Source organism: Methylosinus sp. Sm6 (assembly GCF_019802345.1).
GTDB lineage: Bacteria > Pseudomonadota > Alphaproteobacteria > Rhizobiales > Beijerinckiaceae > Methylosinus.
Genome location: NZ_JAINDZ010000023.1, coordinates 1 through 55,532, shown reverse-complemented (window position 1 = coordinate 55,532; position 55,532 = coordinate 1). Strand labels below are relative to the sequence as shown.

The following is a 55,532-nucleotide window of genomic DNA, read 5'->3' as shown; positions in this document are numbered from 1 at the left end:
TGGGCGAGGTCGAGCGCCTTGCCCTGCGGCACTCCCGACGCGATGTCGAACAATACGACGTCGCCGAGTTCTTTGAGGCCGATGAGATGAGCCAGAGTGCCGCCGATATGTCCGGCGCCGATCAATGCGATTTTCTTGCGCGCCATCGTTTCTCCTATGGGCGAGCGTCGCGAAAAACAGTGCTAGCGCGCTTTTCCACGTCTGAAAAGACGGGGACTCGCCCTGGACTGGCTTTCGCACGAAAATTGAGCAGGGCGCAGAGGCGCCGCGCCGGCAGCGCGGCTGCTCGACTCTCCGCCGCGCTGCGCGTGACCGCCGAACAAACAAGTCGAGAAATACCGCGGTGAATGGCGCGGTGAGAAATCTCCGCGCGGGCGCGCGTCACCCCGCCATCGACAGGATCAGCTCCCATTCCGCTTCGGTCACCGGCTGCACCGAGAGGCGGGAGTTATTGACCAGCACCATGGCGGAGAGCCGCGGCTCGGCTTTGATTTGCGCCAGCGTGACCGGCGTCTTCAGCGGCTCCGCGGCCTTCACATCGACCATGCCGAATTTGCCGGTTTGATCCGTGTGGTCGGGATAATAGGTCCGGATCACCTCGACGATTCCGACGATCGCCTTGTCGGCGTTGGAATGATAGAAGAATCCGCGCTCGCCGAGCTTCATCGCCATCAGCTGCTGCTTGGCGAGATGGTTGCGCACCCCGTTCCAGAAGGTGCCTTCCGCGCCCGCCGCGACCATCTGGTCCCAGGACCAGGTCGAGGGCTCGCTCTTGAACAGCCAATGCGCCATCAGAGCTCGGCTCCCACGGCGCGGCGCCAGGGCTTGACCTCGACGCTGACGAACAGGCCGGCGAGGGCGTAAGGATCGCGCGCGAGCAGCGCCCGCGCCGCCGCCGCGTCCCGCGCCTCGACGATCAGCATCGAGCCGAGCGGCTTCTCGCCGGCGGCGTCGAGAAAGGCGCCGCCGAGCTTTACCTGCGTCGCATGTTCGGCCAGAAAGGCGAGATGCGCCTCGCGCGTGGCGAGCCGCAGGGCGACATGATCGGGCTTGTCCTGGCAGAGGGCGACGAACAGCAACGGGGAACCTCGGAAAATGCGGGGAGACGCCGGCACTGTTTCAGACGGCGCCGGCGCGGTCAACCCGCGCTTCCTTGCACCCGCGCTTCCTTCCGGCCGACGAGCCGCATAGACTGGCGGCTATGACGCTGCGCCTGTCGAAAATACTCCTCGTCGCCTGCGCGGGCCTGCTCGGCCTTCTCACCGGCGTCGACAATATTCTCGATTATGCGACGAATTTCGAGGTTGTGCGACATGTCGCGTCGATGGACACGACCGGCGCCGGCGAATCGATGATGGCGCGCGCGATCGTCTCCGACACGCTCCGCCGATTGCTCTACGCCGCGATCATCGCCGTCGAGCTTGCCTATGGCGCCCTCTGCCTGTTCGGCGCGCAGCGGCTTTTCGTCGCGCGCGGGGGGAGCGCCGCGGCCTTCGAGGGCGCCAAGGGCCCGGCCGCCGCGGGCCTCACGCTCGGCGTCCTCCTCTATTTTTTCGGCTTCATGATCGTCGGCGGGGAATGGCTGCAGATGTGGCGCTCGGCCGATTGGAACTTTCAGCAGCCCGCCTTTCGTTTCCTTCTGTCTCTCGGTTTCGTGCTGGTCTTGCTGGCGACGCCGGAGCCGCGCGACGAGCCTGCCTGAGCCGGTTTGTTTGGAAAGCGTCCAATCTATCTCGTTTGACGCGCCCATTTCTCATTTTCTACATTTGTCGCCGCGATAAAGCCTTTCGCGCATCTCTCGCAATTCGGAGTTTCTCATGGCGCCCGCGTATCGACCGCTCCGACTCGCGACGCTCGCGTCCGGGGCGGTCCTCTCCTTGCTCGTCGCGGCATGGGCGACTTCCGCCGCGGCCGAGACGGGCGCCGCAGAGGGCGGGACAAGAATGGCGGCCGGCGCTGCGCCCGCCGCGGACGAGGCCGGCCTCTCGCCGCTCGAGCTCCTCGGCAAGAAGATCTTCGAGGACACGCGGCTCTCGGAGCCGCCGGGCGTCTCCTGCGCGTCCTGCCATGAGGCGAGCAAGGCCTTTCAAGGCAATAACGGCTCGCCCGTCGCTGCTCTGGCGCAGGGAAGCCGCGCCGGCGTCCTCGGCAAGCGCAACACGCCGACGCTCTCCTATATCTCTTATGCGCCGCGCTTCGGCCTGGTCGAGGAGCAGGAGGAGGAGGCGACGGAGGGTGCGCTGGTTCCGGCCGGCGGCATGTTCTGGGACGGGCGCGCCGATGATCTCGTGGCGCAGGTCGAGGGCCCGCTGCTCGAGCCGCGCGAGATGAACAATCCGTCCAAGGCGGCGGTCGTCGAGAAGATCAAAGCGGGCGATTACGCCGGGCTCGCCAAGCAGGTCTATGGCGAGTCCCTGTTTTCCGACCCGGACGTCTTCGTGAAGCTCGCGCGCGCGGTGGCCGCTTTCGAGAGCACGCCGCGCTTTCACCCCTTCGCGTCGAAATTCGACGACTTTCTGCGCGGCAAGGAGAAGCTGAGCAAGGAGGAGGCGCGCGGCTTCGCTTTGTTCATGGACAAGAAGAAGGGCAATTGCCTCGCCTGCCATGCGGGCAAGAAGGGCTCGCGCAATCCGCAGGACTGGCTGTTCACCGATTTCACCTATGACGGGCTCGGCGCGCCGCGCAATCCCGCCGTTCCCGACAATAAGGACCCGGCCTGGTTCGATCCGGGCCTGTGCGTTCGCAAGGACTTCCCGCTCGCGCCTCCGAGCTATGTCGAGGGGCTCTGCGGCCAGTTCAAGACGCCGACCCTGCGCAATGTCGCGATCACCGGGCCCTATCTGCACAATGGCGTCTTCAGCAGCCTGCGCGACGTCGTCGCCTTCTATGCGACGCGCGACACCAATCCCGAGCGCTGGTTTCCGAAGGTCGGCGGCAAGACGGCGAAATTCGATGATCTCGCGCCGCCGCACCATGAGAATGTGAATGTGAAGGAGGTCCCCTATGATCGCAGGCCCGGGCAGAAGCCGCGGCTCGACGACAAGGAGATCGACTCCATCGTCGCCTTTCTGCTGACGCTGACCGATCGGCCGCCGGGCGCGGCGCGCCGGTAGGGCGCGCCGTCGAATTCGAAGCCTTGCGCGTGCGAGCCTTCAGGCTCGCTATTGCGAAATCCTTCAATTCGACTGATGCGAGCCATTGGTCGGGCGTTGCCGAAACAGCGGCGGCTTGCGCCCTTCGCGTCGTCGACGCGCGGCCTATTTCGGTCCGATCGAAAACTGGTGTAGTGGTCTGCTTCATCGAAACTGACGGGTCTGAAAGAGCGAGCCTTCAGGCTCGCTCTTTCAGACCCGTCAGATCGACTGAATCACGCCAGTAGGCGTCCGTGTCGACGAAATCGCAAGGAGCCCGGTCCTCGCCACCCGCTGCGCGGGAGTGGGGAGTTTCGCTTCTCCAAAACGAGCCACATCCTGCATGACCGAACAGCCTTGTCCCTGCCGCGCCAAAGACGCCGAGCCGGCGCCTCTCTCCGCCTGCTGCGGCCCCCATGTCGACGGGTCGAGGCCCGCGCCGACCGCGGAGGCGCTGATGCGTTCGCGCTACACGGCCTATGCGCTCGGCGAGATCGACTATCTTCAGGACACGCTCGCGCCCGAGCGCCGCGCCGGCTTCCATCGCAAGGCGGCGACCGACTGGTCGAAAAAATCGCAATGGCTCGGCCTCGACATCGAGGCGACGAAGGCCGGCCGGCCCGGCGATCGAGACGGCTACGTCGAATTCTCCGCTCATTATACCGCAGATGGGCTGCGTCAAACGCATCGGGAGAGGGCGCTGTTCCGTTTCGACGAGGCCGATCAGCGCTGGTATTTCGTCGAAGGCGAGGCCATCAAGAGCGCGCCGGTCGTCCGGGAAGCGCGGCCGGGCCGCAATGATCCTTGTTCCTGCGGATCGGGGAAGAAATACAAGAAGTGCTGCGGCGCCGCGGCGTGATCCGCGAGCGCTCCGGCTCGTTCGGTCGTCACGGCCGCCTCATCCAGCTCGACGCCTTGCGAGGCGAGCCTGAAGGCTCGCGGTCCAGGGCGCGTTCACTTTTCCGTCTCCGCCCTATCTAAGCCGCACGCCGGCGCCGGCGCACGGCGCTCGCGTCCATGCTGCGAAAGGAGAAGCGAGATGGGGCTCTTCAATTTTTGGAATCACGCCAAGAGCGGCGAGCCGATCGCCAAGGACGCGCCCTCGCCCAAGGGCGCGTCCGACAACGCCGCGGCGCCGCCCGAGGAGCTGAGGAAGGAGATCGAGAAGCAGGGGCTCGACGCCTCCAAGATCGACATCAAGGTCGAGGGCGACAAGGTCAAGCTCGGAGGGCAGGCGCCATCGACCAGCGACGCCGAGAAGATCGTGCTCGCGGTCGGCAACACCAAGGGCGTCTCGCAGGTCGAGAGCAATATCTTGGTCGGCAAGACGGAGACCGAGTCGCTATTCTACAAGGTCCGGAAGGGGGATACCTTGTGGAAGATCGCCGAGTCGCAATATGGCGCCGGCAAGGGCGGGAAATATGAGGAGATCTTCGCCGCCAACAAGCCGTTGCTCTCCGATCCGGACAAGATCTATCCCGGCCAGGTGCTGCGCATTCCCAAGAGCGGCGGCGGGGCGCAGGCGAGCCGCTGACGCGCTACGGCCGACGGCCGGAGCATCGCCCGGCCGAACGCGCGCGCTCCCACAGCGACGCGCCGCGTCCGCGAGGCATTTATTTCCTCTTCATATCAGAACCTTGTTCTTCGCCGCGACGAAGTTCGCGCTCCTCGCCTTGACAAGGCGGGGGGCGCGTTCCTATGTCACTTCCTGCTTGTTGGCACTCGCCTCAGGCGAGTGCCAATCGGCTTTTTACGTAATCCTATCGCCCGCGCGTCGCGACGCGTCGGCTCGAGATAAAGGAAGACCACATGGCGTTCCGTCCCCTCCACGACCGGGTCGTGGTCAAGCGCCTCGAGGGCGAGGACAAGACCAAAGGCGGCATCATCATTCCCGACACCGCGAAGGAGAAGCCCGCCGAGGGCAAGGTGATCGCGGTCGGCCCGGGCTCGCGCGACGAGAGCGGCAAGCTCGTCGCCCTCGATGTGAAGGAAGGCGATCGCGTGCTGTTCGGCAAATGGTCCGGCACGGAAGTGAAGATCGACGGGGAAGATCTCCTCATCATGAAGGAAAGCGACATTCTGGGCGTCATCGCCTAAGTCGCCGACACCTCGCACTCTATTCTCTCCCACGGAGCTGAACGACAATGGCAGCCAAGGATATCCGTTTCTCCTCCGACGCGCGCGACCGGATTCTGCGCGGCGTCGACATTCTCGCCAATGCGGTGAAGGTCACTCTCGGCCCCAAGGGCCGCAATGTCGTGATCGAGAAGAGCTTCGGCGCGCCGCGCATCACCAAGGACGGCGTCACCGTCGCCAAGGAGATCGAGCTCGCCGACAAGTTCGAGAATCTCGGCGCGCAGCTCGTTCGTGAGGTCGCCTCCAAGCAGAACGACACCGCCGGCGACGGCACCACGACGGCGACCGTTCTCGCCGCCGCCATCGCCCGCGAAGGCGCCAAGGCGGTCGCGGCCGGCCTCAACCCGCAGGATTTGAAGCGCGGCATCGACCTCGCGGTCGAGGCGGTGGTCGCCGATCTCAAGAAGAACTCCAAGAAGGTCACCTCCAACGACGAAATCGCCCAGGTCGGCACCATCTCGGCCAATGGCGACTCGTTCATCGGCCAGGAGATCGCCAAGGCGGTGCAGAAGGTCGGCAATGAGGGCGTGATCACGGTGGAGGAGGCCAAGAGCCTCGACTCCGAGACCGTCATCGTCGAGGGTCTGCAGTTCGACCGCGGCTATCTCTCCCCCTATTTCATCACCAACGCCGAGCGTCTCGTCGCGGAGCTCGAGGATCCCTACATCCTCATCCACGAGAAGAAGCTGTCGACGCTGCAGCCGCTGCTGCCGATCCTCGAGGCCGTTGTGCAGACCGGCAAGCCGCTGCTCATCATCGCCGAGGACGTCGAGGGCGAGGCTCTTGCCACGCTCGTCGTCAACAAGCTGCGCGGCGGCCTGAAGATCGCGGCCGTGAAGGCTCCGGGCTTCGGCGATCGCCGCAAGGCCATGCTCGAGGACATCGCCATCCTCACGGGCGGCCAGGTCGTCTCCGAGGATCTCGGCATCAAGCTCGAGAGCGTCACGCTGCCGCTGCTCGGCAAGGCCAAGCGCATCCGCATCGACAAGGAGAACACGACGGTCATCGACGGCGCCGGCGAGAAGAAGGACATCGAGGCTCGCGTCGCCCAGATCAAGGCGCAGATCGAGGAGACCACCTCGGACTACGACCGTGAGAAGATGCAGGAGCGTCTCGCCAAGCTCGCGGGCGGCGTCGCGGTGATCCGCGTCGGCGGCGCGACCGAGGTCGAGGTGAAGGAGAAGAAGGACCGCGTCGACGACGCGCTCAACGCCACCCGCGCCGCGGTGCAGGAAGGCATTTCCCCCGGCGGCGGCGTGGCGCTGCTGCGCGCCATCGCGGTGCTCGGCGATGTGAAGGTGGCCAATTCCGACCAGAAGACCGGCGTCGAGATCGTCCGCAAGGCGATCCAGGCCCCGGCCCGCCAGATCGTCGACAATGCCGGCGGCGACGGCGCGGTCGTGGTCGGCAAGCTGCTCGAGTCCAAGGACTACAGCTTCGGCTATGACGCCCAGTCCGGCGAGTATGGCGACCTCGTGAAGCTCGGCATCATCGATCCGACCAAGGTCGTCCGCACCGCTCTGCAGGACGCGGCGTCCGTCGCGGCGCTGATCGTCACCACCGAGGCGACGATCACCGAGCAGCCGAAGAAGGACAGCGGCCCGGCCCTGCCTCCGGGCGGCGGCATGGGCGGCATGGATTTCTGATCTCGCTTCCCCGAGAGAAAACGAAGGCCCCGGAGCGATCCGGGGCTTTTTTTTCGCGATGTGCGCATGGGCACAGCGGCAAAGACTGTGTTGCGCGAAACCGGCCCTTGAGCCGCGAGCGAGAGGGCCTCTCTTCCCTCGCCCGCGCTCGAAAGCGGCCGGCGCGCCCCGCCGTCTTCTCTCGCGGACGCCCCAACCGCAGAGAAGCAGAGCAGCCCGGAGCGCGTCGGCTCCGGGCTGCGAGCTTCGCGCTCAGCGCGCGAAGGCGGTGCGGAAGGCGTCGAACAGGCCCGGCTCGTCTCCTTCGAAGAAGATGCCGCGCTCGCCGCGCGCGCGTCCGAACTCATATTTGCCCGAGAACACGAACGTCCGCTGCGGGAAGGGATGGAACAGGAAATATTTGTAGTTGTTGAGGTTGTCTATGCCGAAGGCGAAGGACAGGTGCTTGTTCCACTTGTATGAGATCTTGGTGTCGACGACGAAGAAGCGGTCGAAGCTCTGATAGACGCCATGGGCGACGTCATTATTGTCCAACGTCGTCCACATGCGGCCCTGGAAGCGGGCCGCCGCGGTGAGCGCCCAATGCTCGTCCGGCCGATAGGTGGCGGCGAGCGTCCAGCGCCAGTCCGGCACGTTCGGGACATTCTTGCCGACGACCGACGTGTTCCAGGGATAGGCCGAGGACGCGACCCAGCTGCTGTCGGCCAGGACGCGCGCATCGAGATAGGTCATGCTGCCCGAGAACTCCAATCCCTTCAGCAGCACATTGTCCTTGCGGAAGGCCAGCTCGACGCCGCGGTTGCGGATCTTGTCGACATTGCTGGTCACCGTGGAGAGGACGTTGGTCCCGGAGATATAGCTGCTCTGCGAGATGATCGCGTCGCGCACCTCCTCGTTGAAGAAGGAGACGCGCACATTGCCGTCGTCGCCGATCTTGCGTTCGATGGCGAGCTCGCTGGAGAGCGCGACCTCGGGACGCAGATTGGGATTGGGATTCACGACCTGATTGTTCACGGTGGACAGATTGTAGAGCTCCTTCACCGTGGGGAAGCGATTGGCGAGGCCGATCGATCCGGTGATCGTCCAATCATTGTCCGGAGTCCATTGCAGCGACCCCTTGGGCGAGAAGCGCGTGTGGTAGAGATTGGGCTGATAGACGACGCTCGCGCCCGACTGGTTGACGCCGTCCGACGCCTGCCAGTGCTCCCAGCGTCCGCCGACGGTGAATTTGAAGTCCGGATGGAATTTCCAGGAATCCTGCGCCCACAGCGCCTGGGTGCGCGTCGTGCCGGCGCCGAAGGTCTGAATGCTGGTCGCCGACGCCATGCCGCTCGTCCAGCTGTCGGTGTTCCAGACCGGATTGTTCAGATGGAAGTGATCGCCGTGCAGGCCGAAGCTGATATCGTGCCCTGCGAGAACGCCTTCCGGCCTGACGATCCCCTTGAGGTCGAGCAAGCTCCAATAGGTGCCGTCATAGCGCGTGTTCCGGCCGGCCTGCGAATAGCCGTTGGCGAGCGCGGTCGTGGGCTGGCGCTGGTCCGATTGCAGATAGGTGAAATGCGCGGCCGAGACCTCGAAGTCGAACAGGCCGCGGGTGTTGGACTTCACCGCCAGCGCATTGGTCAGCATCTTCTCCTGGATGCGGTAGTATCCCGAGCCGAAGCTGGACCTGGACGAGGCGACGGAGAAGCTTTCCGTCCCCGGCGCGAGATAATTTTCCGGGACCGAGGTCCCGTCATTCGACCAGAAGCCGAGCGTATAGGTCGCGCGGATGGTCGGCGAGAAATCATAGGCGAGCTTCAATTTGGCGTTGATCTGGTCGTTCTCCAGATTGCCGGTGCTGCCGACCACCACATTGGGCGAGCCGAATTTGTTCGTCGCCCAATAGGCGCCGGGATACATGGTTCCGGCGCCGGTGGTCGCGAAGCTGAGCGGCTGCGTCGTTCCATGGGCGTAATTTGCGGAGACGAACCAGGAGAAATCGCCGACCTTGTCGCCGACCGAGGCGCTCGTCACCTCGGTGTGCAACAGTCTGCTCGTTCCGTAGAGAGAGTAATCCTGCAGAGAGACGGTCTGCTTGGCGGTCACTTCGAGCTTGTCGGGCATGCGCGTCGTGATCTGCAGCACGCCGCCGAGCGAATTGCCCGGATATTGCGCCGCGAACGGGCCGTAGAGCATGTCGACGCGCTCGATCTCCTCCGGCGCGACGAGGCCCCAGCGCGGGGCGCCGATGGTATTGTCATTGCCGATGAGCGCGGTGAGCAGAAGATCGTCGGCATAGACGAGGCTGCGCGCGCTGGAGCCGACGCCCCAGGTGCGCGTCTGCAGCACCGCCTGCGTGTCGCCGTTGTTGCGCTTGCGCACGAACAGGCTCGGCAGATATTTGACCACGTCCTCGGTGTCGATGACGTTGATCTTGTCCTCGATGTCCTTGCGCGTGACGCTCGCCACCGTATTGGGAAGCTTGAATTTCTCGACGAAGGCCGGCGTGCCGTCGGCGCGCGTCGGCGACCAGGTCGCGGCGCGCCCGCTGTCCGACGGCGCGGCGCCGACGTCGATGGTCGGCAGCGATTCCTGCGCGAAAGCCGGCGCGACGGAACACGCGCAGACGATGAGGAGCGCGCCGGCGGAAACGCCGCGCAGCAGATGATGACGGTGCATTGAACAGGTCCTTCTCTGGCGCCCGCGCGGGACGCGTGCCGAAAGCAGGCGCCGGCGGCGCCGCGACATGAGACTTTCGTCGGATCAGGAGAAGGCGGAGGGCGGGGCGCGGGCCGACGCGTTGCGGTCGACGTGGGCGAACACCAGTCCTTTCGAATAGTCGAATGACAGCCGAGCGCCGGCGGCGACCGGGAGCCTCTCGAGCGACAGAAGCGTCGTGGCGAGCGGAGGATCGCCCGAGCCGAACACGCAGAAGGAGCAGTGTCCGTGTCGATGGCCCGTCTCGTGCTGCGGCGCCTGCTCGGAGGCGTTGCCGGCGTAGGTTTGAGAGCGCGCCTCGCCATGGGAGAGGACGCACAGCCTGGCGCCGCCGCTCGCCGCAGGCGCGGACGCGCTCGCTGCGAGCTGCGCCAGCAGGGCGAGGCCGAACAGGAGACGAGCGAGAAAAGCGAGCGCCATTGCGGGTGAATACGCCGTTAACCGTGACGAGACGAGCGGCGCTCATTTGAGCGCAGCGGCAGGCAAATCCAAGACCTTGCAGATTGTCAGAAGTTAAAAAATCCGTTAAGAGACATTTATGTCACAGGGCGGAGGCCACAGAGCAGCAGTGCGCGCGATCTTCGCGATCGTCGCCGCTTGCGCGCTCGTTTTGAGCCTTTGCGCCGCCGTTGCGCCGCATGCGTCGGCTCGCACGGGCGTTCGCGGGGCCGCGCAGAGCATCGCCGTCCTGTGTCACGAGAGCGGCGCGCCGCTCGCCTCCGCGGACGACGCCGGCGCGCCGGACAAGAGCGGCTCCAGGAAGCCGATTTCCTGCCCTTGCTGTCTCGCCGCGCATGCGGGCTCCGCCGTGCTGCCGGAGCGTTTCGCCCTGCTGATGCGGCTCGAGCCGAAGGCTAGTCCCGCCGTTTATTGCTCTTTCCCGAAATCGCTGCCGCGCTTCGCGCTGCGCCAGACCGTCAATTGCGCGCGAGCGCCGCCGGCTGTCTCGCAGCTCGCCTGACGGACGCTTCGCGCGCAGCGCGGTGGCGATGACGAATTCGGATCGCGCGCTGCTCCGCGTCGGAGCGCGCCGGCGATCGAACGGCAAGACGACAATCAAGAAAATCAATGCAGATCGCCGGCTTCGCCGCGCGATCGGGGAACCCCGAGCACGAGTGCGTCTCATGGAATATTCTTCGATTTCACCGGTAACGATGTTCATGAACGCCGGGCCTGTCGGCAAGGCGGTCATGGCGATGCTCATTCTCGCCTCGGTATGGACATGGGTCCTCATCGTGGAGGGGATCGTCGCCGTTCTGCGCATCTCCAGAGCGGCGCGCTCCGTCCGCGCGGGCGGGCCGGCCGGACTGCTGGCGCCGATCGAGGCGGCCGGCGAGCACGCCGGATCGTTCGACCTTCCCGGCGAATCGATCGGCGAGAAGCGCGAGCGCGTCGCCGAGATCATGAGCCGCGTGGGTCGCGAATTGCTGACCCATGCGGAAGGCGGCCTGCCCAATCTCGCGGTGATCTCGTCGGTCGCGCCCTTCGTCGGCCTGTTCGGCACGGTGTGGGGCATCATGACGAGCTTCGCCGGCATCGCCCAGTCGCAGGACACGAGCCTCGCGGTGGTCGCGCCCGGCATCGCCGAGGCGCTCGCCGCCACCGCCTATGGACTCGCCGCCGCCATTCCGGCCTCGGTCGGCTATAACCGGATCGGCGCGGCCTTCGCCCGCGCCGGCCAGCAGGTGGCGCATTACGTCGAGGACAAGGCGCTCGCCATCACCAGCGAGCACGCGGTTCCGGCGCGTCAGCGGGAGGCCGCGTGATGGCCGGCATGCCGACGCGCTTCAAGAACGGCGACAGCCTCTATCAGCCGCTCTCCGAGATCAATGTGACGCCGCTCGTCGACGTCATGCTGGTGCTGCTCATCATTTTCATGGTGACCGCGCCGCTGCTCGCCAAGGGCATGAAGGTCAACCTGCCGCAGTCCAAGGCCGCGCAGCCGCTCAATCCCAAGGAGCCGATTGTCGTGATCGTCTCCAAGGACGGCAAGGTGGCGCTCGGCTCGGACGAGGTCGCGCCGGACCAGCTCGTCGCGCTGGTGCGCGCGGCGATGGGCGACGACTTGAGCCGCGTCGTGCATCTGCGCGGCGACAAGGAGGCCAATTACGGCGAGGTGATCGCGGTGATGGACAGGCTGGCGATGAATGGCATCACGCATCTCGCGATTCTGACCGACTCGCGCAGCAAGGTCCCCGCGGCGGCGATCGCCGCGCCCGCCTCCGCTGCGGCTCCGGCCGCGAGCGGGGCTCCGGCGGCGGCGGGAGGTGCGGCGAAATGACCGACCTGACCTTTTCCTCCTTCGAGAGCGGGATGGGCGGCGACCACGCGCCGCCGCCGGTGAAGCCGCCATGGCTGCGCGCGGCGAGCTTCGCCGGAGTCGTCGCGGCGCATGCGGGAATAGCCTATTTGCTGCTGAAGCTGGCCGTGCCGGCGATCTCGACGCTCGACTCGATCAGCATGGAGCTCATTCCGCAAGGCGATTACTTCGAGCAACAGGAGCTGGCGGCGGCGGAGGAAGAGCCGCCGCCGCCCGAGGAGATCGAGCAGCCCGATCTCGCCATCCCGCCGCCGCAGGTGATGGCCCCCGACGCGCCGGCGCTGCCGCAGCAGAAGGAAGTGGTCGAGCAGAAGAAGAAAGCGGTCGAGCGCAAGCGCGAGGCCGAACGCGACAAGAAGCGCGAGGCCCAGGCGGCGCGGCGCATGGGCGCGCCGGAAGGGCAGTCGGGATCGAGTGGAATGTCGACGGCAGCCTATAAGGCGCTGCTGGCGGCCGCGATCCGCCGCCACGCGCCCGACGTGTCCGCGCTCGGGGAAGGCACGGTCGATTGTTCGTTCCACGTGACTGCCGGCGGCACTATCACAGGAGTGTCGGTGTCGGGGACGTCTCCCGCCCAGGTCGCGTTGGTGCGGCGTGCCCTCGCCTCCGTGCATGCGCCCCCGCCGCCTGGCGGCGGTTTCGACGCCAGTCAGCACTTCCATTTTCACGGAAACTAAAGATGCGGAGAAACGCCTAAATGAAACAGCTCTTTATGATTGCCGCCCTCGTGATCGGCGGCCCCGCTATCGCGGCCGAGGGCGATGCGCCGGCGCCGCCGGCTGACGCAGCCCCGGCCATGGCCGACCATGGCGCTATGGAGAAGCCCGCCCAAAAGAAGCCGAAGAGCCACGCCGCCATGGGCGAGGAGAAGGGCAAGGACAAGGCCAAAGGAACCGAGGCCAAGACCGAGAAGAAGACGAGCGAGCAGAAGCCCGCTCTGTCCAAGACGGCCTATGCCAAGCTGCTCGCCGCCGAGATCAAGCGGCACACGCCCCCGAGCTCCGATGCGCAGACCGGCTCGATCCATGTAGCCTTCACGGTCGGCTCCTCGGGCCGCATCGTCTCGCACAAGGTGCAGTCGGCGTCCAATCCGGCGCTGGAGCCGGTGGTCGGGCATATTCTCGCCTCGGTGCGCACGCCGCCGCCGCCCGGCGGCTCCTTCTCCGCAGTGCAGGAATTCAACTTCCATTGACGGCAAGCGGCACGGCCTTCGGCGAGCGTCGGGACCGCGCCAACCCTACGGACCGATGATGAAGCGCATCACTCTCGCCCTTTTGTGCGGGCTCCCGTTTCTGTGCGGCGCTGCGGCCGCGGTGGAAGGCAAGGCCGGTGAGACGAAGCCGGCGGCTGCGCCGCCCGCGGCGTTCTCCGGCCTGTCGCAGAGCAAGTTTCTCGGCCTGCTCTACAGCGAGATCGCCAAGCGCACGCCGATGAACAATACGTCGGGCCCGGGCTCGGCGACGGCCAATTTCCACATCGACGCCGCCGGCCGCGTCGACAAGGTGACGATCGCGCGCTCCAGCAGCGCCAAGCATGCGGAGCTGGTGCGCAAGATCCTCACCGGACTGCAAGCCCCGCCGCCGCCGGCGGGGTCGTTCGAAGGCTCGCAGACGTTCAATTTTCATTGAACGAGCGTCGTCCGGATCGAAGGGGGCACAAGAGCGAGCCTGAAGGCTCGCGGTCCAAGCGCGGCCCTGGACCGCGAGCCTTCAGGCTCGCTCTCATTTATACGAGTTGCATTTCTCGGTGAGCGCATTTCCTGGAGACCCGGTTGAGACGGCTTCTATTCGCGACAATGACGGCCATTTCGATCGGCGCACTCGCCTCGGCCGAAGAAGACCGCCTTCCCGCCAGCGGATCGCCGGTCGCGACAGAGCCCGCTGATCCTACTGTCGCTAAAAGCGATGGCGCTGTTGCAACCGCGCCGAGGACGAGCGACCAAAACGCGGATGCGGCCCAGCGCGAATATGTTCGGCTGCTCACTGCCGAAGTCTATCGTCAGGCGCGTCTACAAATCACTGTGTTCGCTGATTCCGTGGTCGTGGTCTTCACGGTCGGCGCCTCGGGGCGCGTGACCGATTACAGGCTGGAGTCGGCGACCGATCGCCAACAGGTCGAGCCGGTCGTACGAAACATCATGGCCGCCATCCGAACGCCGCCGCCGCCCGGAGGCTCCTTCGAGGCGCGGCAGGAGTTCCGCTTCGGCGGCATGACGCGCGGTCGCTTGCCGACCGATTATCTCCCTACGCCGCCGTCGTTCGGGTCTGCCCGCGATATGTGGGGGGAACTCCGGTTCAAAGGCGAAAGCCGGAGCGGCGAGCGGATGATCTATCTCCGTGTGATGCGAAGCGCTGTAGAGAAGCGCAGGACAAAGGCCCTTACCCCGCGTGGCGTGCTTGCAATTTTCCACGTCGATAAATCCGGCCGAGTCGACCGGGTGAAGACTGCGCGTGCGAGCGACCCAGAGCAGGCGCAAATCGCCCATAAGCTGCTCTACGGTCTGCAGGCGCCGCCGCCGCCGGGCGGCGCGACCACAATAAAGATTTGCTTCGGCAGCGAACTCGACGAAGCAAAGCGCGGGCGCTCACCACGAGGCTTTTGTCACGCGTTCAAGCCGGCCGCGAATTAGTGCTCCCAGTCAACTGAAGCGGCAAACGATCAGGGCGCCGTCGTTGCGAGGAGCGAAGCGACGAAGCAATCCAGGGGCCGCCCCACGGCTCTAGATTGCTTGGCTTCGCTCGCAATGACGGGGTCCCAGCTTCCGTCGACTAGCAGGATGAGGCAGCGCAAATCGAAATCTGCGAGCCGCCGATCACTGCGCCGGCTCGACCAGCTCGCTGCGCGGCGCCGGCTCGTAGTTCAGCACTGGCCGCAGCCAGCGCTCGATTTCGGCGACGGCGACGCCCTTGCGCGCGGCGTAATCCTCGACCTGATCGCGCTCCACTTTGGCGACGCCGAAATAATGCGCCTCCGGATGCGCGAAATAGAGCCCGCTGACCGAGGAGGCCGGCGTCATCGCATAGCTCTCCGTCAGCGCGACGCCCGTGCGCTTCTCCGCCTCGAGCAGACGGAAGATCGTCGCCTTCTCGGTGTGGTCGGGCTGCGCCGGATAGCCCGGCGCCGGACGAATGCCGCGATAAGTCTCGGCGATCAGCTGTTCCGGCGTGAAGGTCTCATCGGCCGCATAGCCCCAGAACTCGCGACGCACGCGCGCATGCATGCGCTCGGCGAAAGCTTCCGCCAGACGATCGGCGAGCGCCTTCACCATGATCGCGCCATAATCATCATTGGCGCGCGCGAAGCGCTCGGAAATCTTCGCCTCCTGCGCGCCGGCGGTGACGACGAAGGCGCCGATATAATCCGCGCCCGCGCCCTCCGGCGCGACGAAATCGGCGAGCGCCACATTGGGCTTGCCATCGCGGCGTAGGAGCTGCTGACGCAGCGTGTGCAGCGTCGCCAGCCGCTCGACGCGCCCTTCGCCGGTAAAGAGCGCGATGTCGTCGCCGACGGCGTTGGCCGGCCAGAAGCCGATCACCGCCTTCGGATTGAACCAGCGCTCCTCGACGATGCGCGCCAGCATCGCCTGCGCGTCTTCGAACAATTGCCGCGCCGCCGCGCCGCGCTCGGGGTCGTCGAGCAGAGCGGGATAGCGGCCCTTGAACTCCCAGGTCTGGAAGAAGGGCGTCCAATCGATATAGGGGACGAGCTCGGCGACATCATAGGAGGCGAAGACGCGCGCGCCGAGGAAGCTCGGCTTCGGCGGCTCATAGGCGCTCCAATCGATCGCAAAAGCATTTGCGCGCGCAGCGGCGAGGGACACGCGCTGCTTATCGGCCTGGGCGCGCGCATGGGCCTCGGCGACCTTCTCATAGTCCTCGCGCGTCTTGGCGACATAGTCCGCGCGTGAGGAGCGCGACATCAGCGCCTGCGCGACGCCGACCGCGCGTGAGGCGTCGGTCACATAGACCGCCTGGCCCTTGGAGTAATTGGGGCTGATCTTCACCGCCGTATGCACGCGGCTGGTCGTCGCGCCGCCGATGAGCAGCGGCGCCGAAAAGCCTTCGCGCTCCAGCTCGGAGGCGACGAAGCACATTTCGTCGAGCGAGGGCGTGATGAGGCCGGAGAGGCCGATGATGTCGACCTTCTCGGCTTTCGCCGTCTCCAGAATCTTGGCGGTCGGCACCATCACGCCGAGATCGATGATCTCGAAATTATTGCAGCCGAGCACCACGCCGACGATATTCTTGCCGATGTCGTGCACATCGCCTTTCACCGTCGCCAGCAGAATTTTGCCGGCGGTGGAGCGCGTCTCCTTGTTCGTCTCCATGAAGGGCAGGAGATGCGCGACGGCCTGCTTCATCACGCGCGCCGATTTCACCACTTGCGGCAGGAACATTTTTCCTTGGCCGAAGAGATCGCCGACGACATTCATGCCGGCCATCAGCGGGCCTTCGATCACATCGAGCGGCCGGCTGCTGGCGAGGCGCGCCTCTTCGACATCTTGCTCGATATAATCGGCGACGCCATTGACCAGCGCATATTCCAACCGTTTCTCGACGCTCGTCTCGCGCCAGGCCGCGTCCTTCTCGGCCGCCTTGGCGCCGGCGCCCTTGAAGCGCTCGGCCATATCGACGAGGCGCTCGGTCGCATCCGGGCGCCGATTGCGCACGACGTCCTCGCAGGCTTCGCGCAGCTCGGGATCGATCTTCTCATAGACCGCGAGCTGGCCGGCGTTGACGATGCCGATATCCATCCCCGCCGCAATGGCGTGGTAGAGGAACACCGAATGCATCGCCTCGCGCACCGGCTCATTGCCGCGGAAGGAGAAGGAGAGATTGGAGACGCCGCCCGACACATGCGCATGCGGCAAAGTGGTCTTGATCGCGCGCGCCGCGTCGATGAAGTCGACGCCGTAATTGGCGTGCTCCTCAATGCCGGTCGCGACGGCGAAGATGTTGGGATCGAAGATGATATCCTGCGGCGGAAAGCCGACTTCGTCGACCAGAATCTTATAAGCGCGGCCGGATATCTCCACCTTGCGCGCAAATGTGTCGGCCTGTCCCGCTTCGTCGAAGGCCATCACCACGACGGCGGCGCCATAGCGCTTCACCTTGGTCGCCGCCTCGATGAATTTCTCCTCGCCTTCCTTCAGCGAGATGGAATTGACGACGCCCTTGCCCTGCAGGCATTGCAGGCCCGCCTCGATCACCTCGAATTTCGATGAATCGACCATCACCGGCACGCGCGCGATGTCGGGCTCGGCGGCGAGCAGATTGAGGAATTCGACCATGGCCTTCTTCGAATCGAGCAGGCCCTCGTCCATATTCACGTCGATGACCTGCGCGCCATTCGCCACCTGATCGCGCGCGACATCGAGCGCTGCGGCGTAATCGCCATTGGTGATGAGCTTGCGGAACTTGGCCGAGCCGGTGACATTGGTGCGCTCGCCGACATTGACGAAGGGAATGTCCTTGGTGAGCGCGAAAGGCTCGAGCCCGGAGAGGCGCAGCAGCGGCGCGATCTCCGGGATAGCGCGTGGCGCGACGCCTTTCACCGCGCCGGCGATGGCGGCGATATGCGGCGGCGTGGTGCCGCAGCAGCCGCCGACCACATTGACGAGGCCGGACTTCGCAAATTCGCCGACGAGCTCGGCCATATATTCCGGGCTCTCGTCATAGAGACCGAATTCATTGGGCAGGCCCGCGTTGGGGAAGGCGCAGATCCGCGTATCGGCGATCCGGGAAACCTCGGCGATATGCTGCCGCATCTCGCGCGCGCCGAGCGCGCAATTGAAGCCGATCGAAAAGGGTTTTGCGTGCGCGACCGAGTTCCAGAAGGCGGCGGCCGTCTGGCCGGAGAGCGTGCGGCCGGAGAGATCGGTGATCGTGCCGGAGATCATGATCGGAAAGCGCGTGCCGACTTTTTCGAAGGCGTCTTCGACGGCGTAGATCGCGGCCTTGGCGTTCAGCGTGTCGAAGATCGTCTCGATCAGGAGAATATCGGCGCCGCCTTCGATGAGGCCGAGCGCCGCCTCGTGATAGGCGGCGCGCAGATCATCGAAAGTGACGGCGCGAAAGCCGGGATTGGACACATCGGGCGAGATCGAGGCGGTGCGATTGGTCGGGCCCATGGAGCCGGCGACGAAACGGCGCACGCCGGTCTCGCGCGCCACCGCGTCGGCGGCTTTGCGCGCGAGACGCGCGCCTTCCAGATTGAGCTCGTGGACGATGTGCTCGAGGCCGTAATCGGCCTGCGCGATCGCGGTGCAGGAGAAGGTGTTGGTCTCGATAATGTCGGCGCCGGCCTCGAGATAGGCGCGATGAATCGTCTCGATCGCGTCCGGCTGCGTCAGCGTCAGCAGATCATTATTGCCGCGCAGATCCCTTTGATGATCGCGAAAGCGCTCGCCGCGGAAGTCGCTTTCCGTGAACTTGTGGCGCTGGATCATCGTGCCCATGGCGCCGTCGAGCACGAGAATGCGCTCGCTCGCCGCTTGTTCCAGCGTCGCGAGAATCTTCGGTCCGTGGTTCTTGTCGAAGCTCATGCTGCGGCCTTCTCGGTGACGGGACGCACGCCCAGAAGATGACAGATCGCGAAGACGAGGTCGGCGCGATTATTGGTGTAGAAATGGAACTCGCGCACGCCGCTCTCGGCGAGGCCGAGCACCTGCTCGGCCGCGACCGCGGCGGCGATGAGCCGGCGTGTGACGGGATCGTCGTCGAGTCCCTCGAAGCGATCGGCGAGCCAGCCCGGCACGCTCGCCCCGGCCTTGCGCGCGAAATTGGCGGTCTGCCGGAAATTCTGCACAGGCATGATGCCCGGCACGATCGGAATCGTGACGCCCCGCGCGCGCGCCTTGTCGAGAAAGCGGAAATAGACGTCGTTCTCGAAGAAGAATTGCGTGATGGCGCGCGTGGCGCCGGCGTCGATCTTCGATTGCAGCGCGTCGAGATCGTCGTCGATGCTGCGGCTCTCGGGATGGCCTTCCGGATAGGTCGAGACCGAAATCTCGAAATCGCCGATGGCGCGAATGCCGTGCACGAGCTCGGTGGAGCTGCGATAGCCGTCCGCATGCGGCTGGAACGCCGTGCCGACGCCGGTCGGCGGATCGCCGCGCAGCGCCACGATGTGGCGAACGCCGGCGTTCCAATAGCCGCGCACGATCTCGTCGATCTCGGCGCGCGAGGCGGAGACGCAGGTCAGATGCGCGGCAGGCAGAATATCCGTCTCGGCGGCGAGGCGCGCGACGATGTTGTGGGTGCGCTCGCGCGTGGAGCCGCCGGCGCCGTAAGTGACCGACACGAATTTGGGCTTCAAGGGCGCGAGCCGCGCGATCGAGTCCCACAATTGAATCTCCATCTCCGGAGTCTTCGGCGGGAAGAACTCATAGGAGATGTCGAAATGACCCGGGGGCCAGCAGGTGCGCGCATCGGGCATCAGGCGGTCTCATAGCTCGCATGGGGAATGGGGTCGGCGATGACGCGCGGATCGCGCGCCAGCCACAGCGAGACGGTGAGCTTGCCGCCGTCCTCGGCGCGGGGGGCGAGGTCCTTCTGCGCGACGACATCGAGTCCCGCCTGCTCCAGCAGCGCGCTGATCTCCGGCGCGGAAAAGCCGAGACGGCGATGGGCGTGCGCGTCGCGCAGCGTTTCCTCCTGATGTGGCGCGAAATCGACGACCAGCAGGCGTCCGCCCGGCGCGAGCGCGCGCGCGGCCTCGCGCAGCGCGCGGCCGGGATCGTCGAGATAATGCAGCACCTGATGCACGATCACGAGATCGCAACTGTTGCGCTCGACGGGGAGCGCATACATGTCGCCCTGGCGCAGCTGCACATTGCGCGCGCCGGCCTTCTCGAGCCGGCCGCGGGCGACGGCGAGCATGGCGGAGGAGAGATCGACGCCGATGGCCTGTTCCGCTTGCGGCGCGAACAGCTCCAGCATGCGGCCGGCGCCGGCGCCGAGATCGAGCAGGCGGCGCAGCGGCGTCTCGCCCACCGCCTCGCGCATGGCGGCCTCGACCTGCGCTTCGGGCACATGCAGCGAGCGGATGGCGTCCCATTCCCGCGCGTGCTCGGCGAAATAGCGGGCGGCGGCCTCGGCTCGGGCCTGCCGCACCTCGGCGAGGCGGGCGCGGTCGCCGGCAAGGCGCGGATCGAGCGGGTCGAGCCAGGAGACGACGCTGCGGGCGATCTCGCCCTGCACATCGGCGCAGGCCAGACGGAAGAACGCCCAGGCGCCCTCGCGGCGGCGCTCGACGAGCCCAGCCTCGACGAGCAGCTTCAAATGGCGCGAGACGCGCGGCTGCGACTGGCCGAGAATGGCGACGGCCTCGCTGACCGTGAGCTCGGTCTCGGCGAGGAGGCCGAGCAGCCGCAGCCGCGTCTCCTCGCCCGCCGCATTCAGCGCGGCGAGGGCGGGCTCCAGAGGGAGGAGGCGAGGCGAATGGGTCATGGTGGGTCCGAAGCAGATATAAAGATATCTATATGCGTCGCTGCTCGGGGAATCAAGAGAGGGCGCTCCCTTCTCCCGCAGGGCGGGAGAAGCAAGTTACAAGGTGGCCCGGCGCAGCCGGGTCGGATGAAGGCACGGCCGATTTTACAGAGACGCCGACGCGGCGGCACCCTCATCCGACCTCGCTTGGCGAGGCCACCTTCTCCCACGAGTGGGAGAAGGACGCGCCCTTCTTGCATTTTCACGGAAAGGCGGCTTGTTGTCGCCGTTGAACTCATCGCGACCGAGGCGATCCCATGTCCGAATCACTTGCCGCGCCGATCCGCAATCCGCTCTCGATCGCGCTGTGGAGCGCCGTCACGCTCATCGGCGTCTTCGCCATGTTCACTCTGGCGACATCACGCGGCGAAGCGGTGAACGCCATGTGGCTGGTCACCGCGGCGATCTGCGTCTATCTCATCGCCTTTCGCTTCTATTCCCTGTTCATCGCCAATCGCGTGCTCGGCCTCGATCCCGATCGCCCGACGCCGGCGCATCGGCGCAATGACGGGCTCGATTATGTGCCGACCGACAAGTACATCCTGTTCGGCCATCATTTCGCAGCCATCGCCGGCGCGGGGCCGCTGATCGGGCCGGTGCTAGCGGCGCAAATGGGCTATCTGCCCGGCACTTTGTGGCTGCTCACCGGCGTCGTCTTCGCCGGCGCGGTGCAGGATTTCGTCGTGCTGTTCATCTCGACGCGCCGCGACGGCCGCTCGCTCGGCGATCTCATCAAGACCGAGATGGGCCCGCTGCCGGGCCTCGTCGCCATGGTCGGCATTCTTGCCATCATGGTGATCCTGCTCGCCGTGCTGGCGCTCATCGTGGTCAAGGCGCTCGCCGACAGCCCTTGGGGAACCTTCACGGTCTTCGCCACTCTGCCCACGGCCGTGCTGATGGGACTTTACGGCCGCTATATCCGCCCGGGGCGCGTTTTTGAAATGTCGGCGATCGGCTTCGTGCTGCTCATCGCCGGCATCGCCTATGGCCGCACCGTCGCCGAGACGCCGGCGCTCGCTTCGCTGTTCTCGTTCAAGGGCGAGGCGCTCGCCTTCATGCTGATCGCCTATGGCTTCGTCGCTTCGGTGCTGCCGGTGTGGCTGCTGCTGGCGCCGCGCGATTATCTCTCCACATTTCTGAAGATCGGCACCATCGCCTCGCTCGCTATCGGCATTTTCGTCGTCATGCCGGAGCTGAAGATGCCGGCGGTCAGCCGCTTCATCGACGGCACGGGGCCGGTGTTCGCGGGCAGCGTGTTTCCGTTCCTGTTCATCACCATCGCCTGCGGCGCCGTCTCCGGCTTCCATGCGCTCGTCTCCTCCGGCACGACGCCGAAGATGATCGGCGACGAGACGCAGATTCGCTTCATCGGCTATGGCGCGATGTTGATGGAGTCCTTCGTCGCCGTCATGGCGCTGGTTTCGGCCAGCGTGCTCGATCCCGGCGTCTATTTCGCGCTCAACAGCGCGCCGGCCGTATCGGCTCGACCGCCGATACGGCCGCACAGGCCATCTCCTCCTGGGGCTTTGCGATCACGCCCGAGGCGCTGACGCAGGCGGCGTCCGATGTCGGCGAGAAGAGCGTGCTCTCGCGCACCGGCGGCGCGCCGACGCTCGCCGTCGGCATGGCGAAGATCCTGTCGAGCGCCATCGGCGGGCAAGGGATGATGGCCTTCTGGTATCATTTCGCCATTCTGTTCGAGGCGCTGTTCATCCTCACCACCGTCGACGCCGGCACGCGCGTCGCGCGCTTCATGATTCAGGATCTCGTCGGAACCTTCGCGCCGCGCTTCCGGCACACGCGCGCCTTGATCCCCAATCTCGCCTCCACCGCGCTCGCCGTCGGCGGCTGGGGCTGGTTTCTCTATGCCGGCGTCGCCGATCCCCTCGGCGGCATCAACACGCTGTGGCCGTTGTTCGGCATCGCCAATCAGATGCTGGCGGCGATCGCGCTGACGCTCTGCACGGTGGTGCTGTTCCGCATGAAACGGCAACGCTACGCCATCGTCGTCGCGGCGCCGGCGAGCTGGCTCTACATCTGCACGCTGACCGCGGGATTGGAAAAGATTTTCCATCCCGACGCGAAAATCGGCTTCCTCGCCCATGCGGCGCGCTTTTCCGCGGCCGCCGCCGAGGGCAGATTGCTCGCGCCGGCCAAGACCGCTGCGGAGATGAGCCGCATCATGTTCAATGATTATGTGAACATCACGGTCTGCGCCATCTTCATCGCGCTCGTGCTGTCGATGCTCGGCTTCGGCCTCGTCGCGATACGCGACGCCTTGCGCGCGAAGAGCATCAGCACCAGGGAGACGACCGATGAGCTGCCGCATCTGCGCGCCGTCCGCGCTTGATCTCGCCGCGCTGGCGAAAAAGCTGCGCCGTGGCGCGGAGCTGATGATCGGCCAGGGCGATTACGAGGCCTATGCGGCGCATCGGCGCGCCAATCATCCGGACGAGCCGGTGATGACGCGCGACGATTATTTTCGTGAGCGGCAGGCGAGTCGATTCGGCGAGGGAGGCCGGCGGGCCTTTCGCTGCTGCTAGCAGACTATTCCGCTGTTCGTAGCGAGCCTTCAGGCTCGCTCTCGCAGATCTTCTTCGCTCATGCTCGCTCTATGCGCCACAGCACAAACGAGCGCCGGCGCAAGGCTCATATTCGCGATCGTAGAGGGGAACGAGCGCATGTGCTCGGAGCCCGTTCTGTGTTGCAAAAGGAGCATTCCATGAAAAAGACTATCCTCGCCATATCGTTCGCCGCTGGTCTTCTCGGAGCCGGTTCCGCGTTTGCACAGCCCTGGCCGGCGTCGGTCGTCGGCGTCTGGGACGTGCATGCCAATCAGAGTCATCTGACGCTCACGATCCGCACGCAGGCGGCGGCCGGCGTGTGCAAAGCCATTACCGGCGTCATTCAGAATATCGGCGTCCCGCCGATCGACAAGATCCAGGGCTTCTATTGCCCGGGCAGCGGCCGCATCAGCTTCCAGCGCATCACGACGGCGACCAATGACACCTACCAGACGTGGACCGGCAATCTGTCCGATCCCGGGGCGCGTCTTCTGATCGGCGGAACCTTCACCCAGAACCCCGCCGGGAATATCGGCGAATACGGCTTCTACGCGGTCAAGTAATCGCTGCGTCCGCCGGAAGCGAGCCCCGCCCGTCGCGGCGGGGCTCTGCGGGCTCATGCCGCCGGCTTTCTCTGGCGGCGCGGCAGACCGGCGCGCGCGGCGAGCAGAGCGGCCGCTTCCGTTCGATTGAGCGCATAGGTCATGTAGAGGAAGCCGAGCCGCGTCGGTCGCGTCTCCCGCACTCTCTCGACGAGCGTCTCCGCGTCGAAGGGCGCGCTCGCCGCGACCTCCCGCAACACATCCTGCGCCGTGCGGAAATAGCGATCCCGCTCCGCTGGCGGCAGCTCGTCCCAGGGGCGCGCCGCGGAGCCGAATGTTTCGAACAGGAGCCTCGCCAGCCTGTCGCCGAGGTCGATCATTTCGCTCACATCCTTCGAGTCGTCGACCGCGCATGTGAATGATGGCGAAATCGAGCCTAGTCGAGGGCGCGGCGCCCGCAAATTTCGCAATTCCACTTATGCGAGCGACGGCCGGCCGAGAGCGCCGCCGCGCCGCTCGCCCGCCGCGGTCGGATCAGGAACTAAAACCACAACGCCGCGTTTGGTTCCTCAGGTCCGCGTTTGAGTCCTAGAGGTGAAGAGCGGAGGCGAGCATGGTCGAGGCGGCTCGGGACACTGTCCCTTATGGACGCTCTACCCAGCATGTTCCGAACATCGAAGAGGTGCATATCCTCTGGATCACCGCCGGCCTCTCCTGCGACGGCGACACGGTCTCGATCACGGCTGCGAGCGAGCCCAGCATAGAGGATGTTCTGCTCGGCGCCGTTCCCGGCCTGCCGAAGGTCCATTTGCACAACGCCGTTCTCGCCTATGAGGTCGGCGATGATTTTATGAGCTTCTTTCATCAGGCCGCGCGCGGCGAGCTGGACAATTTCCTGCTGGTCGTCGAAGGCTCGATCCCCAATGAGCATCTGAGCGGCGACGGCTATTGGGCGGCCGTGGGCACGGATGCGGAGACCGGGCAGCCGATCAGGACCACCGAATGGATCGATCGCCTCGCGCCCAAGGCGCTGGGCGTGATCGCGGCGGGGACCTGCGCGACCTATGGCGGCGTGCACGCGATGAAAGGCAATCCGACCGGCTGCATGGGCCTCGCCGATTATCTCGGCTGGCAGTGGCAGTCGAAAGCGGGATTGCCGATCGTGAATGTCCCCGGCTGTCCGGTGCAGCCGGACAATTTCATGGAGACGCTGCTCTATGTGCTGCGTCAGCTCGCCGGCCTCGCGCCGATGATTCCGCTGGACGAGGAGCTGCGGCCGAAATGGCTGTTCGGCATGACGGTGCATCAGGGCTGCGATCGCGCCGCTTATTACGAGCAGGCGGATTTCGCGCATGAATATGGCTCGCGCAAATGCCTGGTGAAGATCGGCTGCTGGGGACCGGTCGTCCAATGCAATGTGCCAAAGCGCGGCTGGATCTCCGGCATAGGCGGCTGCCCGAACGTCGGCGGAATCTGCATCGGCTGCACCATGCCGGGCTTTCCCGACAAGCTCATGCCGTTCATGGACGAGCCGCCCGGCGCGCGCATCTCCTCCACGCTGGTCACGCCTTATGGATTCCTCATCCGCAATCTGCGCCGCCTCACCAATTCGACGCTGAGCAGAGAGCCGAAATGGCGGCACAACGAGGCCGAGCGCACCACCGGCTATCATCCCGACAAGCCCGAGGAAGTCTACCCGCTCTAGGAGAACGAGATGGACGAGAAAGCGCGCCGCATCCACGATGAGCGAAAGTCCTCTCCCAATCTCGTCGAGATGAATTGGGATCCGATCACCCGCATCGTCGGCAGCCTCGGCATATTCACCAAGATCGATTTCGACAACCGCAGCGTCGCCGAATGCCACAGCACCTCGTCGATTTTTCGCGGCTACAGCGTGTTCCTGAAGGGCAAGGATCCGCGCGACGCGCATTTCATCACCAGCCGCATCTGCGGCATCTGCGGCGACAATCACGCGACCTGCTCCGTCTACGCGCAGAACATGGCCTATGGGATCAAGCCGCCGCCGCTCGCGGATTGGATCATCAATCTCGGCGAGGCGGCCGAATATATGTTCGATCACAACATATTTCAGGACAATCTCGTCGGCGTCGACTTCTGCGAGCAGATGGTCAAGGAGACCAATCCGAGCGTTTGGGCCAAGGCGCAATCGACGCCGGCGCCGCATGCCGCCGAGCACGGCTATCGCACTATCGCCGACATCATGACGGCGCTCAATCCCTTCACCGGCGAGTTCTATCGCGAGACGTTATATGTCTCGCGCTACACGCGCGAAATGTTCAGCCTGATGGAAGGGCGCCATGTGCATCCGTCGACGCTCTATGCGGGCGGCGTCGGCACGACGCCCTCGGTGCAGCTCTTCACCGAATATCTGGTTCGCCTCGTCAAATATGCCGAGTTCATGAAGAAATGCGTGCCGCTGCACGATGATCTGTTCGATTTCTTCTACGAGGCTCTGCCCGGCTACGAAGCCGTGGGACAGCGCCGCATCCTGCTCGGCTGCTGGGGCGCCTTTCAGGATCCGGACAAATGCGACTATCGCTACGAGACGATGACCGATTGGGGCCGCGCTATGTTCGTCACGCCCGGCGTCATCGTCGACGGCAAGCTGGTGACGACCGATCTCGTCGACATCAATCTCAATATCCGCATCCTGCTCGGCGCGAGCTTCTACGATGATTGGCAGAGCCGCGAGATCTTCGTCGCCGCCGACCCGCTCGGCAATCCGGTGGACCAGCGCCATCCTTGGAATCAGACGACGATCCCGCGGCCGCAGAAACGCGACTTCGACGGCAATTACTCCTGGGTGATGTGCCCGCGCTGGTACGACAAGCGCACGGGCGACCATCTCGCGCTCGACACCGGCGGCGGCGCGCTGGCGCGGCTATGGTCCACCGCGCTCGCCGGGCTCGTCGACGTCGGCTATGTCAAATCGACGGGCGAAAGCGTGAAGATTTATCTGCCCAAGACCGCGCTGCGGCCCGAGCGCGAGTTCGAGTGGAAAATTCCGAAATGGAGCAACGCCATCGAGCGCAACCGGGCGCGCACTTACTTTCAGGCCTATTGCGCGGCGCTCGCCTATCATTTCATCGACAAGGCGTTCGCCGAGGTGCAGGCGGGGCGCACGCGCACCTGGACGGATTTCACCGTGCCGGACGAAGCCATCGGCTGCGGCTTCCACGAGGCGGTGCGCGGCGTGCTCTCGCATCATCTCGTCATCCGCGACGGCAGGATCGCCAATTATCATCCCTATCCGCCGACGCCCTGGAACGCGACGCCGCGCGACGACTTCGGCACGCCGGGTCCCTATGAGGACGCCGTGCAGAACACGCCTTTGTTCGAGGAGAACGGCCGCGACAAGTTCAAGGGCATCGACATCATGCGCACGGTGCGCAGCTTCGATCCCTGCCTGCCTTGCGGCGTGCATATGTATCTCGGCGCCGGCCGCACGCTCGAGCGCGTTCATTCGCCGATGTTCGGCGCGCCGCGGGAGGGATCATGAGCGACGCGCTCGCCGAATGTCTGAGCCGGATGGAGCGGCTGATCGAGGCGCTGGAAGAGACGCGCGACACGCCCGCCCGCACGCTGGCGCGCACGCTGCTCGACTCCTGCCTCGATCTGCATGGGCTCGCGCTCGCGCGCGTGCTGACCATCGCCTCCAGCGGAGCCGAGGGCGGGCGTCTGCTCGCCGCCTTCGCGGCCGATGATTATGTGTCGGCGGCGCTTCTGCTGCACGGGCTGCATCCCGAGGAGCCCGAGGCGCGCTTGCGGCGCGCTATCGCCGGCTTGCGCGAGACATGGGGCGCGTCGATCGATCTTCTGGACGTGTCTCACGCCGTCGCTCGCGTGTCTTTGCGCCTGCCCGACGAGGGAGCGGACCGCGCGACGGCGCGTCGCGAGATCGAGCGGACGCTCACCGAGGCCGCCCCCGATCTCGACAGCATCATCATCGAGGATCGCGCCCCGGCTGCGCCGAGCCTCGCGGAGTGAGCCATGACCATCGGCTGGGTGTCCAGAATCCGTCGCTTCGTCGCGGACGACGGCCGTGCGGAACGCTGCGAGCTCTGCGGAGCTGCGCTCGACGCCGCCCATCGGCATGTGATGGAGCCGCACAGCCGTCGCATCCTCTGCGCCTGCGAGGCCTGCATTCGCGCATCGGCCGGCGGCCCGCTGCGCGTCATCGTTCCGGCGACCCTGGCGCTCGCGGACTTCACATTGCCGGACGATCTCTGGGACAGTCTGCAGATTCCGATCGATCTCGCCTTTCTGCTGGAGAGCGGTGAGGAGCGTCGTCCGCTCGCCATCTATCCGAGCCCCGCGGGCGGGATCGAATCCGTGCTGAGCGAGGACGCCTGGTCCGCGCTCGCCGCCGCAAATCCGATTCTGTTCGACATGACTCCCGACGTCGAAGCGCTGCTCGTCGATCGTCGCGGCGCCGGGCGGTATTTTCGCGTGTCGATCGATCGCTGCTATGCGCTCATCGGCCTCGTGCGCGCACGCTGGGAGGGACTCTCGGGCGGCGCCCGTCTATGGGACGAGGTCGAGCGCTTTTTCGCTTCGCTGAGCGAAGCGCCGGAGCAAGGACTATTCGTCCATGGTTGATCTCTCCTTCGAGGTGAGCGCCGTCGAGGCGGAGCCGTTCTCGGTCTCGCCCTTGCTCGTCTTCTGTCTGCGCATCGCCAATCTGACGCCGCGCGCGCGCATTCGCAATGTGATGCTGAGCTGTCAAATCCGCATCGAGCCGACGCGCCGCGCCTATCGCGCGGCGGAGAAGGAGCGGCTCGTCGAATTGTTCGGCGCGCCGGAGCATTGGGCGCGATCGATGCGCAGCTTCGTCTTCGCTCATGCGAGCGTCGCCGTTCCCGCCTTCGGCGAGGAGACGGTGGCGCGGCTGCCCGTCGCCTGCACGCGCGACATCGCCGCAGCCAGCGCCAAATATTTCGACGCGCTCGTCGAGGGCGCGGCGCCGCTGTCGTTTCTGTTCAGCGGCTCGGTCTTCTATGCGGAGGAGGGCGGCGCGCTGCAGATCGAGCAGATACCCTGGTCGAAGGAAGCGCCGTTCCGTCTGCCGGTCGCGACCTTGGAGCGGCTGATGACGAGACATTACGGAGAGGGCGATTGGATTCGTCTCGGCGCGGCGACGCTCGAGCGGCTGCGTCGCTATCAGCGGCGCATGGGATTGCTCGGGGAGGAGGACGCCGTCGCGCGCCTCCTCGACGAGGTCACGACGGGGGCCGCGCCATGAATATCGACCGCGTGAAGCCGATCGCCGACGCCGTTCTCTATGAAGGCTACATGCTCTATCCCTATCGCCCGTCGGCGATGAAGAATCGCCGGCGCTGGATGTTCGGCGAGCTTCATCCCAAAGAGGCGCGGCGCGACGGCGGCGAGGCCGCGTCGATGCGCGCGGAAATTCTGATCGAGGCAGGCGCCGGCGCGGAGCTCGATCTCGCGCTGCGCTTTCTGCAGAACCGCAGGCGCGAGGTCGGCGAGCTCTCGGGCCCCGCCGTCGAGCTCGACGATATCGCGCAGTATCGCGCGGCGGATTCGGTCGTCGTCGACGGCGCGCAATTCGTCTCCTTCGAGGAAGCGATCGAGCGCCGCGTCGATATCGACGCGGCGGCGATCGCCGATCTCATCGGCGAGGCGCGACGCCTGCGCTTCTCCTTCGCAGCGAGGCGCGAGCTCGAGCCCATCCGCTCGCGCGCCGGCGAGATCGTCGCCGTGATCGCGCGCAGCAGCGAGGCGGTGGAGGGCGAGATGGTCGTGTCGGCGACGAAGCTGGAGGGCGATCTCATTCGCGTGAGCGTCGCCGTCGAAAATCTGTCGCCGCCCGCGAGCGCGCCGGAGCGCGAAGCGGCGCGGGCGCGCGTCTTTCTCTCCGCGCATTTGATCCTCGGGGCGCGCGGCGGCGCCTTCGTGTCGCTGCTCGATCCGCCCGAACGGCATCGCACCGCGGCGACCGCTTGCGCCAATGATGGATTATGGCCGACGCTGGTCGGCGACGCCGGCGCGCGCGACATGATGCTCGCTTCGCCGATCATCCTCTATGACTATCCGCAGGTCGCGCCCGAAAGCCGCAACGCCTTCTTCGACAGCGCCGAGATCGACGAATTGCTGACCTTGCGCGTGCGCACGCTCTCGCAGGAAGAGAAGCGCGAGATGGCCGCCGCCGATCCGCGCGCGCGCGACATCTTGCAGCGCTGCGAGAGCATGACGCAGAACGATCTCGACGCGCTGCATGGCGCCTTTCGGCCGCTTCGCGAGCCGGACGGCGATGTCGCGCGCCTCGCAGTCGGCGCTCGCATGCGCATCGCGCCGAAGGCGGGAGGCGACATCATGGACATGGCGCTCGGCGGCAGAATTGCGGTGATCGAGGCGATCGAGCGCGATTTCGAGGGGCGCGCGCATGTCGCGGTGACGCTCGTCGACGATCCCGGCGCCGATCTCGGCGCAGCGGGCTTTCCCGGCCATCGCTTCTTCTTCTCGCCGCAGGAGCTGGAGCCGCTCGAGGGAGGCGGGCGATGACACGCATTCTCGTCGCCGGCATCGGCAACATCTTTCGCGGCGACGACGCTTTCGGCGTCGAGGTCGCGCGCGCTCTGGCGGGCGGCGTGCTGGCGCGCGAGGCGGACGTCGTCGATTTCGGCATTCGCGGCGTCGATCTCGCCTTCGCGCTGACCGATGGCTACGACATTGCGATTCTCGTCGATGCGGCGCCGCGCGGCGAGGAGCCCGGAACCTTGTCCGTGGTCGAGCCGCAGATCGGCGATGACGAGGACGAGGCGATCGTTTCGGCGCATGATCTCGATCCGGCCTCGGTGCTGCGCAGCGTCGCGCAAATGGGCGGCCCGTGCCCGCGGCTGCTGCTCGTCGCCTGTGAGCCGCTGACGCTCGGCGGAGATGACGGCGCGATGGCGCTCAGCGCGCCGGTCGCGGCGGCGGTGGCGCCGGCGGCGCGGCTCGTCGAACGTCTCGTCGCCTCGCTGCGCGAGGCCGATAGCAACCGAAGGAGTTTCCAATGAGCGGAGCGAGCATCTTCGGACTGATCGTCCTCGGCCTCGTGCTGCTGCTGATCGCGATCAATCTCAGGGACCTGTGGCGCTACATCAAGATGAACTTGATGTGAGGCGGGCAGAGCAGTGGGGAGTAGGCAGTAGGCAGTAGGGGAGATCGAGTGAGCTGCTCCCTACCGCCCACTCCCTACTCCCCACCACTACTGCCCCTTCACACGCAGCGTCGCGAGCGCGACGGCGCAGGCGTTGGAGACGTTGAGGCTCTTGATCGGTCCCGGCATGTCGAGCCGCGCCAGCGCGTCGCAGCGCTCGCGCGTCAGGCGGCGCAGGCCCTTGCCCTCCGCGCCGAGCACGAGGGCGAGGGGCCGCGGCAGGGCTGTGTCAGCGAGCGGCGCCGGCGCGTCGCTGTCGAGGCCGACGACGAAATAGCCGTTCTGCGACAGCTGCTGCAGCGCGCGTGCGAGATTGACGACGGAAACGATCGTCACATGCTCGAGCGCGCCCGATGCGGCCTTGGCGAGCACTCCGGTCAAATCCGGGCTGTGCCGTTCCGTCACGACCAGCGCGTCGACCGCGAAGGCGGCGGCGGTGCGCAATATGGCGCCGACATTGTGCGGGTCGGTCACCTGGTCGAGGGCGAGGACGAGGCCGCTGTTCGATTCGATGTCGGCGATTTCCGCCTCGGGCAGGGGGCGCGCCTCCAGCATCAGGCCTTGATGCACGCTCTCGTCGCCGAGCCGGCTCGCGAGGGCGCGCGGCTCGACGATCTGCGGCGTGAGGCCCGCCTCGGCGGCGAGCGGCGCGATGCGCTCGGCGGCGCCGGCCGTCGCATAGAGCGTCAGCAATTTGCGCCGGCGCGCGCGCAAGGCTTCGCGGACGGCATGGGCGCCGAAGAGCACGACGACATCGGGCGAGGGACGGCGGAACGGCTCCGCCGGCGCCTCGCGCGGCGGCGCGCGGCGCTCGGTTCTCGCGCCCTTGCGCGGCGCGCGCGTCATCGCAGCGCCGCCGTCTTCACCCACCAGGCGGGGTTCTGGCGGGCGATGGCGGCGGCGGCGGCGGCGGCCGCATGGCGCGTCGAGAAGAGGGCGAAGCAGGTCGCGCCCGAGCCCGACATGCGCGCGAGCCGGCAGCCGCGTGCGGCCGAGAGCACGGCGAGCGCATGGACGATCACCGGCGCCTCGAGGCAGGCGGCGTCCTCCATGTCGTTGCGGCCCCTGCGCAAGGCGGCGAGCAGCGCCTCGGCGTCGAGGCCGGACGCGATGGCCGGATGGGCGCCGGCGCTGGTGCGCTCGCCCGGCGCGAGGCCGAGCCGCTGAAACACCGAGGCCGTCGCCACCGGGGCGCCTGGATTGAGCAGAACCGCCGGCAGCGGCGGCAGGCGCAGCGTCTCGCCGACCGCCTCCCCGGCGCCGCGCATGAAGCGCGCTCGCGGGTCGAGGCACACCGGAACGTCGGAGCCCGTCGCGCGCGCCGCCTCCATGAGGCGCGGATCGTCGTCGGCGAGGCCATTGGCGGCGGCGATGAGGCGCAGCGCCGCGGCGGCGTCGGACGAGCCGCCGCCGACGCCCGCGGCGACCGGCAGATATTTGGTGAGGCGAAAGGCGCCGAGCGTGAGGCCGGGGACGCGCTCGGCGAGCCGGCGCGCGGCGCGCAGCACCAGATTATCGGAGCCGTCGCCGGCGGCGGCGGCGGTCGGGCCGTCGACAATGAGCGTCAGCTCCGGCCCCGGCGCGAGACGCAGCGCGTCGCCGCCGCCGGAGAAGGCGACGAGGCTCTCGAGCTCATGATAGCCGTCGTCGCGGCGGCCGAGAATATGAAGCGTGAGATTGATCTTTGCGGGGGCGCGCGTCGCCAGCATAGAGCGGCAGTCCATCCTTGTTCGGCGGGGCGGGCGATCCCGCTCCTTTATTGCTTGGGCAATCAGATCCTCGAGCGTCTCCCTCGCGCGCCATGTTAGGCGCTTCGCGCAGGCGCGACAATCGCTACCATCGGCGAAGGAATGGGAATATGCTCGCAAGAGAGCGCCGCGGGTCATTTGACGAAGCGTCGGCGCGCTCCTATCTCGGCGGAAGAGACCGCAACGACCAGGCGAGCAAATGGCCATCCGTCCCATCATCACACTGCCCGATCCGCGCCTGCGGCTCGTCTCCGAGCCGGTGGCGAGCGTCGATGCGGAGCTGCAGCAGCTTCTCGACGACATGCTGGAGACCATGTACGACGCGCCCGGCGTCGGCCTCGCGGCGATCCAGATCGCCGTCGCCAAGCGCATCGTCGTCGCCGACCCCGCGCGCGGAGACGAGCCGAAGACCCCGATGGTCTTCATCAATCCCGAAATCATCTGGGCGTCGGAGGAGCTGAGCGTCTATCAGGAGGGGTGCCTCTCCGTTCCCGATTATTTCGAGGATGTCCAGCGGCCGGCGCGGGTGCGGGTGCGCTTCCTCGACCGCGCGGGAGAACGCTGCGAGGTCGAGGCCGACGGGCTGCTCGCCACCGTGCTGCAGCATGAGATCGATCATCTCGAGGGCGGCCTCTTCATCGATCATCTCTCGCGCCTCAAGCGCGAGCGGGTGGTCAAGAAATTCGTCAAGGCCGCCTCGCGCGAGCGCGCGCAGCCGGTCGCGGACAAGGTCGAGGCGTAACCCGCGCATGCGCGTCGTCTTCATGGGCACGCCCGATTTCGCCGCGCCGCTGCTCGAGCACATCGTCGCCGACGGGCATGAGGTCGTCGCCGTCTACACGCGCGCGCCGGCGCCGGCCGGGCGCGGCATGGCGCTGAAGCCTTCGCCGGTTCATCGGCTCGCCGAGCGCCTGTCGCTGCCCGTCTTCACGCCGAACAGCTTCAAGAACGAGGAGACGCTGCGCGTCTTCGCCTCGCATCGCGCCGATGTCGCCGTGGTGGCGGCCTATGGGCTCATTCTGCCGCAGGCGGCGCTCGACGCGCCGCGCTTCGGCTGCCTCAATCTCCATGGCTCGCTGCTGCCGCGCTGGCGCGGCGCGGCGCCGATTCAGCGCGCGGTGATGGCGGGCGACGCCGAGAGCGGCGTCATGGTGATGAAGATGGAGGCCGGGCTCGACACCGGCCCCGTCGCGGCGACGGCGCGCGTTCCGATCGGCCCGGACACCACCTGCGGGGAGCTGCATGACGCGCTCGCCGCAGCCGGCGCCGAGCAGATGCCGAAGGCGTTGCGCGACCTCGAGCGCGGTGCGCTCGTCTTCACGCCGCAGCCGGAGCAGGGCGTCACTTATGCGCAGAAGATCGACAAGGGCGAGGGGCGGATCGACTGGCGCCGGCCGGCGCGCGCGATCCATGATCTCGTGCGCGGGCTGTCGCCCTTTCCGGGGGCGTTCTTCGAGAGCGATCTCGGCCATGGCGTCGAGCGCGTGAAGGTGTTGCGCACGAAGCTGGAAGAGGGGAGAGGCGCGCCGGGCGAAGCGCTCGACGATCGCGGCCTCGTCGCCTGCGGCGAAGGCGCGTTGCGGCTCATCGAGCTGCAGCGCGGCGGCAAGGCGCCTATGCCCATAGATGAATTTTTGCGCGGCCGCCCGTTGCCGCGCGGCAAAGCGCTCACATAGCGGGGCTTCTCAGATTCTATGGGGGGCGCATCACCCTCCCCTTCAGGGGGAGGGTCGGCCGGCCATAGCCCGGCGCTTGCGACGGGCGTTCTTTCAGAACGCCCTATGGCCGGACGGGGTGGGGTTTCACGGCAAAAACTCGGGGAGCCCCCCTCCCGAGCGCCTTCGGCGCAGGGCCTCCCCCCTCTAGGGGGAGGTGGGCACGCGCGTCTCATTGAAGCTCGACGCGCCGGAGCCGAGCGTCCGCGCTCGGCTCCGGCGTGCGCGTCAGCGGATCACATAAGGCAGCAGGCCGAGGAAGCGGGCGCGCTTGATGGCCTGGGCCAGCTCACGCTGCTTCTTGGCGGAGACGGCGGTGATGCGCGAGGGCACGATCTTGCCGCGCTCGGAAATGTAGCGCGATAGCAGGCGCGTGTCCTTATAGTCGATCTTCGGCGCATTGGCGCCCGAGAAGGGGCAGCTCTTGCGGCGGCGGAAAAAAGGCCGACGGGCGGGCGTGGACATCAGAAGCTCTCCCCTTCGGCGCGCGGCTCGTCACGGCGGGGACGGCGCTCTCCGCGCTCTCCGCCTCGGTCGGGACGCGGGCCGCCGCGGCGCTCGCCGCGATCATCGTCGTCGCGCTTGCGCAGCTGGGCCGACGGGCCCTCCTCCAGCGCGTCGACGCGCAGGGTGAGGAAGCGCAGCACGTCCTCGCTGAGGCCCTGCTGGCGCTCCACCTCGGCCAAGGCGGCCGGCGGCGCGTCGATGTTGAGCAAAGTGAAATGCGCCTTGCGGTTCTTCTTGATCCGATAGGCGAGCGACTTCACGCCCCAATATTCGGTCTTGGACACCTTGCCGCCGAGCGAGGCGATGATGGTCTTGAACTGACCCGTCAGAGCTTCCACCTGCTGGGGCGAAACATCCTGGCGGGCGAGATAGATGTGCTCGTAGAGAGCCATTCGTCTTGCCTTTCCGTTGCTCGCGAGCCGCTCCGGCGCAGAGCCCTTCGAGCCTTGCGGAAAGGCTCGAGCGGGAAGTTCGAAGGCGGAGACACGGGAAGACGGGCTTTGCCGGCCCTGCCTCGGGCATATGCCGAAGCCTTCCGTTCAGCCCCCGGCCGGAAGCGTCGCGAAGGCTGCTTTATAGCGGCGCCCGTGCGCGATGCAAGCGCCGTCAGACCCTGGCCGGAGCGGCGCCGCCTGCCCGCCCGCCGAGCGCGGAGAGAAGAACCGCGATGATCCCGGCGAGAAAAATGCCGTCGAACACGCCGGCTCCGCCGATGGACAGCACGGGCGCGCCGATGCCCTGGAGCTGGCCGAAATTGAGCAGATCGGCGCCGATCAGCGTGCCGAGGCTGCCGCTCACATAGGCGAGCGGGGGGGCGAGCTCGCGCGACATCAGGAAGGCGACGAGAGCGGCGACGAGGGGCGGCGCGAAAATCGGCACCACAATGCCGACGCCCTCGACCGGGCGCGCCAAATAATGCACGACGGCGGCCACGATCGCCGTCGCCAGCACGCCGAGGCCCCACATTCGATTGCGCGAGAGCAGATAGAACGACAGCGCCGCGGGAATGATCGCGCCGCCGACATTGACGGCGATGATCGTTCCCGGCCAGTCGGGCTCGACCGGGAGTACATAGCGCGTTCCGAAGAAGTCGATGACCTCGCGCGTGCGGACGGTCTCCTCCGGCAGCTGCGCCACGGGAATGTTCACATAGCTGCCGAGGAGCGAGCCGATCAGCGCCAGCATGGCGCCGCCCGGACCGAGCCCGATGCGCTGATAGGCGTAGCGGAGCAGGCCCAGCTGGATGAGCACGAAGAGGGCCAGCAGCGCGCCGACAAAGATCGCATAGGCGATCGGCGGGAGCGGGAAATAATGCAAATGGCTCGCGTGCATGACGAGGCCTCGGCGAAAAGGCTCGCCGCCGGCTCTCCCGGCGACGCCTTCTCATCTAGGGCGCGGGGCGCTGAACGCGATGCGCGCCCTCCCCCCGTCAGGCGCCCGACGCCTCCGGCTCGGCCTCGGGTGCGACCTCCGCATGCTTGGAATGATCGGCCGCGAGCACGAGATAGACCGCCGGCAGCACGAACAGGGTGAACAGCGTGCCGATCGACAGGCCCGAGGCGATGACGAGGCCCATATTGTAGCGCGACGCGGCGCCGGCGCCGGTCGCCATGATGAGCGGAAACACGCCCAGAACCATCGCCGCCGTGGTCATGAGGATGGGACGCAGGCGGATCGAGGTCGCCTCGATGATCGCCTCATATTTCGTCTTGCCGCCGTGCTGCCGCTCATTGGCGAATTCGACGATGAGAATGCCGTGCTTGCTGATGAGGCCCATCAGCGTCACCAGGCCGACCTGCGTGTAGATGTTGATGCTCGCCCCGCCGAAGCCGAGCATGATGAAGACGAGCGCGCCGGCGATCGACATGGGCACGGAGACGAGAATGATGAGCGGATCGCGGAAGCTCTCGAATTGCGCCGCGAGCGCCAGGAAGATGATGATCAGCGCGAAGCCGAAGGTCGCCGCGAAGCCGCTCGACTCCTGCACGAATTGCCGCGAGGCGCCGGCGTAGTCGATCGTGTAGGCCGGCGGCAGCGTCTGGGTCGCGACCTCCTTCAGCGTCTCCAGCGCCTCGCCGGTGATGACGCCCGGCGCCGCGACGCCGGAGATGGTGAAGGAATTGATCTGCTGGAAGTGGTTGAGCGACTCCGGAACCACCATCGTCTGGAATCTCGCCACCGTCGACAAGGGCACCGACGAGCCGTCGGCAGTCTTGATGTAATAGTTCAAGATCTGATCCGGATTGAGCCGGAACTGTTGCGCCATCTGCGGGATGACCTTGTACGAGCGTCCGTCGAGCCCGAAATATTGCGTGTAGCCGCCGCTGAGGCCCGTGGTGAGCGCGCCGCCGACGTCGACCATGCGGAGGCCCAGCTGCGCGGTCTTCTCGCGGTCGATGACGAGCGACATCTGCGGCTGATCGATCTTCAGATCCGTGTCGAGGAATATGAATTTTCCGGTCGCCAGCGCTTTGGACAGGAACTCGCGCGAGATGTCGTTCATCTTGTCGAATGTGTCGGTGCTCTGCACCACGAATTGAATCGGCAGACCATTCGAGCCGGGCAACGGCGGCGGCTGGAAGGTGACGAGACGCTGTCCCGGCACTGCATCCGAGAACTCCTGCTGCAGCGTCTGCTGGAGCTGCTCGGCGCTGATCTTGCGCTGATCGGCCGGCGTCAGGACGATGCCTCCGAAGATGAGGCCGGGCGTGACGATCTGGAAGGAGCTCGTCATCTCCGGATGCTTGGCGAACGTCTTGTAGACCTGATCGCCGTAGAAGAGCTTTTGTTGCAGCGTGGCGTTGGGCGCGGATGTCGATTGCGCGAAGACGACGCCTTGGTCCTCGTTCGGCGCCAGCTCGTTCATCGCATTCGAATAAAGCCAGAAGATGCTCGCGAGCACGAGGCCGCCGAAGGTGAGCGTCACCGGCACGAAATGGAGGGAGCGCTCGAGCAGGCGCTGATAGCGCTCCTTGATCCCGTCCATTTTGGCGTCGATGAAGGCGACGATCTTCGTCTCCAGCGTCTTTTCTCCCGGTCGCGGCGCCTTCAACACCAGCGCGCAGCTGACCGGCGACAGGGTGAGCGCGATGATCGCCGAAACCGTCACCGAGCCGGCGAGAGTGAAGGCGAATTCGACGAAGAGCGCGCCGGTGAGGCCGCCCTGGAAGCCGATCGGCACATAGACGGCGATCAGCACGATGGTCATGGCGATGATCGGTCCGGCGAGCTCGCGCGCCGCCTGCAAGGCCGCGTCGAAGGGCTTCATGCCGTCGGCGAGATGGCGATTGACGTTTTCGACGACGATGATGGCGTCGTCGACGACGAGGCCGATCGCCAGGACCAGCGCCAGCAGGGTGAGCAGATTGATCGAGAAGCCGAGCGCCAGCAGAATGGTGAAGGTGCCGACGAGCGACAGCGGAATCGCCACGATCGGAATCACCACCGAGCGCCAGGAGCCGAGGAACATGAACACGACGCCGGTGACGATGAGTATGGCCTCGATCAGCGTATGGATCACCTCGTCGATCGAGCTGTTCACGAAATCGGTCGTGTCATAGACGATCTCGCTGTTCAGCCCTTGCGGCAGCGTTTTCCGAATGTCCGGATAGACGTCCTTGACGCCTTTGACGACGTCGAGGAGATTGGCGTTCGGCGCGACGAGAATGCCGATATAGACCGCCTTCTTGCCGTTGAACGCCACCGAGGACTCGTAATCCTCCGAGCCGAGCGTGACATTGGCGACGTCGCGCAGCTTCACATTGGCGCCGTTCACCTGCTTGACGACGAGATTGCGGAACTCCTCGAGCGAGTGCAGCGAGGTCGCCGCGGTGAGCGTGACCTGCACCATCTCGCCCTTGGTCGAGCCGAGGCCGGCGATATAGTCGTTGCCTTGCAGCGAAGCGGCGAGCTCGCTCGCGGTGAGGCCATAGGCGGCGAGCTTCACCGGATCGAGCCATGCTCGCAGCGCGAAGGTCTTGCCGCCGATGAGCTCCGCCGTCTGCACGCCCGGCACGGATTGCAGGCGCGGCTGGACGACGCGGATCAGATAATCGGTCACCTGGCTCGACGTCAGAATGTCGCTGCCGAAGCCGATATACATGGCGTCGGTCGTCTGTCCGATCTTCACCGTGAGGACCGGCCGTTGCACGGCCGAGGGCAGCTGGTTGAGCACCGAATCGATCTTGGTGCTGATCTCGGTCAGAGCCTTGCCGGAATCATAGTTGAGCCGCAGATTGGCGGTGATGGTGCTCGTGCCGACCTGGCTCGTGGAGGTGAGATAGTCGATGCCGTTCGCCTGCGCGATGGCGTTCTCGAGCGGCGTGGTGACGAAGCCGGCGACGGTCGCGGGATCGGCGCCGAAATAGGAGGTCGTCACGGTGACGACGGCGTTTTGCGTGCGCGGATATTGCAGCGTCGGCAAGGTGACGAGCGAGCGCAGGCCCAGCACCAGGATCAGCAGGCTCACCACGGAGGCGAGCACCGGGCGACGCACGAAAATGTCGGTGAAACGCATGTTCGCTGTCTCCGTTCACTGATCCACGGGCTTGGGATCGGCGTCGACGGGCGGCTGCGGCGCGTCGGAAATTTTCAGCGGCGAGCCGTTTCTGAGCTTCACCTGTCCGGCGGCGACGACGGTCGCGCCTTCTGGGACCCCCTCCAGCACGGCGACCTCGTCGCCGCGCGTCGCGCCGAGACGAACGAAAGCCTGCTGCGCCGTGAGGCCGGCGCCGGCCGGCGCCGTCTTGTCGTCCGCCGCGCCGCTCTTCTGCACCAAAAACACCGAATTGCCGAACGGCGCATAGACGATCGCCGTCTGCGGCAGAGTGATCCGCCGCTCGGATTGTCCGGTCACGATGTCGATTTGGGCGAACATTCCGGGCGTGAGCTTATGATCGGCGTTGGCGAGGCTCGCGCGCACCTGCACATTGCGGCTCGCCTGATCGACCTTGGAGTTGATCGCGATGATCTTGCCGGTGAATTTCTTACCCGGAAAAGCGTCGACATTGGCGTCGATCGGCTGGCCGACATCGACGCCGTTCAGCGCCTGCTGCGGCAAGGTGAAATCGAGGAAGATCGGATCGAGCGCCTGCAGCGTCACGATGACCGAGCCGGCGCCGATATATTGGCCGAGATCGACGCCGCGAATGCCGAGCCGGCCGGCGAAGGGCGCGCGCAAGGTCTTCTGCGCGATGACCGCCTCCTGCTGCGCGACCTGCGCCTCGGCGCTCTTGAGGTTGGCGACGTCGGTGTCGACGGTCGCCTGGCTCGTCGCATGCAGCTTCAGCTGGGATTGATCGCGGCGCAGAGTGATGCCGGCGAGCTCGGCCGAGGCCTGCAGCGAGGCGAGCCGCGTCGTATCCGTGTCCTTGCGCAGCTCGAGGAGCAGCTGTCCTTCCGCGACCTGCTCGCCCGATTGGAAATGGATCTTCTCCACTATGCCCGCGACCTCGAGCGAGAGATCGGCGCCGTTGACGGCGCGGAATGTGCCGACCGCGGTCTGCTTCGGCCGCCAGTCCTGAAACGCGGCCGTGGTCACTGAAACGGTCTGCGGCGGATTGGCCATGCCGGCGAGGAACTGCTTGATCATGGCCGAGCGAAAGGCGACGAAGCCATAGAGAAGGCCGAAGACGACAGCGACGATCGCCAGCATGATCGCCATCGGCTTCGCCCTGAAGCCGCGGCGATCACGCGAAGAAGAAATCGAATCAGCGAGCATTGCGATGTTTCTCCGCTTCCGCCCGGACCGCCGCGGCGATCGGGGACAGGGCAATGGGATCGGTGGGCTTGGGCGCCGAGGCGGGCGTCTCGTCGATGCGGTTCCACCAGCCGCCGCCGAGCGACTGAAACAGCGCCGCCGTATCGGCGAAGCGCGCCGCCTGCGCCCGCACGCGGGCGAGACGCGCGTTGAGCAGCGTCTGCTCGGCGTTGAGAACGATCGAGTAATTGGTCGCGCCGACGGAATATTGGATGCGCGCGATCTCGAGGCTCTTGGCCGCCGTTTTTTCCGCCGCGACTTGCGCGCGCAATGTGGCGGCGTCATGAGCGACAGCCTGCAGCGCGTCGGCGACATTTTGCACCGCGGAGATGACGGTGGCGCGATATTGCGCCGCCGATTGGTCCAGCGCCGCGACCTTGGCCTCGCGCTGGTGGAACAGCGTCCCTGCGTCGAACACTTGCGCCGAGGCTTGCGCCGCCAGCGTGTAGACCATGGTCTGCGGCGTCAGCAGCTGCGCGAAATCAGCGCCCGTGGTTCCGCCCGACGCCGAAAGCGTGAATTGCGGCAGCATGTTCGCCGTGGCGACGCCGACCTGCGCGCTCGCCTGATGCAGCTGGCTCTCGGCTGCGAGCACGTCCGGGCGCTGGCGCACCAGCGCGACCGGAAGGCTGACCGGCAGCTCGCGCGGAAGCTTCAGATTGGCGATGTCGACCGCCTCGCCTTTGTCGCCGTTGGGGAAGCGGCCGAGATAGGCCATCAGCAGATTGCGATTTTGCGCGCGCGCCTTCTCGAGCGGCGGCAGCGTGGCCTCGGCCTGCGCCAGCAGCGTGCGCTCGGACAGGACGTCCGCCTGGCTCACCGCGCCGAGCTCGAATCGCTTCTCCAGCAGCCCCAGCTGCGCGCGATAGGCCGCGATCAATTCGCGCGTGACCTTGATCTGGGCGGCGTAGGACCCGTCGGAGATCGCCGCCGTCACGACATTGGCGGTCAGCGCGAGATAGGTCGCCTCGAGCTGGAACCGCTGATATTCGGCCGCCGCCTCGTCGCTCTCCACCGTGCGCTGCGTCTTGCCGAAGACGTCCGGCGTGAAGGACACCGACACATTGGAGTTGTGCAGCGAGTAGAGCAGCAGAGAGCTGGAGGAGCCGCCGAGACCGCCATATTGCGCCGTCGACGTCTGGCTGCGGGTGAAGCTGTGGCCGAGGGCGGCGCTCGGAAAGAACGATCCGCGATCCGCCTCGATGGTTTCCCGCGCCTGCCGCAGAGCCGCTTCGGCCGCGGCGATGTTCGGATGATTCGCGACCGCTTCCTCGACCAGAGCGGAGAGCCGCGGCGAACGGAACAGCGCCCACCATTGGCCGGGCGTGTCGCGGCCGTGGGCCAGCCTCTGCGAGGCTCCGCCGGCCGTCGGGGCGGATTGGGTCGTGGACGCGATCGCTCCATATCCGGCCGCCGCCGGAGCCGGCGGGGGGACGAAATCGGGTCCGACCGCGCAGCCCGTGAGCGTCACCGCCGTCAGGGCGCCGACGGCGCCCGCGCGTACCGCCTGCGGGAGCCTGCGATCGGGGGAGGAAGAGCCGGCGCGCGTCGGAACAATCATTGCACGGCCGGCGAATTTGCTGCAGGGCACGGTGAGTCGCCTCGTGACGCAAAATAAAACTGAACCGTTCAGTTCTGTCGCCCATTATGTTAACCTGCGGCTCGTGTGTCAATGCTGAAACCGGGCCGCCGGGCGCGAAGTCCCTGCTTTTTCCGAGCGGCGCGGCTCCCCCGGCGCGGGACGGAGCGGCGATCGGCCGCCCCGAGGGTTATGAAAAAGCGGAGAGACGTCCTAGAGTGATGCAGCGGAGATTGGATCAGTCGCTATGACATCAGAGGCAATAACGCCAGCGTCGGAGCCGGCGGAGGAGCACGTTCCTGGCCGCAAGGAATGCCAAATCCTTTCGGCTGCGCGCGCGCAATTCCTGGAGCAGGGATTTTCGGACACCAGCATGGACGCCATTGCGCGCCGCGCGGGCGTGTCCAAGGCGACGCTCTACGCCTATTTTCCCAGCAAGGAGGCGCTGTTCAGCCATCTGATCCAGGCGGAATGCCGGGAAAAATGCGTGACGCTGCCGTCTCCCGATCTCGACGAAGGCATCGGGCCGGCGCTGCACGCGCTCTGTAGCCACTTCGTTCGACATTTCCTCACCAAGGAGTCGACGGCCTTTTTTCAGACCGTATCGGGCGAGCGGTGGCGCTTCCCCGATCTCTGCCAGCTCTACTTCAGGAGCGGCCGTCAACTCGTCGTCGATTTCGTCGCGGCTTATCTCGAGGAGGCCAAGGCCAAGGGGCTTCTCGCTTTCGAGGACGCCGATCTCGCCGCCGACCAGCTGATCAATCTGGTGCTGCTCGACATGCCGTTCCGCGTCGCGCTCGGTCTCGAGCTGCGCGATCAGGAGGAGGCCGAGCGAGTCATGGAGGCCGGCCTGGCCGTCTTCTTCAAAGCCTATGGCGTGGCCGAAGCGGCGACGACCTAGTCTAGTGGCGTGATTCGGTCGATTTGACAGGGTGAAAGGGCGAGCCTGAAGGCTCGTGGTCCAAGCGCGGCCCCTGGACCGCGAGCTTTCAGGCTCGCTCTCGAAGCCCATCAAATTCGATGAAGCAGACCACTGGCGCTTTCCCGCGTTGCGCCGTCCTTGTCTCTCCGGCGCGAAGAATGCGACCCGCGGAACGATCCGCCTGAAGCTGTTGAAGATCGGCGCGCAGGTGAAGATCAGCGCGGTCATGCCCGGAAAGGCGCCTCCTGAAGAAGTGGGGCGAGACGGCGCGTCTCGAACGGTTTTTCCTCGAGCGCTTCCGCCACCGGAAGAGCGGGCGCGCGGCCCTTGCCGCTGTCGCGATGAAATCGGTCATTGAAATGCCTCCCCGTGCAGGATGGCGTGAGAGGCGAGCCGGCGCCAGCGCAGCGCGTGCGCCTGTGGAACGGCGTCTGTGAACAGCGTCTTGACCCGCTCCGGCTTCTCTCCTAACATTCCGTCCTGCATTTCTCGAAGGAGCGGAGCCGTGGGCGGCATTCTTCTCGTAAGACGGGCGCTGGGGACGGATCGGGGCTGACCCGAGCTTCCGCCGCCGGCGCTTATCCGAGGCCCTTCGAGGGCCTTTTTTGTTGCCCGCGCCTCGGCGCGACTTTGATGAGCCGATCGGAGTAACGAGCATGGCCAAGCATATGACCGGAGCGGAAATGATCGTCGAAGCCCTGAAGGATCAGGGCGTCGAGATTATCTTCGGCTATCCCGGCGGCGCCGTGCTTCCGATCTATGACGTGCTCTTCCATCAGGACAAGGTGCAGCACATTCTCGTGCGCCACGAGCAGGGCGCGGCTCATGCCGCCGAGGGCTATGCCCGCTCCTCCGGCAAGGTGGGCGTGCTGCTCGTCACCTCGGGCCCCGGCGCCACCAACACCATCACCGGCCTCACCGACGCGCTGATGGATTCCATTCCGCTGGTCTGCATCACCGGCCAGGTGCCGACGCATCTCATCGGCTCCGACGCTTTTCAGGAGTGCGACACGGTCGGCATCACCCGCCACTGCACCAAGCATAATTATCTGGTGAAGAATGTGGAGGATCTGCCGCGGGTGCTGCACGAGGCGTTCTATGTCGCCTCGAGCGGACGGCCTGGCCCCGTGGTCATCGACATTCCGAAGGATGTGCAGTTCGCCACCGGGACCTATACGGGACCGCGCAACGTCCATCACAAGACCTATCAGCCCAAGCTCGAGCCCGACGCCGACGCCATTCGCCGCGCCGTGAAGATGATGGCCGCCGCCAAGCGGCCGATCTTCTACACCGGCGGCGGCGTCATCAATTCGGGGCCCGCGGCCTCGACGCTGCTGCGCGAATTGGTCTCGCTCACCGGATTTCCGATCACCTCGACGCTGATGGGCCTCGGCGCCTATCCGGGCTCGGGCCCCAATTGGCTGGGCATGCTCGGCATGCATGGCACTTTCGAGGCCAATAACGCGATGCACGACTGCGATCTGATGATCGCCGTCGGCGCGCGCTTCGACGATCGCATCACCGGGCGGCTCGACGCCTTCTCGCCCGGCTCGAAGAAGATCCACATCGACATCGACCGCTCCTCGATCAACAAGAATGTGAAGATCGATCTGCCGATCGTCGGCGATTGCGGCCATGTGCTCGAGAGCCTCGTGCGCGTCTGGCGCGCGGAGGCGATGCATGCGGAGAAGCAGCCGCTCGACGCCTGGTGGAAGAAGGTCGACGAATGGCGCGAGCGCAAGTCGCTCGCCTTCCGCAACTCCGACAAGGTGATCAAGCCGCAATATGCGGTGCAGCGGCTCTATGCGCTCACCAAGGATCGCGATCCCTACATCACGACCGAGGTCGGCCAGCATCAGATGTGGGCCGCGCAGCATTATCACTTCGACGAGCCCAATCGCTGGATGACATCGGGCGGGCTCGGCACCATGGGCTATGGCCTGCCGGCGGCGATCGGCGCGCAGCTCGCGCATCCGAAGTCGCTGGTCGTCGACATCGCCGGCGAGGCCTCGATCCTGATGAATATTCAGGAGATGTCGACGGCGATCCAATATCGGCTGCCGGTGAAGGCGTTCATCCTCAACAATGAATATATGGGCATGGTGCGCCAGTGGCAGGAGCTGCTGCACGGCGGGCGCTACTCGCACTCCTATTCGGAGGCGCTGCCCGATTTCGTCAAGCTCGCCGAAGCCTTCGGCGGAAAGGGAATCCGCTGCTCCGATCCGGCCGATCTCGATCGCGCGATTCAAGAGATGATCGATTACGACGGGCCGGTGATCTTCGACTGTCTCGTCGAGAAAAACGAGAATTGCTTCCCGATGATCCCGTCGGGCAAGGCGCATAACGACATGCTGCTCGCCGATCTCGGCGACGACGCAGGGCTCGAGCTCGGCTCGATCATCGACGAGAAGGGCAAGATGCTGGTGTGAGACGAGCGAATAGCGAGTAGCGAATAGCGAATAGAGCCGCTCCGCTTTCGACTATTCGCTATTCGCTATTCGCTACTCGCTGGAAAGCAAACCCATGAACGCTCCCCTCTCTCCTCCCTCGCCCTATTCCTCGCCGTCGGCGCGGTCCAATGTCGAGACGCATACGCTCTCGGTATTGGTCGACAATGAGCCGGGCGTTCTGGCGCGCGTCGTCGGCCTGTTCTCGGGGCGCGGCTATAATATCGAGAGCCTGACGGTCGCCGAGGTCGCCCATGCCGAGCATCTCTCGCGCATCACCGTGGTGACCTCCGGCACGCCGGAGACGATCGAGCAGATCCAGCACCAGCTCGAGCGCCTCGTGCCGGTGCACACGGTCACAGATCTCACCGTCTCGGCCCGCTCGCTCGAGCGCGAGCTCGCCATGGTCAAGGTGCGCGGCAAGGGCGAGAACCGCACCGCCGCCTTGCAGATCGCCGACGCTTTTCGCGCCCGCGTCGTCGACGCGACGGCCGAGAGCTTCATCTTCGAGCTGACCGGCAAGCCGAACAAGATCGACGAATTCGTCGACCTGATGCGCCCGATCGGTCTCGTCGAGGTCTCGCGCACCGGCGTCGCGGCGATTTCGCGCGGGCCGGAGCCGATTTGAGGCGACCCGCGGGTCACGAGATCTGGAGCGCCCCGCTTGCTTTTCGCGCGTCTTTCCCCTTATAAGCTCCGCTTCCGAACCGCCCGGCCAGTGATGGGCTGCCGTGGCGGTTCTTTTCGCTCGCGCGGAACAGGCGCCGATCTTCGGCGCGACACAACCGGGCGCAACGCCCGAGGAGAGCAAAATGCCCAAGCTGAAGACCAAGTCCGGCGCCAAGAAGCGCTTCAAGATCACCGGCACAGGCAAGGTGGTCTACGCGCAGAAGGGCAAGCGCCACGGTATGATCAAGCGAACCAACAAGCAGATCCGCAATCTGCGCGGGACGTCCGTCCTGTTCAAGACGGATGGCGACAACGTCAAGAAATACTTCCTGCCGAACGGCTGAACCGTTCACGCCCCGCACTCAAGGTTTCTGAAAGGATCGCACCATGGCTCGCGTCAAGCGCGGCGTCACGTCCCACGCCAAGCACAAGAAGACCCTCGACGCCGCGAAAGGCTTCTACGGCCGCCGCAAGAACACCATCCGCGCCGCCAAGGCGGCCGTCGACCGCTCGATGCAATATGCGACGCGCGACCGCAAGGCGAAGAAGCGCGTGTTCCGCGCCCTGTGGATCCAGCGCCTCAACGGCGCCGTGCGTGAGTTCGGCCTCACCTACAGCCGCTTCATCGACGGCCTGACCAAGGCCGGCGTCATCATCGACCGCAAGGTTCTCTCCGAGCTCGCCATCAGCCAGCCGGAGGCGTTCAAGGCGCTGGTCGAGAAGGCGAAATCGGCGCTGCCGCAGGGCGCCTGAGGCGTTCACGCTCCGCCCGAAAGAGTTCGAAACCCGCCGCGCCCCGGCGGGTTTTTTCTCGCCTCGTGCTATTTTTTCTCGGCGCGTCCTATTTGAAGCGCTGCGCAGCTTTCGATTCGAGGTTCGCCATGGGTGATTATGATGTGCTCGTCATCGGCGGCGGGCCCGGCGGCTATGTCGCCGCCATTCGCGCCGCCCAGCTCGGGCTGAAGACGGCGGTCGTCGAGCGCGAGCATCTCGGCGGCGTCTGCCTCAATTGGGGATGCATTCCGACCAAGGCGCTGCTGCGCGCCGCCGATATTTATCGTTATGCGACGCATGCGAAGGACTTCGGCCTGACCATTTCCGGCGAGATTTCCTACGATCCGAAGGCGCTGGTGAAGCGCTCGCGCGATGTCGCCGCGCGGCTGAACGCCGGCGTCGATTTTCTGATGCGCAAGAACAAGGTCGATGTGATCTGGGGCGAGGCGCGCCTCGCCGCTGCCGGCGAAGTCAGCGTGTCCGCGCCGCCCTCCTTCGGGGCCCGCGCGCAATTCGCAAAGCCCAAGGCCGCGCTCGGCGAAGGGACTTATCGGGGCCGGCATATCCTCATTGCGACGGGGGCGCGGCCGCGCGTGCTGCCCGGCCTCGAGCCGGACGGACGGCTGATCTGGACCTATTTCGAGGCGCTGGCGCCGCAGGTTCTGCCGAAATCGCTGCTCGTCGTCGGCGCCGGCGCGATCGGGGTCGAATTCGCCTCCTTCTATCGCACCTTCGGCGCCGAGGTGACGATCGTCGAGGCGCTGCCGCAAATCCTGCCGGCGGAAGATGCGGAGATCGCCGCCTTCGCGCGCAAATCCTTCGAGAAGCAGGGCGTGACGATCGCGACGAGCGCGAAAGTGGCGAAGCTCGAGAAGCAGGGGGAGGGCGTCGTCGCGACCATCGTCGCCGACGGCAAGGGCGAGAGTCGGATCGAGGCCGAGCGCGTCATCTCCGCTGTCGGCGTCGTTCCCAATAGCGAAAACCTCGGGCTCGAGGCGCTCGGCGTTGCGCTGGAGCGCGGCGTCGTGAAGGTCGACGGCCTGATGCGGACCAATGTGCAGGGGATCTACGCCATCGGCGACGTCGCCGGCCCGCCCATGCTGGCGCATAAGGCCGAGCATGAGGGCGTCGTCTGCGTGGAGGCGATCGCCGGGCTGTCGCCGCATCCGATCGAGCGGACGCGCATTCCCGCCTGCACCTATTGCCATCCGCAGATCGCTTCGGTCGGCCTGACCGAAGCGGCGGCGAAGGCGGCCGGACACGAAGCGAAGATCGGGCGCTTTCCCTATCTCGGCAATGGCAAGGCCATTGCGATGGGCGAGACCGAGGGGCTCGTCAAGACGATCTTCGACGCGAGGAGCGGGCGCCTGCTCGGCGCGCATCTCGTCGGCGCGGAGGTCACCGAGCTGATCCAGGGCTTCGTGATCGCCATGAATCTCGAGACGACCGAGGCGGAGCTGATGGAGACGATCTTCCCGCATCCGACCTTGTCGGAGACCATGCACGAGAGCGCGCTCGACGCTTTTGGCCGCGCGCTGCATATCTAGAGGAAGCGAGCCTTCAGGTTCGCTTAAAAAAACGTGATCGCGCGCTATGGCGCATCCGCGCGCAGGCTCGCGACGGGCGTCGGGCTGCGACGATCCTCGTCTCGCAGAACCTCCGCGATCGTCTGCATGAGCGAAGGGTTTTCCGCCTCCCAAAGGCGCAGCGCCGCGCGATCCGCCGCGAGCCGCTGCGGCTGCGTCGTCGTCGTGAGCGGAGCGCCGAAGTCCCAATCCGCACGTGCAGGAGAGCGCTCGAGCAGGCGCTGCATGATCCGGTCGCCGACGACGGGCTTGGGATGCAGCAGCTCGAAAAACACAGGCGAGCGCGCCATCGGGCCGCCCGGCGCGAAGACCGCGCGCGCGATCTCGTCCAGCTCGCTGAAATCGAAGGCGCGCACAGGCGCGCCTTCGCCTTCGCCCGCCGCGGCGATGATTTCGGCGAGACGCCGCTTCCATTGTTCGAGACGCGGCTGCAGGCCGGCGAGGTCGAATAGCGCGCGCCGCGCGACATGGGTCGGCATGAGGACGACGTCGACCGCGACGCCGCGCTCATGCGCCCGCCGGATCGCCGCTTCCATGCGCGCGAAGCGCTGCGCTCCTGTGGTCGCGAAACGATCCTCGGGCTGGAACATGTAGCGCGGAAACCAGTCGCGCAGCGTCGGAAGCGCGGCCGAGTCGCGGCCATTGTCGAGAGTTCCGGGGGACTGGCGCTCGTAATGGTAGAAGCCGTTCACATCGATGTAGAAGGCCTGTCCGCCGAAGATCGCCGCGAGCGACTTGCGCAACGCCTCATAGGTCAGCGCATGGCGGACGAAGGCGCCTGCCGGCCGCGCGCCGGAAAATCCCGATTGCGCGAAGTCGCCGCCGCCTTCGGATTCGCGAAAGAACTCCTCGAAATCGACATTCCAGACGATACGCGCGACGGACGGCCCGTGATCCAGCGCATAGCCGAGCACGAGCGCGGCCTCGTCCGATTGCGAGCCGTTGAGGCCGGCGTTGTAGGCGCGCAATCCGGCGAGGCTTGCCGACGCCGGATCGAAGCCGAAGGCGACGCGCGAGGAGCCGACGAAGAGAATGTCGAGCGGCTGCTTGATCGCGGCGATCTCGAGCGCCTTGATCACGCGATCGCCGCTCGTCGTCAGGCGCAGGTTCTGCGGAACCGGGATCGCGGTGAGGCGCGTGCCGAACAGCGCGAACACATCGGTCGCCAGCACGAGGACCAGCAGAGCGACGAGAAAGCCGAGGCCGCAAGCGGTCGTGGCGATGAGCCATCGGCGCATGGCGACGGCCTCGGTCGCGGCCGGAGCGGCGACGCTTCGACGATGATGAGCGAGTGCTGTCATTTCAAAACTGGAAATAGAGAAATTCGGACGTCTGCCACGAGAAGAGCTCCACGGCGACCGCGCCGAGCCCGAGAAAGGCGGCCCAGCCGAGGGACGGGGAAAAGGCGATGGGGATCTGCCGCCAGATCGGGGCCGGCGCCGCGCCGACCGTCGGCTCGTAGCGGCGCATGATCTGCTGCGTGTTCGGCAGAACGGCGCAGGCGAGCAGCAGCGCCGCCGCGGCGGCGAGGGCTCCCGGCGCCTCCAGGCCGGCCGCCTCCAGGACGGAGCCGGCGCCGTGCAAGCCGTTCAGGCCCGTCATGCCTTCGAGAATATTCGCGGCCTCGCCGAGGCTCGCGGCGCGAAAGGGGACCAGGGCGACGACGACGGCGAGCAGAGTGAGCAGCCAGCCGGCCACCGGCGGAAGGCGCAGACGCCCCCAATTCGTCCAGGCGTGCGCGATCAGCAGATAGACGCCGTGCAGGCCGCCCCAGAGGATGAAAGTATAGCCCGCTCCATGCCACAATCCGCCGAGCAGCATGGTCGTCATGAGATTGAAGCTGTGCCGCGCCGCGCCCTGGCGGGAGCCGCCGAGCGGAATATAGACATAGTCGCGCAGAAAGCGGGACAAGGTCATGTGCCAGCGCCGCCAGAACTCGCCGATGGAGGTGGCGGCGTAAGGGCTGGCGAAATTGGCGGGCAGGCGCAGTCCGAACAGGCGCGCGAGGCCGATCGCCATATCGCTGTAGCCGGAAAAATCGAAATAGAGCTGCACCGAAAAGCAGAGCGCCGCCTGCCATCCGAGGATGAAGCCGATCGGCCCGTCGTGGGCGGCGGCGAACGCCGGCGAGGAGTAGGGCGCGAGCTGGTCGGCGACGACCACTTTCTTGATCAGGCCGATCAGAAACATCGCCGCCCCGATCGCGAGGCTCTCCCATTCCGCGGCGCTCGCCGCCTCGCTCGCCGCGCGCCGGCTCGGCGCGAAGCGCGAGAATTGCGGCATCACCTCCGCGTGATGCACGATCGGTCCGGCGATCAGCTGCGGGAAGAAGAAGACGAAGAGCGCGAAATCCGCGAAGCGGCCCGTGGCCGCCTTGCCGGCGTAGATGTCGGCGAGATAGGCGATCTTCTGAAAGGTGAAGAAGGAGATGCCGAGCGGCAGGACGATATGCAGGAGCGCGAATTGCGTTCCGGCGACGTCATTGACGGAGGAGATCAGGAAGTCGGCATATTTGAAATAGCCGAGCAGGGCCAGATTGCCGGCGAGGCCGACGAGGAAGACGGCGCGGCGAAGGCGTCCCCGCACCCGCTCGACGCTCCGCGCCAGCGCGAAATTGATCGTCGTCGAGGCGAGGAGGACGAGGAGAAAGCTCGGGCTCCACCAGCCATAAAAGACGAAGGACGCGGCCGTCAGCCACAGCGCGCAGGCGTCGTTGCCGGCCTCCCGCCGCAGCAGGAGGAAGCCGCACAGAACGACCGGAAGAAAGCCGAATAGAAAAACCGGCGAAGTGAAGAGCATTCGAAAAGGGCTCGGCGGACGAATGGGCGTTGGGTAGCATGGCTCCCGTCGACCGTCGACTTGTGGCCGGCCCCGAGGCAGGGCTGGTCCGGGGTGGGGTTTCACGGCAACGGGGAGCACCCCTCCCGAGCGCCTCGTCACTGGGAAGAATGCATGGCAAAGACGCTGTTTCTCCCAGGCGCCGGCGGCGCCGCCTCATTCTGGAAGCCGGTGGCCGATCGCCTCGAATCGAATGGCGAGTTCTTTTCCTGGCCGGGGCTCGGAAACGAGCCGCCCGAGGCCGGAGCGGCCGGCCTCGATGATCTCGTTGCAAAGGTGCTGGATCGCATGAGCGAGCCGGTCGACATCGTCGCTCAATCGATGGGCGGGTTCATCGCCCTCGCGGCGGCGCTGGCGGCTCCCGAAAAGGTCGAGCGCCTCGTCTTGACCGTCACATCGGGCGGCCTGCCCGTCGCCGATCTCGGCGGCGCCGACTGGCGGGCAGATTATTTCCGCGCCTTCCCCCGCGCGGCGAAATGGATCGCCGAGCCGGTCGAGGACCTCTCCGCGCGCCTGCCTTCGATCGCCGCGCCGACGCTCTTGCTCTGGGGCGACCGCGATCCGATCAGCCCGGTGGCCGTGGGCGAGCGGCTGCGCGCGCTGCTCCCCGATGCGCGCCTTCACGTCATCCCCGGCGCAGGCCATGACGCCGCCATCACCCATGCCGACATCGTCGCGAGCCTGATCGCGCGGCATTTGACGAGAGCGCCCTAAAGTCGCGCCGCGCCGCGAGCCGGCCTCACCGCTGCGCGGTCTCCCAATAGGGCGACGCGCCATAATGCGCGTGAATGCGGGTCTCCCATTCACGATCCTTCCAGCTGTCCGCGTCGAACTCCGGCGCTTTCTCCAGCTGCTCGGCCGTGACGTCGCTCGTATAGCGGCGCTTGTCCTCGTCGTAGCAGAGCGCGTTCCACGGCACGGCGTGATGGCCCGGCCGCAGGCACATGAAGCCGCAGAAGTTCACCACGGCGTAGCGCGCGCGTCCGGTTTCCGGATCGATCATCAAGTGATCGATCTCGCCGATTTCCTTGCCCTGCGAGTCATAGACTGTCGCGCCGACGATATGTTCGCTCGATATCAGCCCGAGATTGCGATCTGCGCTCGCCATGTCGACCTCCTTCGCGTCATCGCCTCCCTGTGCCGAAAAACGCTTTGCTCGTTTGAAAAGTTGCGCCGTATCGAAGACTTGGGCCAGTTTTTGCGCGGCGCTCGTCACAGGCGCGCCGCGCCGATGGCGATGGTCAGCACAGCGAGCGGCGCGCCGATCCGGAAATAGGCCCAAAAGCCGATGGCGACGCCCGCGGCTCGCGCGCGCTCGACGACGATGAGATTGGCGACGGAGCCGACGAGAGTGAAATTGCCGGCGAGCGTCGTGGCCATGGCGACGACGAGCCAGGCGCGCTGCGGATCGGCGAGGCCGGCGACGAAAGGCTGGAGCACCAGCACCGCCGGCACATTGCTGACCAGATTGGAGAGCGCCGCGGCGACGGCGGCGAGGATCGGGCTCGAATCGAGATGGAGCCGTCCTAAGGCGGCGACGCGCTCGGGCGTGAGCACGGTCCGCTCGAGTCCGGTCACGACGATGAACAGCCCGACGAACATCAGCAGCAGCGGCCAGTCGATCTCGCGATAGATTTTATCGGCCTTCACATGGCGCGTCAGCAGCAGCAGCGAGCCGCCGACGATCGCGACCTTGGCCACAGGCTGGCCGGCGAAGAACAGAAGCATCATCGCGAGGGTGACGATCACAGATTTGGCGACGAGCAATGGCCGCGCCCGCGCCGGCGCCGGCAGAATGTGCGGCAAAGGCGCGCGTGTCAGAAATTCGCGCGGGTAGAGCGCCGCGAGACACGCGATCGTCGCGACGAGCCCCGCGGCGGCGACCGGCCAGAGCGCGGCGGCGAAGGCGCCATAGGGAATATGGGACAGTCCGCCGATGATCATGTTCTGCGGATTGCCGGTGATGGTGGCGACGCTGCCGATATTGGCGGCGAGCGGGATGGCGAGCAGATAGGGGACCGGATCGCGCTTCAGCCGGCGGACGAGATCGAGGACGAGCGGCGTCATCACCAGGCAGATGGCGTCATTGACGAGAAACGCCGAAAAGGCGCCGCAGATGAGGACGATCGCGGCGAGCAGCGACAGAGGGCGGCGCGCGCGCGAGACGACGACATTGCCGGCGAGGCGGAAGAAGCCGGACAGGCGCAGATTGGCGACGACGATCATCATGCCGAGCAGCAGCGTGATCGTGTCGAAATCCACGGCGCGATAGGCGTCCTCGAGCGGCAGCACGCCGACGCCCACCATGAGGCTCGCGCCGAGCAGCGCGGCGCCGGCGCGATCGAGCCGCAGCCCGGGCGCCGCCCCGGTCGCGATGACGAGATAGGTTCCCGCGAAGATCGCGACGGCGGCGATCGCCGTGCGGTCCGCCCAGAGGACGTCGAGCTCGCCGCCGCGCCATCCGCGCGCCGCGGCAATGGCGAGCGCGCCGATCGGCGTCAGAACGAGAGCGGCGAGCAGCGCTCCGCAGAAGACGAGCCCGAGGCCGGCGAGCGCCGCTCCGAAGCCTCGGGGGCGCCGTGCGGCGGAACTGTCCAGGGGCATGGCGCTCGGCCGCCCGAGGCGAGGGCGCGAGGATCTCCTCAGGGCAGGCAACGGGTCGCGGCCGTGACCCGTTTCAGTCTTGCGAAGGCGACGGCTGCGGGCATGGGCGGAGGATAGAACGACGCTCGTCGACAATCAAATCGCAAACCGACGCATCATGCTCGCCGGCGATGCGGCGCGCGCTAAATATCTCTTGCGGACCGAAGGTTCGCCCCGGCGCCGCGCGGCGGGCGCGCGCTCCAAGGAGCCTCCCATGCCCACCCCCCTCCTCGACGAGGACAAACGACGCAGCCGTGCGCGCAACCGGCGGCAGTCGACGCATAAGTTCGCCGCCGGCGACCATGTGGTCTGCAAGATCGGCGTGCTTTCGGAGCAGGCGCCGTCGGAAATTCTCCGTTTGCTGCCCGACGGCGGCGCGGGATTGCAATACCGCATTCGCGGCGAGCGCGACGGCGTCGAGCGCGTGGTGACGGAATCCGCGATTCTCGCGCGAGGATGAGCGTTCAGCGCTCCTGCGCGTCGGGCTGGCGGAGCAGCTCGTCGAAATAGGCGATGGTGCGAACGAGCCCCTCGCGCAGCGCGATGGTCGGCGCCCAGCCGAGCAGCTGCTCGGCGTTGCCGATGTCCGGCCGCCGCTGCTTGGGGTCGTCGGCCGGCAGCGGCTCGAACACCAGCGGCGAGCGCGAGCCGGTGAGATCGATCACCGTCTCGGCGAGCTGGCGGATGGTGAACTCGGTCGGATTGCCGATGTTGATCGGGCCGGTGACCGTGTCCGGCGCATCCATCAGCGCGATGAAGCCGCCGATGAGGTCGTCCACATAGCAGAAGGAGCGCGTCTGCTGACCCTCGCCATAAATGGTGATCGGCCGGTTCTGCAGCGCCTGCACGATGAAGTTGGAGACGACGCGTCCGTCCTTCGGATGCATGCGCGGACCATAGGTGTTGAAGATCCGCGCCACTTTGATCTTGAGGCGGTGCTGGCGATGATAGTCGAAGAACAAGGTCTCGGCGCAGCGCTTGCCCTCGTCATAGCAGGCGCGCGGCCCCAGCGGATTGACGTGGCCCCAATAGGATTCGGGCTGCGGATGCACGGTCGGGTCGCCGTAGACTTCCGAGGTGGAAGCCTGGAAGACTTTCACCTTCAGCCGCTTGGCGAGGCCGAGCATGTTGATCGCGCCGATCACGCTCGTCTTCGTCGTCTGGACGGGATCGAACTGATAATGGATCGGCGAGGCCGGGCAGGCGAGATTATAGATCTCGTCCACCTCGACGAAGAGCGGAATCGTGATGTCGTGCCGCAGCAGCTCGAACTTGCGGTCGTCGAACAGCCGCTCGATATTGCGGCGTCGGCCGGTGAAGAAATTATCGACGCAGAGCACCTCGTGCCCTCTGTCGAGGAGACGCTCGCAAAGATGGGATCCGAGGAAGCCCGCTCCGCCCGTCACCAAAATCCTGCGACTTTCCATCTACCGCCTCTGACTGTCGAAAAGGGAATAAGGCGTAAGCGCGCATCTCGCCGCGTGGCCCGGAAACGCTTCGTTCACGTTGTGATAACAGACGAGGCCGGGAGCCGCAATCGCGAGGCCTCCGGAGCCAGGGCTCCGAATTCGGGTTAACGAGCAGAGAGTTTTCAGCGTCATGGCCGCGCTTGTCGCGGCCATCCACGCCGTG

The 55,532-nt window shown here is 66.2% G+C and carries 54 protein-coding genes and 1 pseudogene (1 of these 55 running past the window's edge); 33 read left to right on the top strand and 22 right to left on the bottom strand.

Going from position 1 to position 55,532, the window contains the following annotated elements:
* From mdh to K3F48_RS15545, 3 genes are all read right to left on the bottom strand, one after another.
* On the bottom strand, positions 1–146 hold the start of the coding sequence (gene mdh, locus K3F48_RS15555) for a malate dehydrogenase (RefSeq protein WP_222576346.1). Its footprint begins 817 nt before the window's first position; 146 of the gene's 963 nt are visible here — the first part of the coding sequence; the start codon lies at positions 144–146; the stop codon falls past the left edge of the window.
* Positions 147–381: 235 nt separating this feature from the next.
* Entirely contained in the window at positions 382–792 is a 411-nt protein-coding gene (locus tag K3F48_RS15550) for an EVE domain-containing protein (RefSeq protein ID WP_222576345.1), read from the bottom strand.
* Positions 792–1,079 (bottom strand): YciI family protein, encoded by a 288-nt coding sequence (locus K3F48_RS15545; RefSeq protein ID WP_222576344.1) that lies wholly within the window; start codon positions 1,077–1,079, stop codon positions 792–794. The genes K3F48_RS15550 and K3F48_RS15545 overlap by 1 nt, the downstream gene beginning before the upstream one ends.
* A gap of 122 nt (positions 1,080–1,201) precedes the next feature.
* Here K3F48_RS15545 and K3F48_RS15540 point away from each other — a divergent pair, with 122 nt between their 5' ends.
* The 6 genes from K3F48_RS15540 to groL all read left to right on the top strand — a co-directional run bounded on the left by K3F48_RS15540 (position 1,202) and on the right by groL (position 6,913).
* A complete protein-coding gene (locus K3F48_RS15540; protein ID WP_222576343.1) occupies positions 1,202–1,702 on the top strand; it encodes a DUF2165 family protein in 501 nt (166 codons plus the stop codon).
* Between the two features lie 241 nt (positions 1,703–1,943).
* The gene (locus K3F48_RS15535) at positions 1,944–3,113 is read left to right on the top strand and encodes a cytochrome-c peroxidase (protein ID WP_255609168.1); all 1,170 of its coding nucleotides are present in this window, start codon (positions 1,944–1,946) and stop codon (positions 3,111–3,113) included.
* 361 nt (positions 3,114–3,474) lie between these two features.
* On the top strand, positions 3,475–3,990 hold the full coding sequence (locus tag K3F48_RS15530) for a YchJ family protein (RefSeq protein ID WP_222576341.1): 516 nt from the start codon (positions 3,475–3,477) through the stop codon (positions 3,988–3,990).
* 180 nt (positions 3,991–4,170) lie between these two features.
* On the top strand, positions 4,171–4,665 hold the full coding sequence (gene lysM, locus K3F48_RS15525; protein ID WP_222576340.1) for a peptidoglycan-binding protein LysM: 495 nt from the start codon (positions 4,171–4,173) through the stop codon (positions 4,663–4,665).
* A 275-nt stretch (positions 4,666–4,940) separates the two neighbouring features.
* Positions 4,941–5,228, top strand: coding sequence for a co-chaperone GroES (gene groES / locus K3F48_RS15520; protein ID WP_222576339.1), 288 nt, complete (start codon positions 4,941–4,943; stop codon positions 5,226–5,228).
* Between the two features lie 47 nt (positions 5,229–5,275).
* Complete coding sequence (gene groL, locus K3F48_RS15515; protein ID WP_222576338.1) at positions 5,276–6,913, top strand: chaperonin GroEL; 1,638 nt, start codon at positions 5,276–5,278, stop codon at positions 6,911–6,913.
* A 252-nt stretch (positions 6,914–7,165) separates the two neighbouring features.
* Here the strand turns inward: groL and K3F48_RS15510 are convergent, their stop codons facing one another.
* Positions 7,166–9,574, bottom strand: coding sequence for a TonB-dependent receptor (locus K3F48_RS15510; protein ID WP_222576337.1), 2,409 nt, complete (start codon positions 9,572–9,574; stop codon positions 7,166–7,168).
* A gap of 84 nt (positions 9,575–9,658) precedes the next feature.
* Positions 9,659–10,033 (bottom strand): DUF2946 family protein, encoded by a 375-nt coding sequence (locus K3F48_RS15505; protein WP_222576336.1) that lies wholly within the window; start codon positions 10,031–10,033, stop codon positions 9,659–9,661.
* Between the two features lie 148 nt (positions 10,034–10,181).
* On the opposite strand from K3F48_RS15505, the gene K3F48_RS15500 reads away from it, so the two are divergent.
* From K3F48_RS15500 to K3F48_RS15470, 7 genes are all read left to right on the top strand, one after another.
* Positions 10,182–10,574 (top strand): DUF2946 family protein, encoded by a 393-nt coding sequence (locus K3F48_RS15500; RefSeq protein WP_222576335.1) that lies wholly within the window; start codon positions 10,182–10,184, stop codon positions 10,572–10,574.
* 163 nt (positions 10,575–10,737) lie between these two features.
* Entirely contained in the window at positions 10,738–11,379 is a 642-nt protein-coding gene (locus tag K3F48_RS15495) for a MotA/TolQ/ExbB proton channel family protein (protein WP_222576334.1), read from the top strand.
* Positions 11,379–11,894: a biopolymer transporter ExbD gene (locus K3F48_RS15490; protein ID WP_222576333.1), complete on the top strand. Its 516-nt coding sequence runs from the start codon at positions 11,379–11,381 to the stop codon at positions 11,892–11,894. Before K3F48_RS15495 ends, K3F48_RS15490 begins: the two co-directional genes overlap by 1 nt.
* Complete coding sequence (locus K3F48_RS15485) at positions 11,891–12,610, top strand: energy transducer TonB (RefSeq protein WP_222576332.1); 720 nt, start codon at positions 11,891–11,893, stop codon at positions 12,608–12,610. The genes K3F48_RS15490 and K3F48_RS15485 overlap by 4 nt, the downstream gene beginning before the upstream one ends.
* A gap of 20 nt (positions 12,611–12,630) precedes the next feature.
* On the top strand, positions 12,631–13,125 hold the full coding sequence (locus tag K3F48_RS15480; protein ID WP_222576331.1) for an energy transducer TonB: 495 nt from the start codon (positions 12,631–12,633) through the stop codon (positions 13,123–13,125).
* Positions 13,126–13,180: 55 nt separating this feature from the next.
* Positions 13,181–13,561 (top strand): energy transducer TonB, encoded by a 381-nt coding sequence (locus K3F48_RS15475; RefSeq protein ID WP_255609166.1) that lies wholly within the window; start codon positions 13,181–13,183, stop codon positions 13,559–13,561.
* A 167-nt stretch (positions 13,562–13,728) separates the two neighbouring features.
* Positions 13,729–14,562, top strand: a complete 834-nt coding sequence (locus K3F48_RS15470; protein WP_222576330.1) for a hypothetical protein — start codon at positions 13,729–13,731, stop codon at positions 14,560–14,562.
* A 183-nt stretch (positions 14,563–14,745) separates the two neighbouring features.
* Here the strand turns inward: K3F48_RS15470 and metH are convergent, their stop codons facing one another.
* The 3 genes from metH to K3F48_RS15455 are packed head-to-tail and all read right to left on the bottom strand — an operon-like array spanning position 14,746 to position 20,383.
* Entirely contained in the window at positions 14,746–18,477 is a 3,732-nt protein-coding gene (gene metH / locus K3F48_RS15465; RefSeq protein WP_222576329.1) for a methionine synthase, read from the bottom strand.
* Positions 18,474–19,370 (bottom strand): methylenetetrahydrofolate reductase [NAD(P)H], encoded by an 897-nt coding sequence (gene metF / locus K3F48_RS15460; RefSeq protein WP_222576328.1) that lies wholly within the window; start codon positions 19,368–19,370, stop codon positions 18,474–18,476. Before metF ends, metH begins: the two co-directional genes overlap by 4 nt.
* Positions 19,370–20,383: a metalloregulator ArsR/SmtB family transcription factor gene (locus K3F48_RS15455; protein ID WP_222576327.1), complete on the bottom strand. Its 1,014-nt coding sequence runs from the start codon at positions 20,381–20,383 to the stop codon at positions 19,370–19,372. Before K3F48_RS15455 ends, metF begins: the two co-directional genes overlap by 1 nt.
* Before the next feature lie 296 nt (positions 20,384–20,679).
* On the opposite strand from K3F48_RS15455, the pseudogene K3F48_RS15450 reads away from it, so the two are divergent.
* The 3 genes and pseudogenes from K3F48_RS15450 to K3F48_RS15440 all read left to right on the top strand — a co-directional run bounded on the left by K3F48_RS15450 (position 20,680) and on the right by K3F48_RS15440 (position 23,549).
* Positions 20,680–22,772: pseudogene (locus K3F48_RS15450) on the top strand (carbon starvation CstA family protein).
* Entirely contained in the window at positions 22,738–22,965 is a 228-nt protein-coding gene (locus tag K3F48_RS15445) for a YbdD/YjiX family protein (RefSeq protein ID WP_222576326.1), read from the top strand. The pseudogene K3F48_RS15450 and the gene K3F48_RS15445 overlap by 35 nt, the downstream one beginning before the upstream one ends.
* Before the next feature lie 179 nt (positions 22,966–23,144).
* On the top strand, positions 23,145–23,549 hold the full coding sequence (locus K3F48_RS15440) for a hypothetical protein (RefSeq protein ID WP_222576325.1): 405 nt from the start codon (positions 23,145–23,147) through the stop codon (positions 23,547–23,549).
* Positions 23,550–23,602: 53 nt separating this feature from the next.
* Here the strand turns inward: K3F48_RS15440 and K3F48_RS15435 are convergent, their stop codons facing one another.
* A complete protein-coding gene (locus tag K3F48_RS15435) occupies positions 23,603–23,908 on the bottom strand; it encodes a hypothetical protein (protein ID WP_222576324.1) in 306 nt (101 codons plus the stop codon).
* Between the two features lie 233 nt (positions 23,909–24,141).
* Here K3F48_RS15435 and K3F48_RS15430 point away from each other — a divergent pair, with 233 nt between their 5' ends.
* From K3F48_RS15430 to K3F48_RS15400, 7 genes are read left to right on the top strand one after another with little or no spacing between them, the layout of a single operon-like run.
* Positions 24,142–25,233, top strand: coding sequence for a hydrogenase expression protein HypE (locus K3F48_RS15430; protein ID WP_222576323.1), 1,092 nt, complete (start codon positions 24,142–24,144; stop codon positions 25,231–25,233).
* A gap of 9 nt (positions 25,234–25,242) precedes the next feature.
* Entirely contained in the window at positions 25,243–27,048 is a 1,806-nt protein-coding gene (locus K3F48_RS15425) for a nickel-dependent hydrogenase large subunit (protein WP_222576322.1), read from the top strand.
* Positions 27,045–27,536: a nitrogen fixation protein NifU gene (locus K3F48_RS15420; RefSeq protein ID WP_222576321.1), complete on the top strand. Its 492-nt coding sequence runs from the start codon at positions 27,045–27,047 to the stop codon at positions 27,534–27,536. Before K3F48_RS15425 ends, K3F48_RS15420 begins: the two co-directional genes overlap by 4 nt.
* A 3-nt stretch (positions 27,537–27,539) precedes the next feature.
* Positions 27,540–28,148 (top strand): DUF5947 family protein, encoded by a 609-nt coding sequence (locus K3F48_RS15415; protein ID WP_222576320.1) that lies wholly within the window; start codon positions 27,540–27,542, stop codon positions 28,146–28,148.
* A complete protein-coding gene (locus K3F48_RS15410) occupies positions 28,141–28,791 on the top strand; it encodes a DUF6084 family protein (protein ID WP_222576319.1) in 651 nt (216 codons plus the stop codon). The genes K3F48_RS15415 and K3F48_RS15410 overlap by 8 nt, the downstream gene beginning before the upstream one ends.
* A complete protein-coding gene (locus K3F48_RS15405; protein WP_222576318.1) occupies positions 28,788–30,074 on the top strand; it encodes a hypothetical protein in 1,287 nt (428 codons plus the stop codon). Before K3F48_RS15410 ends, K3F48_RS15405 begins: the two co-directional genes overlap by 4 nt.
* Positions 30,071–30,571, top strand: coding sequence for a hydrogenase maturation protease (locus tag K3F48_RS15400; RefSeq protein ID WP_222576317.1), 501 nt, complete (start codon positions 30,071–30,073; stop codon positions 30,569–30,571). The genes K3F48_RS15405 and K3F48_RS15400 overlap by 4 nt, the downstream gene beginning before the upstream one ends.
* A 191-nt stretch (positions 30,572–30,762) precedes the next feature.
* Here K3F48_RS15400 and rlmB read toward each other — a convergent pair whose 3' ends face one another.
* Together rlmB and K3F48_RS15390 are read right to left on the bottom strand one after the other, a co-directional pair.
* A complete protein-coding gene (gene rlmB / locus K3F48_RS15395) occupies positions 30,763–31,560 on the bottom strand; it encodes a 23S rRNA (guanosine(2251)-2'-O)-methyltransferase RlmB (RefSeq protein WP_222576316.1) in 798 nt (265 codons plus the stop codon).
* Positions 31,557–32,423, bottom strand: a complete 867-nt coding sequence (locus K3F48_RS15390; RefSeq protein ID WP_222576315.1) for a 4-(cytidine 5'-diphospho)-2-C-methyl-D-erythritol kinase — start codon at positions 32,421–32,423, stop codon at positions 31,557–31,559. Before K3F48_RS15390 ends, rlmB begins: the two co-directional genes overlap by 4 nt.
* 238 nt (positions 32,424–32,661) lie before the next feature.
* Here K3F48_RS15390 and def point away from each other — a divergent pair, with 238 nt between their 5' ends.
* The gene (gene def, locus K3F48_RS15385) at positions 32,662–33,204 is read left to right on the top strand and encodes a peptide deformylase (RefSeq protein WP_222576314.1); all 543 of its coding nucleotides are present in this window, start codon (positions 32,662–32,664) and stop codon (positions 33,202–33,204) included.
* Between the two features lie 7 nt (positions 33,205–33,211).
* Entirely contained in the window at positions 33,212–34,138 is a 927-nt protein-coding gene (gene fmt / locus K3F48_RS15380; protein WP_222576313.1) for a methionyl-tRNA formyltransferase, read from the top strand.
* A 267-nt stretch (positions 34,139–34,405) separates the two neighbouring features.
* Here the strand turns inward: fmt and rpsR are convergent, their stop codons facing one another.
* The 6 genes from rpsR to K3F48_RS15350 all read right to left on the bottom strand — a co-directional run bounded on the left by rpsR (position 34,406) and on the right by K3F48_RS15350 (position 42,003).
* Positions 34,406–34,642 carry a 30S ribosomal protein S18 gene (rpsR, locus tag K3F48_RS15375; protein WP_003608469.1) on the bottom strand — a complete coding sequence of 79 codons (237 nt, stop codon included), beginning with the start codon at positions 34,640–34,642 and terminating at the stop codon, positions 34,406–34,408.
* Positions 34,642–35,076, bottom strand: a complete 435-nt coding sequence (gene rpsF / locus K3F48_RS15370; RefSeq protein ID WP_222576312.1) for a 30S ribosomal protein S6 — start codon at positions 35,074–35,076, stop codon at positions 34,642–34,644. The genes rpsR and rpsF overlap by 1 nt, the downstream gene beginning before the upstream one ends.
* Positions 35,077–35,290: 214 nt before the next feature.
* On the bottom strand, positions 35,291–36,016 hold the full coding sequence (locus K3F48_RS15365) for a DUF1614 domain-containing protein (RefSeq protein WP_222576311.1): 726 nt from the start codon (positions 36,014–36,016) through the stop codon (positions 35,291–35,293).
* A gap of 97 nt (positions 36,017–36,113) precedes the next feature.
* Complete coding sequence (locus K3F48_RS15360; protein ID WP_222576310.1) at positions 36,114–39,200, bottom strand: efflux RND transporter permease subunit; 3,087 nt, start codon at positions 39,198–39,200, stop codon at positions 36,114–36,116.
* Between the two features lie 15 nt (positions 39,201–39,215).
* A complete protein-coding gene (locus K3F48_RS15355) occupies positions 39,216–40,346 on the bottom strand; it encodes an efflux RND transporter periplasmic adaptor subunit (protein WP_255609162.1) in 1,131 nt (376 codons plus the stop codon).
* Between the two features lie 46 nt (positions 40,347–40,392).
* Positions 40,393–42,003, bottom strand: coding sequence for an efflux transporter outer membrane subunit (locus K3F48_RS15350; RefSeq protein ID WP_222576308.1), 1,611 nt, complete (start codon positions 42,001–42,003; stop codon positions 40,393–40,395).
* Positions 42,004–42,268: 265 nt separating this feature from the next.
* Between K3F48_RS15350 and K3F48_RS15345 the strand changes: the two genes are divergently transcribed.
* From K3F48_RS15345 to lpdA, 6 genes are all read left to right on the top strand, one after another.
* The gene (locus K3F48_RS15345; protein ID WP_222576307.1) at positions 42,269–42,922 is read left to right on the top strand and encodes a TetR/AcrR family transcriptional regulator; all 654 of its coding nucleotides are present in this window, start codon (positions 42,269–42,271) and stop codon (positions 42,920–42,922) included.
* Between the two features lie 677 nt (positions 42,923–43,599).
* Entirely contained in the window at positions 43,600–45,372 is a 1,773-nt protein-coding gene (locus K3F48_RS15340; protein ID WP_222576306.1) for an acetolactate synthase 3 large subunit, read from the top strand.
* 94 nt (positions 45,373–45,466) lie between these two features.
* Positions 45,467–46,018 carry an acetolactate synthase small subunit gene (gene ilvN, locus K3F48_RS15335; protein WP_222576305.1) on the top strand — a complete coding sequence of 184 codons (552 nt, stop codon included), beginning with the start codon at positions 45,467–45,469 and terminating at the stop codon, positions 46,016–46,018.
* A gap of 184 nt (positions 46,019–46,202) precedes the next feature.
* Positions 46,203–46,403, top strand: coding sequence for a 50S ribosomal protein L35 (gene rpmI / locus K3F48_RS15330; protein ID WP_018264712.1), 201 nt, complete (start codon positions 46,203–46,205; stop codon positions 46,401–46,403).
* A 43-nt stretch (positions 46,404–46,446) separates the two neighbouring features.
* Entirely contained in the window at positions 46,447–46,812 is a 366-nt protein-coding gene (gene rplT, locus K3F48_RS15325; protein ID WP_222576304.1) for a 50S ribosomal protein L20, read from the top strand.
* Positions 46,813–46,940: 128 nt separating this feature from the next.
* Positions 46,941–48,380, top strand: a complete 1,440-nt coding sequence (lpdA, locus tag K3F48_RS15320) for a dihydrolipoyl dehydrogenase (RefSeq protein ID WP_222576303.1) — start codon at positions 46,941–46,943, stop codon at positions 48,378–48,380.
* Between the two features lie 44 nt (positions 48,381–48,424).
* Here lpdA and K3F48_RS15315 read toward each other — a convergent pair whose 3' ends face one another.
* Entirely contained in the window at positions 48,425–49,657 is a 1,233-nt protein-coding gene (locus K3F48_RS15315; protein ID WP_222576302.1) for a hypothetical protein, read from the bottom strand.
* 64 nt (positions 49,658–49,721) lie between these two features.
* Positions 49,722–51,218 (bottom strand): MBOAT family protein, encoded by a 1,497-nt coding sequence (locus K3F48_RS15310; protein WP_222576301.1) that lies wholly within the window; start codon positions 51,216–51,218, stop codon positions 49,722–49,724.
* 153 nt (positions 51,219–51,371) lie between these two features.
* Between K3F48_RS15310 and K3F48_RS15305 the strand changes: the two genes are divergently transcribed.
* Positions 51,372–51,971 carry an alpha/beta fold hydrolase gene (locus K3F48_RS15305; RefSeq protein WP_222576300.1) on the top strand — a complete coding sequence of 200 codons (600 nt, stop codon included), beginning with the start codon at positions 51,372–51,374 and terminating at the stop codon, positions 51,969–51,971.
* A gap of 25 nt (positions 51,972–51,996) precedes the next feature.
* On the opposite strand, the gene K3F48_RS15300 is transcribed toward K3F48_RS15305, so the two are convergent.
* Positions 51,997–52,365 carry a PRC-barrel domain-containing protein gene (locus tag K3F48_RS15300; protein ID WP_222576299.1) on the bottom strand — a complete coding sequence of 123 codons (369 nt, stop codon included), beginning with the start codon at positions 52,363–52,365 and terminating at the stop codon, positions 51,997–51,999.
* 104 nt (positions 52,366–52,469) lie between these two features.
* Positions 52,470–53,861, bottom strand: a complete 1,392-nt coding sequence (locus K3F48_RS15295) for an anion transporter (protein WP_255609161.1) — start codon at positions 53,859–53,861, stop codon at positions 52,470–52,472.
* A gap of 253 nt (positions 53,862–54,114) precedes the next feature.
* Between K3F48_RS15295 and K3F48_RS15290 the strand changes: the two genes are divergently transcribed.
* Positions 54,115–54,360 carry a hypothetical protein gene (locus tag K3F48_RS15290; protein ID WP_222576298.1) on the top strand — a complete coding sequence of 82 codons (246 nt, stop codon included), beginning with the start codon at positions 54,115–54,117 and terminating at the stop codon, positions 54,358–54,360.
* 4 nt (positions 54,361–54,364) lie between these two features.
* Here the strand turns inward: K3F48_RS15290 and K3F48_RS15285 are convergent, their stop codons facing one another.
* Entirely contained in the window at positions 54,365–55,327 is a 963-nt protein-coding gene (locus K3F48_RS15285) for a UDP-glucuronic acid decarboxylase family protein (RefSeq protein WP_222576297.1), read from the bottom strand.
* Positions 55,328–55,532: the final 205 nt, after the last annotated feature.

Bases quoted from the DNA above. Each gene is read 5' to 3' on its own strand.
- K3F48_RS15310 (WP_222576301.1), bottom strand. From the start codon at position 51,218: ATGCTCTTCACTTCGCCGGTTTTTCTATTCGGCTTTCTTCCGGTCGTT.
- K3F48_RS15530 (WP_222576341.1), top strand. From the start codon at position 3,475: ATGACCGAACAGCCTTGTCCCTGCCGCGCCAAAGACGCCGAGCCGGCG.
- K3F48_RS15405 (WP_222576318.1), top strand. From the start codon at position 28,788: ATGAATATCGACCGCGTGAAGCCGATCGCCGACGCCGTTCTCTATGAA.
- fmt (WP_222576313.1), top strand. From the start codon at position 33,212: ATGCGCGTCGTCTTCATGGGCACGCCCGATTTCGCCGCGCCGCTGCTC.
- K3F48_RS15475 (WP_255609166.1), top strand. From the start codon at position 13,181: ATGATGAAGCGCATCACTCTCGCCCTTTTGTGCGGGCTCCCGTTTCTG.
- lysM (WP_222576340.1), top strand. From the start codon at position 4,171: ATGGGGCTCTTCAATTTTTGGAATCACGCCAAGAGCGGCGAGCCGATC.
- K3F48_RS15480 (WP_222576331.1), top strand. From the start codon at position 12,631: ATGAAACAGCTCTTTATGATTGCCGCCCTCGTGATCGGCGGCCCCGCT.
- K3F48_RS15440 (WP_222576325.1), top strand. From the start codon at position 23,145: ATGAAAAAGACTATCCTCGCCATATCGTTCGCCGCTGGTCTTCTCGGA.
- K3F48_RS15350 (WP_222576308.1), bottom strand. From the start codon at position 42,003: ATGATTGTTCCGACGCGCGCCGGCTCTTCCTCCCCCGATCGCAGGCTC.
- K3F48_RS15495 (WP_222576334.1), top strand. From the start codon at position 10,738: ATGGAATATTCTTCGATTTCACCGGTAACGATGTTCATGAACGCCGGG.
- K3F48_RS15445 (WP_222576326.1), top strand. From the start codon at position 22,738: ATGAGCTGCCGCATCTGCGCGCCGTCCGCGCTTGATCTCGCCGCGCTG.
- lpdA (WP_222576303.1), top strand. From the start codon at position 46,941: ATGGGTGATTATGATGTGCTCGTCATCGGCGGCGGGCCCGGCGGCTAT.
- K3F48_RS15360 (WP_222576310.1), bottom strand. From the start codon at position 39,200: ATGCGTTTCACCGACATTTTCGTGCGTCGCCCGGTGCTCGCCTCCGTG.
- def (WP_222576314.1), top strand. From the start codon at position 32,662: ATGGCCATCCGTCCCATCATCACACTGCCCGATCCGCGCCTGCGGCTC.
- K3F48_RS15315 (WP_222576302.1), bottom strand. From the start codon at position 49,657: ATGCGCCGATGGCTCATCGCCACGACCGCTTGCGGCCTCGGCTTTCTC.
- K3F48_RS15435 (WP_222576324.1), bottom strand. From the start codon at position 23,908: ATGATCGACCTCGGCGACAGGCTGGCGAGGCTCCTGTTCGAAACATTC.
- K3F48_RS15485 (WP_222576332.1), top strand. From the start codon at position 11,891: ATGACCGACCTGACCTTTTCCTCCTTCGAGAGCGGGATGGGCGGCGAC.
- rplT (WP_222576304.1), top strand. From the start codon at position 46,447: ATGGCTCGCGTCAAGCGCGGCGTCACGTCCCACGCCAAGCACAAGAAG.
- K3F48_RS15455 (WP_222576327.1), bottom strand. From the start codon at position 20,383: ATGACCCATTCGCCTCGCCTCCTCCCTCTGGAGCCCGCCCTCGCCGCG.
- K3F48_RS15300 (WP_222576299.1), bottom strand. From the start codon at position 52,365: ATGGCGAGCGCAGATCGCAATCTCGGGCTGATATCGAGCGAACATATC.
- K3F48_RS15285 (WP_222576297.1), bottom strand. From the start codon at position 55,327: ATGGAAAGTCGCAGGATTTTGGTGACGGGCGGAGCGGGCTTCCTCGGA.
- K3F48_RS15290 (WP_222576298.1), top strand. From the start codon at position 54,115: ATGCCCACCCCCCTCCTCGACGAGGACAAACGACGCAGCCGTGCGCGC.
- K3F48_RS15295 (WP_255609161.1), bottom strand. From the start codon at position 53,861: ATGCCCCTGGACAGTTCCGCCGCACGGCGCCCCCGAGGCTTCGGAGCG.
- rpsF (WP_222576312.1), bottom strand. From the start codon at position 35,076: ATGGCTCTCTACGAGCACATCTATCTCGCCCGCCAGGATGTTTCGCCC.
- K3F48_RS15540 (WP_222576343.1), top strand. From the start codon at position 1,202: ATGACGCTGCGCCTGTCGAAAATACTCCTCGTCGCCTGCGCGGGCCTG.
- K3F48_RS15390 (WP_222576315.1), bottom strand. From the start codon at position 32,423: ATGCTGGCGACGCGCGCCCCCGCAAAGATCAATCTCACGCTTCATATT.
- K3F48_RS15400 (WP_222576317.1), top strand. From the start codon at position 30,071: ATGACACGCATTCTCGTCGCCGGCATCGGCAACATCTTTCGCGGCGAC.
- K3F48_RS15420 (WP_222576321.1), top strand. From the start codon at position 27,045: ATGAGCGACGCGCTCGCCGAATGTCTGAGCCGGATGGAGCGGCTGATC.
- groL (WP_222576338.1), top strand. From the start codon at position 5,276: ATGGCAGCCAAGGATATCCGTTTCTCCTCCGACGCGCGCGACCGGATT.
- K3F48_RS15505 (WP_222576336.1), bottom strand. From the start codon at position 10,033: ATGGCGCTCGCTTTTCTCGCTCGTCTCCTGTTCGGCCTCGCCCTGCTG.
- metH (WP_222576329.1), bottom strand. From the start codon at position 18,477: ATGAGCTTCGACAAGAACCACGGACCGAAGATTCTCGCGACGCTGGAA.
- K3F48_RS15355 (WP_255609162.1), bottom strand. From the start codon at position 40,346: ATGGCGATCATGCTGGCGATCGTCGCTGTCGTCTTCGGCCTTCTCTAT.
- K3F48_RS15550 (WP_222576345.1), bottom strand. From the start codon at position 792: ATGGCGCATTGGCTGTTCAAGAGCGAGCCCTCGACCTGGTCCTGGGAC.
- K3F48_RS15510 (WP_222576337.1), bottom strand. From the start codon at position 9,574: ATGCACCGTCATCATCTGCTGCGCGGCGTTTCCGCCGGCGCGCTCCTC.
- K3F48_RS15425 (WP_222576322.1), top strand. From the start codon at position 25,243: ATGGACGAGAAAGCGCGCCGCATCCACGATGAGCGAAAGTCCTCTCCC.
- rlmB (WP_222576316.1), bottom strand. From the start codon at position 31,560: ATGACGCGCGCGCCGCGCAAGGGCGCGAGAACCGAGCGCCGCGCGCCG.
- K3F48_RS15340 (WP_222576306.1), top strand. From the start codon at position 43,600: ATGGCCAAGCATATGACCGGAGCGGAAATGATCGTCGAAGCCCTGAAG.
- metF (WP_222576328.1), bottom strand. From the start codon at position 19,370: ATGCCCGATGCGCGCACCTGCTGGCCCCCGGGTCATTTCGACATCTCC.
- K3F48_RS15470 (WP_222576330.1), top strand. From the start codon at position 13,729: ATGACGGCCATTTCGATCGGCGCACTCGCCTCGGCCGAAGAAGACCGC.
- rpsR (WP_003608469.1), bottom strand. From the start codon at position 34,642: ATGTCCACGCCCGCCCGTCGGCCTTTTTTCCGCCGCCGCAAGAGCTGC.
- K3F48_RS15490 (WP_222576333.1), top strand. From the start codon at position 11,379: ATGGCCGGCATGCCGACGCGCTTCAAGAACGGCGACAGCCTCTATCAG.
- K3F48_RS15410 (WP_222576319.1), top strand. From the start codon at position 28,141: ATGGTTGATCTCTCCTTCGAGGTGAGCGCCGTCGAGGCGGAGCCGTTC.
- K3F48_RS15345 (WP_222576307.1), top strand. From the start codon at position 42,269: ATGACATCAGAGGCAATAACGCCAGCGTCGGAGCCGGCGGAGGAGCAC.
- K3F48_RS15535 (WP_255609168.1), top strand. From the start codon at position 1,944: ATGGCGGCCGGCGCTGCGCCCGCCGCGGACGAGGCCGGCCTCTCGCCG.
- rpmI (WP_018264712.1), top strand. From the start codon at position 46,203: ATGCCCAAGCTGAAGACCAAGTCCGGCGCCAAGAAGCGCTTCAAGATC.
- K3F48_RS15415 (WP_222576320.1), top strand. From the start codon at position 27,540: ATGACCATCGGCTGGGTGTCCAGAATCCGTCGCTTCGTCGCGGACGAC.
- K3F48_RS15365 (WP_222576311.1), bottom strand. From the start codon at position 36,016: ATGCACGCGAGCCATTTGCATTATTTCCCGCTCCCGCCGATCGCCTAT.
- K3F48_RS15430 (WP_222576323.1), top strand. From the start codon at position 24,142: ATGGTCGAGGCGGCTCGGGACACTGTCCCTTATGGACGCTCTACCCAG.
- K3F48_RS15305 (WP_222576300.1), top strand. From the start codon at position 51,372: ATGGCAAAGACGCTGTTTCTCCCAGGCGCCGGCGGCGCCGCCTCATTC.
- ilvN (WP_222576305.1), top strand. From the start codon at position 45,467: ATGAACGCTCCCCTCTCTCCTCCCTCGCCCTATTCCTCGCCGTCGGCG.
- groES (WP_222576339.1), top strand. From the start codon at position 4,941: ATGGCGTTCCGTCCCCTCCACGACCGGGTCGTGGTCAAGCGCCTCGAG.